54 protein-coding genes and 2 riboswitches (2 of these 56 cut by a window edge) are annotated in these 57671 nt (G+C 52.8%); of the genes, 21 read left to right on the top strand and 33 right to left on the bottom strand.

Going from position 1 to position 57671, the window contains the following annotated elements; translation table 11 throughout:
• The 4 genes from DYE26_RS29885 to DYE26_RS29870 all read right to left on the bottom strand — a co-directional run.
• Positions 1-810, bottom strand: the beginning of a protein-coding gene (locus DYE26_RS29885; protein ID WP_036620147.1) for an S-layer homology domain-containing protein. The gene continues 5109 nt to the left of window position 1, outside the view; the window shows 810 of its 5919 coding nt (coding positions 1-810); the start codon lies at positions 808-810; the stop codon falls past the left edge of the window.
• A gap of 849 nt (positions 811-1659) precedes the next feature.
• The gene (gene sdhB / locus DYE26_RS29880; RefSeq protein WP_036627639.1) at positions 1660-2439 is read right to left on the bottom strand and encodes a succinate dehydrogenase iron-sulfur subunit; all 780 of its coding nucleotides are present in this window, start codon (positions 2437-2439) and stop codon (positions 1660-1662) included.
• A gap of 18 nt (positions 2440-2457) precedes the next feature.
• Complete coding sequence (sdhA, locus tag DYE26_RS29875; protein WP_036620146.1) at positions 2458-4203, bottom strand: succinate dehydrogenase flavoprotein subunit; 1746 nt, start codon at positions 4201-4203, stop codon at positions 2458-2460.
• Positions 4204-4310: 107 nt separating this feature from the next.
• The gene (locus tag DYE26_RS29870) at positions 4311-4982 is read right to left on the bottom strand and encodes a succinate dehydrogenase cytochrome b558 subunit (protein ID WP_036620144.1); all 672 of its coding nucleotides are present in this window, start codon (positions 4980-4982) and stop codon (positions 4311-4313) included.
• A gap of 377 nt (positions 4983-5359) precedes the next feature.
• On the opposite strand from DYE26_RS29870, the gene DYE26_RS29865 reads away from it, so the two are divergent.
• Both DYE26_RS29865 and DYE26_RS29860 read left to right on the top strand, forming a co-directional pair.
• Positions 5360-6271 (top strand): LysR family transcriptional regulator, encoded by a 912-nt coding sequence (locus tag DYE26_RS29865; protein ID WP_036620140.1) that lies wholly within the window; start codon positions 5360-5362, stop codon positions 6269-6271.
• A 110-nt stretch (positions 6272-6381) separates the two neighbouring features.
• The gene (locus DYE26_RS29860; RefSeq protein WP_036620137.1) at positions 6382-9282 is read left to right on the top strand and encodes an S-layer homology domain-containing protein; all 2901 of its coding nucleotides are present in this window, start codon (positions 6382-6384) and stop codon (positions 9280-9282) included.
• Positions 9283-9350: 68 nt separating this feature from the next.
• Here DYE26_RS29860 and DYE26_RS29855 read toward each other — a convergent pair whose 3' ends face one another.
• The 3 genes from DYE26_RS29855 to DYE26_RS29845 all read right to left on the bottom strand — a co-directional run bounded on the left by DYE26_RS29855 (position 9351) and on the right by DYE26_RS29845 (position 12689).
• Positions 9351-10598, bottom strand: a complete 1248-nt coding sequence (locus DYE26_RS29855; RefSeq protein WP_036620135.1) for a cation:proton antiporter — start codon at positions 10596-10598, stop codon at positions 9351-9353.
• A 61-nt stretch (positions 10599-10659) separates the two neighbouring features.
• Complete coding sequence (locus DYE26_RS29850) at positions 10660-11322, bottom strand: potassium channel family protein (RefSeq protein WP_036620132.1); 663 nt, start codon at positions 11320-11322, stop codon at positions 10660-10662.
• Positions 11323-11345: 23 nt separating this feature from the next.
• On the bottom strand, positions 11346-12689 hold the full coding sequence (locus DYE26_RS29845) for a TrkH family potassium uptake protein (protein ID WP_051985826.1): 1344 nt from the start codon (positions 12687-12689) through the stop codon (positions 11346-11348).
• A gap of 66 nt (positions 12690-12755) precedes the next feature.
• A riboswitch (cyclic di-AMP (ydaO/yuaA leader) is annotated at positions 12756-12925 on the bottom strand.
• A 283-nt stretch (positions 12926-13208) separates the two neighbouring features.
• Here DYE26_RS29845 and DYE26_RS29840 point away from each other — a divergent pair.
• Complete coding sequence (locus DYE26_RS29840; protein ID WP_051985290.1) at positions 13209-14957, top strand: CPBP family intramembrane glutamic endopeptidase; 1749 nt, start codon at positions 13209-13211, stop codon at positions 14955-14957.
• 500 nt (positions 14958-15457) lie between these two features.
• On the opposite strand, the gene uvrC is transcribed toward DYE26_RS29840, so the two are convergent.
• Together uvrC and trxA are read right to left on the bottom strand one after the other, a co-directional pair.
• On the bottom strand, positions 15458-17740 hold the full coding sequence (gene uvrC / locus DYE26_RS29835; RefSeq protein WP_036627634.1) for an excinuclease ABC subunit UvrC: 2283 nt from the start codon (positions 17738-17740) through the stop codon (positions 15458-15460).
• A gap of 146 nt (positions 17741-17886) precedes the next feature.
• Complete coding sequence (trxA, locus tag DYE26_RS29830) at positions 17887-18204, bottom strand: thioredoxin (protein WP_036620128.1); 318 nt, start codon at positions 18202-18204, stop codon at positions 17887-17889.
• A gap of 321 nt (positions 18205-18525) precedes the next feature.
• On the opposite strand from trxA, the gene DYE26_RS29825 reads away from it, so the two are divergent.
• Positions 18526-18681: a YqzM family protein gene (locus DYE26_RS29825; protein WP_115311354.1), complete on the top strand. Its 156-nt coding sequence runs from the start codon at positions 18526-18528 to the stop codon at positions 18679-18681.
• Positions 18682-19233: 552 nt separating this feature from the next.
• On the opposite strand, the gene dnaI is transcribed toward DYE26_RS29825, so the two are convergent.
• From dnaI to DYE26_RS29810, 3 genes are all read right to left on the bottom strand, one after another.
• Positions 19234-20187: a primosomal protein DnaI gene (gene dnaI, locus DYE26_RS29820; protein WP_036620126.1), complete on the bottom strand. Its 954-nt coding sequence runs from the start codon at positions 20185-20187 to the stop codon at positions 19234-19236.
• Between the two features lie 40 nt (positions 20188-20227).
• A complete protein-coding gene (locus DYE26_RS29815; RefSeq protein ID WP_036620124.1) occupies positions 20228-21766 on the bottom strand; it encodes a replication initiation and membrane attachment family protein in 1539 nt (512 codons plus the stop codon).
• Positions 21767-21990: 224 nt separating this feature from the next.
• Positions 21991-22164 (bottom strand): anti-repressor SinI family protein, encoded by a 174-nt coding sequence (locus tag DYE26_RS29810; RefSeq protein WP_082207686.1) that lies wholly within the window; start codon positions 22162-22164, stop codon positions 21991-21993.
• A 554-nt stretch (positions 22165-22718) separates the two neighbouring features.
• Here DYE26_RS29810 and DYE26_RS29805 point away from each other — a divergent pair.
• The 4 genes from DYE26_RS29805 (at position 22719) to DYE26_RS29790 (ending at position 25924) form a co-directional block, all read left to right on the top strand.
• On the top strand, positions 22719-24158 hold the full coding sequence (locus DYE26_RS29805; protein ID WP_063836300.1) for a hypothetical protein: 1440 nt from the start codon (positions 22719-22721) through the stop codon (positions 24156-24158).
• A gap of 3 nt (positions 24159-24161) precedes the next feature.
• Positions 24162-24746 (top strand): signal peptidase I SipW, encoded by a 585-nt coding sequence (gene sipW / locus DYE26_RS29800; RefSeq protein WP_036620122.1) that lies wholly within the window; start codon positions 24162-24164, stop codon positions 24744-24746.
• 97 nt (positions 24747-24843) lie between these two features.
• A complete protein-coding gene (locus DYE26_RS29795) occupies positions 24844-25437 on the top strand; it encodes a TasA family protein (RefSeq protein ID WP_036620118.1) in 594 nt (197 codons plus the stop codon).
• 151 nt (positions 25438-25588) lie between these two features.
• On the top strand, positions 25589-25924 hold the full coding sequence (locus DYE26_RS29790) for a helix-turn-helix domain-containing protein (protein ID WP_036620116.1): 336 nt from the start codon (positions 25589-25591) through the stop codon (positions 25922-25924).
• 638 nt (positions 25925-26562) lie between these two features.
• Here DYE26_RS29790 and DYE26_RS29785 read toward each other — a convergent pair.
• Entirely contained in the window at positions 26563-26856 is a 294-nt protein-coding gene (locus tag DYE26_RS29785; RefSeq protein WP_036620114.1) for a YuiB family protein, read from the bottom strand.
• A 349-nt stretch (positions 26857-27205) separates the two neighbouring features.
• On the opposite strand from DYE26_RS29785, the gene hemQ reads away from it, so the two are divergent.
• Positions 27206-27952: a hydrogen peroxide-dependent heme synthase gene (gene hemQ / locus DYE26_RS29780; RefSeq protein ID WP_036620113.1), complete on the top strand. Its 747-nt coding sequence runs from the start codon at positions 27206-27208 to the stop codon at positions 27950-27952.
• A gap of 241 nt (positions 27953-28193) precedes the next feature.
• On the opposite strand, the gene DYE26_RS29775 is transcribed toward hemQ, so the two are convergent.
• Together DYE26_RS29775 and DYE26_RS29770 are read right to left on the bottom strand one after the other, a co-directional pair.
• Positions 28194-28442, bottom strand: coding sequence for a hypothetical protein (locus DYE26_RS29775; protein ID WP_036620105.1), 249 nt, complete (start codon positions 28440-28442; stop codon positions 28194-28196).
• A gap of 1 nt (position 28443) precedes the next feature.
• Entirely contained in the window at positions 28444-29637 is a 1194-nt protein-coding gene (locus DYE26_RS29770) for an NAD(P)/FAD-dependent oxidoreductase (protein WP_036620102.1), read from the bottom strand.
• Between the two features lie 448 nt (positions 29638-30085).
• On the opposite strand from DYE26_RS29770, the gene DYE26_RS29765 reads away from it, so the two are divergent.
• Together DYE26_RS29765 and DYE26_RS29760 are read left to right on the top strand one after the other, a co-directional pair.
• Positions 30086-31087 (top strand): NAD(P)/FAD-dependent oxidoreductase, encoded by a 1002-nt coding sequence (locus DYE26_RS29765; protein WP_036620099.1) that lies wholly within the window; start codon positions 30086-30088, stop codon positions 31085-31087.
• A 73-nt stretch (positions 31088-31160) separates the two neighbouring features.
• Positions 31161-31409: a hypothetical protein gene (locus tag DYE26_RS29760; RefSeq protein WP_036620096.1), complete on the top strand. Its 249-nt coding sequence runs from the start codon at positions 31161-31163 to the stop codon at positions 31407-31409.
• Positions 31410-31460: 51 nt separating this feature from the next.
• On the opposite strand, the gene sda is transcribed toward DYE26_RS29760, so the two are convergent.
• Entirely contained in the window at positions 31461-31604 is a 144-nt protein-coding gene (gene sda, locus DYE26_RS29755; protein ID WP_115311353.1) for a sporulation histidine kinase inhibitor Sda, read from the bottom strand.
• Positions 31605-31838: 234 nt separating this feature from the next.
• Positions 31839-32501 carry a YheC/YheD family protein gene (locus DYE26_RS29750; protein ID WP_036620094.1) on the bottom strand — a complete coding sequence of 221 codons (663 nt, stop codon included), beginning with the start codon at positions 32499-32501 and terminating at the stop codon, positions 31839-31841.
• Positions 32502-32708: 207 nt separating this feature from the next.
• On the opposite strand from DYE26_RS29750, the gene DYE26_RS29745 reads away from it, so the two are divergent.
• The 4 genes from DYE26_RS29745 to DYE26_RS29730 all read left to right on the top strand — a co-directional run bounded on the left by DYE26_RS29745 (position 32709) and on the right by DYE26_RS29730 (position 35985).
• Positions 32709-32939, top strand: coding sequence for a hypothetical protein (locus DYE26_RS29745; protein ID WP_051985289.1), 231 nt, complete (start codon positions 32709-32711; stop codon positions 32937-32939).
• Between the two features lie 151 nt (positions 32940-33090).
• On the top strand, positions 33091-34281 hold the full coding sequence (locus DYE26_RS29740; protein WP_036620091.1) for an AI-2E family transporter: 1191 nt from the start codon (positions 33091-33093) through the stop codon (positions 34279-34281).
• Positions 34282-34301: 20 nt separating this feature from the next.
• A complete protein-coding gene (locus DYE26_RS29735; RefSeq protein ID WP_036620088.1) occupies positions 34302-34973 on the top strand; it encodes an SOS response-associated peptidase in 672 nt (223 codons plus the stop codon).
• Positions 34974-35454: 481 nt separating this feature from the next.
• Positions 35455-35985 (top strand): VUT family protein, encoded by a 531-nt coding sequence (locus tag DYE26_RS29730; protein ID WP_036627630.1) that lies wholly within the window; start codon positions 35455-35457, stop codon positions 35983-35985.
• Positions 35986-36195: 210 nt separating this feature from the next.
• Here the strand turns inward: DYE26_RS29730 and DYE26_RS29725 are convergent, their stop codons facing one another.
• Positions 36196-36765, bottom strand: coding sequence for a YdeI/OmpD-associated family protein (locus tag DYE26_RS29725; RefSeq protein WP_036627629.1), 570 nt, complete (start codon positions 36763-36765; stop codon positions 36196-36198).
• A 107-nt stretch (positions 36766-36872) separates the two neighbouring features.
• Positions 36873-37337 carry a VOC family protein gene (locus tag DYE26_RS29720; protein WP_036620084.1) on the bottom strand — a complete coding sequence of 155 codons (465 nt, stop codon included), beginning with the start codon at positions 37335-37337 and terminating at the stop codon, positions 36873-36875.
• A 450-nt stretch (positions 37338-37787) separates the two neighbouring features.
• Here DYE26_RS29720 and DYE26_RS29715 point away from each other — a divergent pair, with 450 nt between their 5' ends.
• Entirely contained in the window at positions 37788-38699 is a 912-nt protein-coding gene (locus DYE26_RS29715) for a helix-turn-helix transcriptional regulator (RefSeq protein ID WP_036620081.1), read from the top strand.
• Between the two features lie 68 nt (positions 38700-38767).
• On the opposite strand, the gene DYE26_RS29710 is transcribed toward DYE26_RS29715, so the two are convergent.
• Together DYE26_RS29710 and DYE26_RS29705 are read right to left on the bottom strand one after the other, a co-directional pair.
• Positions 38768-39127 carry a hypothetical protein gene (locus tag DYE26_RS29710; protein WP_036620078.1) on the bottom strand — a complete coding sequence of 120 codons (360 nt, stop codon included), beginning with the start codon at positions 39125-39127 and terminating at the stop codon, positions 38768-38770.
• Positions 39111-39413 (bottom strand): hypothetical protein, encoded by a 303-nt coding sequence (locus DYE26_RS29705; RefSeq protein WP_036620075.1) that lies wholly within the window; start codon positions 39411-39413, stop codon positions 39111-39113. The genes DYE26_RS29710 and DYE26_RS29705 overlap by 17 nt, the downstream gene beginning before the upstream one ends.
• A gap of 294 nt (positions 39414-39707) precedes the next feature.
• Here DYE26_RS29705 and DYE26_RS29700 point away from each other — a divergent pair, with 294 nt between their 5' ends.
• On the top strand, positions 39708-39929 hold the full coding sequence (locus tag DYE26_RS29700) for a helix-turn-helix domain-containing protein (RefSeq protein WP_036620074.1): 222 nt from the start codon (positions 39708-39710) through the stop codon (positions 39927-39929).
• Positions 39930-40933: 1004 nt separating this feature from the next.
• Here the strand turns inward: DYE26_RS29700 and DYE26_RS29690 are convergent.
• Entirely contained in the window at positions 40934-41290 is a 357-nt protein-coding gene (locus DYE26_RS29690) for a HesB/IscA family protein (protein ID WP_036620073.1), read from the bottom strand.
• 196 nt (positions 41291-41486) lie between these two features.
• Here DYE26_RS29690 and mqnE point away from each other — a divergent pair, with 196 nt between their 5' ends.
• Both mqnE and DYE26_RS29680 read left to right on the top strand, forming a co-directional pair.
• The gene (gene mqnE / locus DYE26_RS29685; RefSeq protein WP_036620072.1) at positions 41487-42593 is read left to right on the top strand and encodes an aminofutalosine synthase MqnE; all 1107 of its coding nucleotides are present in this window, start codon (positions 41487-41489) and stop codon (positions 42591-42593) included.
• Positions 42594-42642: 49 nt separating this feature from the next.
• On the top strand, positions 42643-43710 hold the full coding sequence (locus DYE26_RS29680) for an NAD(P)/FAD-dependent oxidoreductase (RefSeq protein ID WP_036620070.1): 1068 nt from the start codon (positions 42643-42645) through the stop codon (positions 43708-43710).
• 28 nt (positions 43711-43738) lie between these two features.
• Here the strand turns inward: DYE26_RS29680 and DYE26_RS29675 are convergent, their stop codons facing one another.
• Entirely contained in the window at positions 43739-43978 is a 240-nt protein-coding gene (locus DYE26_RS29675; RefSeq protein ID WP_036620069.1) for a YuzB family protein, read from the bottom strand.
• 79 nt (positions 43979-44057) lie between these two features.
• On the opposite strand from DYE26_RS29675, the gene DYE26_RS29670 reads away from it, so the two are divergent.
• Positions 44058-44303: a NifU family protein gene (locus tag DYE26_RS29670; protein WP_036620067.1), complete on the top strand. Its 246-nt coding sequence runs from the start codon at positions 44058-44060 to the stop codon at positions 44301-44303.
• Positions 44304-44383: 80 nt separating this feature from the next.
• Here the strand turns inward: DYE26_RS29670 and DYE26_RS29665 are convergent, their stop codons facing one another.
• The 9 genes from DYE26_RS29665 to DYE26_RS29625 all read right to left on the bottom strand — a co-directional run bounded on the left by DYE26_RS29665 (position 44384) and on the right by DYE26_RS29625 (position 53723).
• On the bottom strand, positions 44384-45157 hold the full coding sequence (locus DYE26_RS29665; protein WP_036620064.1) for an SDR family oxidoreductase: 774 nt from the start codon (positions 45155-45157) through the stop codon (positions 44384-44386).
• Between the two features lie 80 nt (positions 45158-45237).
• Positions 45238-45933: a DUF2461 domain-containing protein gene (locus DYE26_RS29660; protein ID WP_036620062.1), complete on the bottom strand. Its 696-nt coding sequence runs from the start codon at positions 45931-45933 to the stop codon at positions 45238-45240.
• 498 nt (positions 45934-46431) lie between these two features.
• On the bottom strand, positions 46432-47328 hold the full coding sequence (locus tag DYE26_RS29655; protein WP_036620060.1) for a MetQ/NlpA family ABC transporter substrate-binding protein: 897 nt from the start codon (positions 47326-47328) through the stop codon (positions 46432-46434).
• A gap of 61 nt (positions 47329-47389) precedes the next feature.
• A complete protein-coding gene (locus tag DYE26_RS29650; RefSeq protein WP_036620058.1) occupies positions 47390-48058 on the bottom strand; it encodes a methionine ABC transporter permease in 669 nt (222 codons plus the stop codon).
• Positions 48058-49074 carry a methionine ABC transporter ATP-binding protein gene (locus DYE26_RS29645; RefSeq protein WP_036620055.1) on the bottom strand — a complete coding sequence of 339 codons (1017 nt, stop codon included), beginning with the start codon at positions 49072-49074 and terminating at the stop codon, positions 48058-48060. The genes DYE26_RS29650 and DYE26_RS29645 overlap by 1 nt, the downstream gene beginning before the upstream one ends.
• A gap of 350 nt (positions 49075-49424) precedes the next feature.
• Positions 49425-49582: riboswitch (SAM riboswitch) on the bottom strand.
• A gap of 100 nt (positions 49583-49682) precedes the next feature.
• On the bottom strand, positions 49683-50399 hold the full coding sequence (locus DYE26_RS29640) for a Cthe_2314 family HEPN domain-containing protein (protein WP_036620054.1): 717 nt from the start codon (positions 50397-50399) through the stop codon (positions 49683-49685).
• 15 nt (positions 50400-50414) lie between these two features.
• Complete coding sequence (locus DYE26_RS29635; RefSeq protein WP_036620052.1) at positions 50415-52181, bottom strand: UbiD family decarboxylase; 1767 nt, start codon at positions 52179-52181, stop codon at positions 50415-50417.
• 15 nt (positions 52182-52196) lie between these two features.
• Positions 52197-53147, bottom strand: coding sequence for a COX15/CtaA family protein (locus tag DYE26_RS29630; protein ID WP_036620051.1), 951 nt, complete (start codon positions 53145-53147; stop codon positions 52197-52199).
• Positions 53148-53357: 210 nt separating this feature from the next.
• Positions 53358-53723 carry a thioredoxin family protein gene (locus DYE26_RS29625; RefSeq protein ID WP_036620049.1) on the bottom strand — a complete coding sequence of 122 codons (366 nt, stop codon included), beginning with the start codon at positions 53721-53723 and terminating at the stop codon, positions 53358-53360.
• Positions 53724-54250: 527 nt separating this feature from the next.
• Between DYE26_RS29625 and DYE26_RS35020 the strand changes: the two genes are divergently transcribed.
• Positions 54251-56041: a DUF2515 family protein gene (locus tag DYE26_RS35020; protein ID WP_371861030.1), complete on the top strand. Its 1791-nt coding sequence runs from the start codon at positions 54251-54253 to the stop codon at positions 56039-56041.
• Positions 56042-56769: 728 nt separating this feature from the next.
• Here DYE26_RS35020 and DYE26_RS29610 read toward each other — a convergent pair.
• A protein-coding gene (locus DYE26_RS29610) for a putative polysaccharide biosynthesis protein (RefSeq protein WP_036620047.1) crosses the window boundary here: on the bottom strand, positions 56770-57671 show its 3' portion. It continues 730 nt past the right edge of the window; 902 of the gene's 1632 nt are visible here — the last part of the coding sequence; the start codon falls outside the window, past its right edge; its stop codon occupies positions 56770-56772.

The raw sequence follows: 57671 nt of genomic DNA, 5'->3' as shown, positions 1-57671 counted from the left end.
TTTATAATACAGCTTGACGGTAAGCGAATCCCCATCCTCATCGTACACGCCGGCCGTCACGGTTAAGGGCCGGGACCGGTCCGCCGTTGCGATTGGCGTATGATCGATTTGGGGAATGCGATTGTTTGTTGCCGTGAGCTGCGCAGGCTCGACCCGGCCGGCCGATGGAGCCGCTTCCCGGGCCAACGGGACCATCGCCGTTCCGCGCGAAGGAAGCTGCAGATGCACGCTCTTTCCGTCACCGACATCGTCGGCGGTGTAGTAATACTCACTGATGACCACGGAGGCATCCCCTTTGCGGGTAATGAGAAGTCCCCGGTCCGTATTGTTTAATCCGTCCTGCCCCTTGAGCACATAAACCGGCACGTTATCCGGCACGGAATGATACTGCCTGAAATCGGCTGCGGTCAGATTGGCGGCCGCCCCGGTAATGGAGGAGCTTGTCCGCTTCACCCACAGTACCGCCGGGCTATCTGCCGGAATAACTACGGTATTCGGATCATCGTATACCGTATCGGTTACCGTCAGATTTTTGACGCCGCTGTTGTAGTTATACCGAATTGCATATTCCTCGTTGAAGGCCAGAGGCTGACCGGAGCGATTGTAGATCTCTACATACTCGAACAGGTCCGCCCCGCCCGCTCCCTCAATTACATTCTGATTGGATTTGTCATCCGGGTAAATCTCGGAGATAAATATTTTCATTTCATCTGATGCATCCGCCTTCGCCGGCACAATGATACCGGTAAAGTTAAAGCTGGACATCAGCATGCCGCACGCTAAAACAGCGGCTATCACCTTCTTTTTCATGAGTTCCTCCTTGTTAGTCTTTATCCTAATAAAGACTAAAGGCAAAAGGTAAGCTGAATATGAAATGTATTCATAGGTTTTGTAAATATACAGATTGAAATACGAAAAACGCCTTATGATAAAATTGTTCAGTTACGCTGAAAATTTATCTCGTTCAGTAGTTATAGTAAAGGGGGCTCCCCACCCGAGTGTACCTGCTGCCTGCTCCGGCTTTCTTTGTCCATTGTTGAATGAAATAGCTGCAAAATGTACATTTACTTATCCGGAAATGCTGCCACAGCACTTGATTAAGTGTAAAACCCGCAGTTATTCTGCTATCTTTTACAGAAGAGGCAAAGAAGCGAGGAAAACATTGTATGAAATGCAATTAAACGAATGATTGAGTAAAGAATGTAAAGTTAGTTGTATGATTTGCAATTAGTGGTTAGTGCCAAGCGGTCAAGCACACTTTTACCACCCATCCGGCCAAATCTGCGGACGCTAACGGCACTAGCGTTGCATCAAATCCGATCTGACAAGATATATTTTCTAGCCACACCAATAATCTAGCGGATGCCACAAGCGCTATTTGTTCCAAAAACGCGGATTTAAAATTGTAACGGTTGCCATCGTGCTTATTTCACTGAAATCCGGCTATTTTTGCTTAGATTCAGGCAAATAACGACGCTCATAACCGTTAGAATTTAGAAAGGGCCTTTTTTCGGAAAATAGCCGCTGCTGCAACCGTTAGATTTCCGGGAAGCTTGCACGGGAAGCTTCCCGGAAATCTTGGAAATATTATTAATAATAAAGCAGGGGAACCACTCTCATGGCTCCCCTGCTTTATTATAATACCTATAAATAATTCCCCTATTCCGTCAGCCAACGCTTAAACATACGCTTCGTGGTGTCCCGGTTCATCTCGGCGATCGAAGTGGTCAGCGGGATGCCTTTCGGGCAGGCGCGAACGCAGTTTTGCGAGTTGCCGCAGCCTTCGATGCCGCCGTCTTCCATCAGCGCGTCCAAGCGCTCGTCGGCGTTCATGGCGCCGGTCGGGTGCGCGTTGAACAGGCGCACTTGGGAAATGGCCGCCGGGCCGATGAAGTCCGTTTTCTCGTTGACGTTCGGACAAGCCTCCAGGCAGACGCCGCAGGTCATGCACTTCGACAGCTCATACGCCCATTGGCGTTTTTTCTCCGGCATGCGCGGACCCGGCCCCAAATCGTACGTACCGTCGATCGGAATCCACGCTTTCACCCGCTTCAGAGCGTTAAACATCCGGCTGCGGTCGATCACCAAATCGCGCACGACCGGGAACGTCCGCATCGGTTCGATGCGCACCGGCTGCTCCAGTTGATCGATCAGCGCCGCGCATGCCTGGCGCGGTTTGCCGTTGATGACCATCGAGCAGGCGCCGCAAACCTCCTCCAGACAGTTCGACTCCCAGCATACCGGAGCGGTGTGCTCGCCCTTCTGGTTTACCGGGTTGCGCTGAATTTCCATCAAAGCGCTGATCACGTTCATGTTCGGCCGATAGTCCAGCTCAAACTCCTCGGTATAAGGCTGGGAGTTCGGGTCGTCCTGGCGCGTAATGATGAATTTGACTTTTTTGCCTGACTTTTGTTTTACGGCTGCTTCCGTTTCCGCCATCGCCATGGCTATCCCCTCCTATTTATCCTTCGAGTAATCGCGAATCCGCGGCGGGATCAAAGAGACGTCCACGTCCTCATACGAGATTTGCGGGCCGTCCGGCGTCCATGTCGCTTTCGTCGTCTTCAAAAATTCCTCGTCGTTCCGGTTCGGGAAATCCGGTTTATAATGCGCGCCCCGGCTTTCGTTGCGCAGCAGCGCGCCCAGCGTCATCGCTTCGGCCAGCTCCAGCATGTTCCACAGCTGACGGGTAAACGCGGCCCCGGCATTGTTCCAGCGAGACGTATCGTTGATGTTGATTTTCTTGTAGCGTTCCTTCAGTTCCTTAATCTTGTTGATCGTCGCTTCGAGCCGGTCGTTGTAACGGACGACCGTCATGTTGTCCGTCATCCATTCGCCCAGCTCTTTATGAAGAACGTAGGCGTTCTCCGACCCGTTCATGTTCAGCAGGCCTTCGAATTTGTCCTCCTGCGCTTTGCGATAGCGATCGAACACGTCCGGACGGATGTCGTCGGCCGATTTTTTCAAGCCGCGGATATATTCCACCGCTTTCGGTCCGGCCACCATGCCGCCGTAGATGGCGGAGACCAGCGAATTGGCCCCGAGCCGGTTCGCGCCGTGGTATTGATATTCGCATTCCCCTGCCGCAAACAACCCGGGAATGTTGGTCATTTGATTGTAATCGACCCACATGCCGCCCATCGAGTAATGGACCGCCGGGAAGATTTTCATCGGAATTTTGCGCGGATCGTCGCCCATGAATTTTTCATAGATTTCAATGATGCCGCCGAGCTTGACGTCCAGTTCCTTCGGGTCCTTATGCGACAAATCGAGATACACCATGTTTTCGCCGTTAATGCCCAGCTTCTGATCAACGCAAACGTGGAAAATTTCCCGGGTGGCGATGTCGCGGGGCACCAGGTTGCCGTAAGCCGGGTATTTTTCCTCGAGGAAGTACCACGGTTTGCCGTCTTTGTACGTCCAAATCCGTCCGCCTTCGCCCCGCGCCGACTCCGACATCAGCCGCAGCTTGTCGTCCCCCGGAATCGCCGTCGGGTGAATTTGGATGAACTCGCCGTTGGCGTAATGGACACCCTGCTGGTATACCGCGCTGGCGGCCGTGCCGGTGTTGATCACCGAGTTGGTCGTTTTGCCGAAAATAATCCCCGGTCCGCCCGTCGCCAAAATCACCGCGTCGGAAGCGAACGTTACGATTTCCATGGAACGCAGGTTTTGCGCGGTAATGCCGCGGCATACGCCATCATCGTCCAGCACGACCGAAAGGAATTCCCAGTTCTCGTATTTCGTGACCAGCCCCGCCGCTTCATGACGGCGCACCTGCTCGTCGAGGGCGTACAGCAACTGCTGTCCCGTCGTCGCTCCGGCAAAAGCGGTCCGGTGATGCTTGGTCCCGCCGAACCGGCGGAAATCCAGCAAGCCTTCCGGGGTGCGGTTGAACATAACGCCCATCCGGTCCATCAGGTGAATGATGCCGGGCGCCGCTTCGCACATCGCTTTGACCGGCGGCTGGTTGGCCAGAAAGTCTCCGCCGTATACCGTATCGTCGAAATGCTCCCATGGGGAGTCGCCTTCGCCTTTCGTGTTCACGGCCCCGTTAATGCCGCCCTGCGCGCACACCGAGTGGGAACGTTTCACCGGCACAAGCGAAAACAGATGCACCGGCACGCCCGCCTCGGCCGATTTGATCGTAGCCATCAGCCCGGCCAGACCGCCGCCAACGACAATTACGCTTTGTTTAGCCATTGTATTTCAACTCCTAAAAGTTTTGTATAGCGTTACGATTTGCTATGCTCCCCAAAATATCGCGATATCGCCGCCAAAAATCATAATCTTCGTCCTTACGCCAGCAGTTACGCCAGCAGCGCCTTCGCCGACTCCAGCAAAGCCGTTCCTTCCGCCTGGAATTCGGCCCCGCGGAAAGCGAACAGCGAGCCGACGAACATCAGCGCGACGATCACGAACAGCCCCATGCAGATGTATGAGGAAACGCGCTGCGCGCGCGGGCCGACGGTGATGCCCCAGCTGACCATAAACGACCATAACCCGTTGGCGAAATGGAAGGACGCCGCCACGACCGAAATCAGATACAATAGGAAGAAAACCGGCTGGGTAACGATGCTGTGCATAACCCCGCCAAGCTCTTCATGAGTGACATTGCCCAGCGCCACTTGAACGCGGGTTTCCCACAAATGCCAAATCACGAAGGCAAAGACGATTACACCCGAAATCCGCTGGAGCAAATACCGCAGATTCCGTTCCGTCGGGAACCGCCCGTTATTCGGCTTCGCCTGGAAGGCGATATACAATCCGTAGACACCGTGGTACAGCAGCGGCAGCCAGATGCCGAAGATCTCCAGCACCAGCACGAGCGGCAGGCTGTTCAGGAAAGCCACGCTTTCCTTAAATCCCTGGCTTCCGCCTTCCACCGCCGAAAAGTTGGTGATCATGTGTTCCAGAATGAAAAACCCCAGCGGAATGACTCCGAGCAGCGAATGAAGTTTTCTGGAATAAAACCCTTTCATAAGTGCGCGTACCCCTTTCTAGTTTCCATCTTCCCTTGAACTTGCGCATTTTCAACAATAATCGACGAATCGATTAATACAGCCCTACAGTTTGGATATGATATATCCCACAACATCAAGGCTACTTTACTATGTTACAAAAGTAACATGTGAACATCTTGTGTCACTTTTCATGTTACTCCTTTTTATCTTATAATGGAATTGCAATATAGTTATTAATAGTTATACAAAAAGCACATAAGCAGCTTTTCACATATAGCCCGGTATAGTCCGGTATAGTCCGGTATAGTCCGGTATAGTCCGATCACTTGTCCGTCAATAATCCGCGCCAATTGTCGAGCCCTATTTTTTTCTTCCCGAAAAAAGGAGGTTACCCCATGTTAGAAGAACTGCTTGTATTTACCACCGTCGTGGAGCAATCCAGTTTAAACAAAGCGTCGAAGCTGCTCAATTTGTCGCAGCCCGCACTTTCCCGAAAAATCGCAAAATTGGAGGATGAATGGGGGGTTGCGCTGTTTCACCGCAAAGGAAAACGCCTGGAGTTGACCCGTGTCGGTCAAGAGGCTTATTTGTACGCCCTGGAACAGCGGCAGCGCCATCAAAACTTTCTGCAGGCCGTCTCCCGTTTCAAAAAGGCGGAACGCACCGTCGTTACGCTGGGCGCCAGTCTGACGACCATCCAGACAACGCTGCCCCCGCTGGTCAAGGCGATGATGGACAAATTCCCGGACATCGAGCTCAAGCTCGTCACCGGGAAAACGCATGAGATCGTCTCCCACGTCCGCGACAAAAAAGTGGACATCGGCGTCGTCGCCTCCTCGATCAGCGAAGCCGGGTTAAAATGCATCCCGCTGTTTCAGGACCACCTGGAGCTTGTGGTCCCCAAGGGACATGAACTCGCATCCCCAACCCAAGACGGCCATCCCTCGATGGACGATCTGAACGGCCGGTCCATGATTATTTTCTCCAAAGGAACCTGGTACCGCCGGCTGGTCGACGACCTGTTCGGCCGCTACGGCATCGTCCCCGATGTCCGCATGGAGATCGACTCTTTCGAAGCGATCGTCCGGCTGCTGCCGATCTGCAAAGCGGCTTCCCTGCTCCCCAGATCGTACCTGCGCAGGCCGCTGCTGCGGGACAACGGGCTGGTGTCCGTGCCGATCCCCGAACTGGAGCAGACCCGTAGAGAAACTTGCCTGATTTACGGAGAGAAATCGGAGCTGACCAGCGAAACGAAAGAGTGGTTTACGCAAATTCGGGAAAGTCTGGTGGAGGAGCTGTCGCTGTAATTTTATGCGGAGAATTAACAAGTGCACAATATTTCAAATCCTTCGCAACAAGGAAGGGCAAATAGCCGATAATATAGAGTGCAGGTTATTTTTGAGAGGAGAAACGCAAAATGGAGAGAAAGCTATCAACGGGGATCATTGCAATCTTAGTACTGAATTTACTGCTTGGGGTCGCGGCGCCGGCATCAATGATACACGCCGCCGGCAGTGCTAGCGGAATTCGGATTACGATGAATCCGCAAAATGGGGCCAGCAATGTTGACCCAGCCGCAACTAAATCTATTAAGCTGCAATTTGACCGCAAGGTACAGATCAATAAGGATTCGCTTAAAGTGTCCGAAAAAGGTAAGGAACCCTTGTCCAATATCGAGACGGTCCTTAGTGATGGGAGCCCGGGGAAGGGTACGAATGAAGTTACACTGCTGCTGCCGCAGTTAAAGTATAACACGACATACGTTGTACAAGCTGAAGAAGGCAATTTTGTGGATGCGGAGAACCGGAGCATTGCCTCCCCTGCTGTTCAGTATTTTTTCACAACAAAAACCGAGACAGCCGCCGGCAGTACTAACAATACCGTCAATGCTGGTGCGGCGGAAGAGACTTCGCCATTGCAAATGTTAGGTGTGACACCACTTGGGGGAAGTACGAACATTCCCGTGGATACCGAGTTTACGATGATTTTTAATCGCAACATTAAGATTAATAACGAATCCGCCATAGTTTTTAAGAAAAAAGAAAATGATGCGCAACTGGCTGTTCAGGTTAGAGCCTCCGGTTCAGGTTTGTTTATAAAGCCTGTTCATGAGTTGGACAAGGGAAGCAGGTATTATCTGTACATTGGTGCGGGTGCCGCAGCGGATGCTCAGACAGGGGCTGTATATATGAACGGCTGGGAGGGTTTATACGAGACGGAGACGGACAAGAATAGCAGCGAGGCTCCTGTCCTTCAAAGTGGAGAGATTACGAATAATACGATTATTTTAAAATATAGCAAGCCGCTTGGCACAAATAACAGCATCGCAACGACAGGCTTCAAGGTGGTGGTTAACCAGCGGGAAAGAGAAATTTCCAAGGTATACTCTTCCGGAAGCTATCTGTATATCGAATTAGTGACAGCTATTGAAGCAAGTGATTTGGTGGAATTATCGTACACCCCGAAAGCGAGTAATAAGCTAGTCCTTAGCTCTGGGCAGGCGCTTGCGGAAATCAGCAGCTATAAGGTGAGCAATACCAGCAGTAAGTCAACATTATCATTGATAGGTATTGAGGGCAAAGGGAACACAATTACCATTACTTATAATAAAACGCTAAAAAGCAAAAAATTGAATCCAAATCAATTCATTGTGCGTGTAAATCAGTCAGAGCTGCGGATCACCCGAGTTGAAATTGCCGGCAGCCAGGTTATTTTGACTTTGGCTTCATCGCTGGCGGAGAACGATAATGTTACCGTTTCTTTTGTCGATGGTGCGGATTCAATTGAGGACTTGGACGGCATTTATGGGAGCTATTACATTGATTATGTTGTAAAAGGCAAGGCTAGCACAGGATCAGAGCCGCCAGCTGCACAAGGCATGCCGTCCTTTGTAACGGCGATTTCCAGCTCTAACTTCGGACTTGGCGGTTATCTGCTAAATCTAAGTACGGCTAAGTCATCAAGCAGTGTATCGGTTGGCGGGCAAAATATCTCAAGATATACAATCGGCGCAGCACAACTGCAAGAAGCCATTAAATTCTTGATCTCCATAAATACGAATAAAAGCAAACGCGAACCGTTAATTTTTGAGGTGCCGGCGACGGAGAAAGCCGCTGAGGTGGCTATCCCGCTTGGCGCACTGTATGAAGGTTACAATCGCGGTAAGCTTGTTTCATTTTCAATTAAATACAATGAAACGATGTATGAGCTGCCGGTCGAGGAGATTCCGTTTGCGCAAATTGCCAAGTCCTTGAATAACGGGACACTAAGTGTAGATTCTTTAAATACGCTGTACTTGATTATTCAACTGGAATTTGTTTCGCCTGACCAGATTTCCATACCGATGACTATAAATGGGGTTTACGTGAACCAGGCAAGCAATCCTATACGCATTAGAATCATTGTGGTTTCTGAATCAGATGCGTCTAATCTTAACGCGGCTACCCATTTGTTTAATATTTCTCATGCAGGGAAGCTTTATTTGCGCATTACCGGCAGTAAGGTAACATCTGCAAATGCAACGTTAGTGAAATACGACACAGTCAACAAGACGATCATTCCAATTCCGTCTAAAATTTCCGCAAGCAACGGGACGCTGGTATTTAGCGGAAATCCTGGCGGCAATCCAGCGAATAGCGGAGCCGGGGCATCCGGTTCGGGATCTGCCTCCGGACAAGCGGGGTCAGGATCGTCCAATGCGGGGGCGGAATCAGCAGCTTCAGGCGGCCTGATCGTTGGCCCAGCTTCAGGTACTGCTAATTATGGGGACACCGGGAAGCATTGGGCAAAAGCGGATATTGATGAGCTGACCTCGAAATTTGTAGTCAGTCCACGTAAAAGCGATTCTAACGCATTTGAGCCTGACCGGAATATTACGCGTGCAGAGTTCGCGGAGTACATCGCCAAAGCGCTGGGACTAGGCACAGATATAAAGGAAGCGCAGGTTTATCCGGACGTGAAGCTCGATACGCGCGGGGGCTACATAGGCGCTGCCAGCAAGGCCGGGATCATTACAGGATACCCTGACGGGAAATTCAGACCGGATCAGTATATTACCCGTGAGGAAATGGCTTTGATGATGGTGCGTGCCCTGAATTATGGCAAATATGAGCCTACCTTAAACGGCACACCGGCACAGGCTTTGAAGAAGTTTAAGGATGCCTCCAAGATTCGTTATCAAGAAGCTGTAGCCAAAACAGTAAAGGCCGGCGTTATCCAGGGGGTGACGACAAATACCTTCCAGCCTCAGGGGAACGCAACACGCTCTCAAGCGACGGTAATGATCAAGCGGGTGTTGGATAAGCTGAATTTGGAATAGCTGAATCTGACGAGCTAATTTAGAGCCTTCAAGTTAGACTATTGAAAACTAAAACCGCCACCCAAGCCTTACGGCTTTCCGGTGGCGGTTTCTTTGACTTCCAAACCGAGTTTTTTGGCGACCCAGCCGGTGGTGCTCGCTTGAATGATGATCGTCAGCACAATCGCCATAAAAGCCAGCCCGGTAATCACGTTGGAATGAGCGATTCCCATCCCCGCAATCATGCCGGACAAGGCGGCCGGGATCACCCCGGTTTCGCGCACCCAGCACATGAACAGCAGCTCGCGCCACGTCCACTTCACCTTGCGGTCGGGCCAGGCGCACAGCAGCACCGACAGCGGGCGGGCCACAAACATCAAGATCAGCACCGCCGCCAGGCTTGGCCAGAAAAATTGCCCGAGCGTGGCAAAATTCACTTGGCTGCCCAGCAGCACAAAGATCAGCATGCGCATCATAACCGTCATATTTTCAGCGAAAGAGCTCATTTCCACATGATTGTCTTTCAGGGACAAACCGAACGTTTCGGCATTTCCCCAGATCACCCCGGCGACAAACGTAGCCATAAACCCGCTGACATGCAGCAAATCGGCGATCAAGTATGAGGATAACGCGCAGACCGTCATGACGATTGTGGAATAGTCGCGAAAATAGCCGTGGCGGGCATGTCCCGCCAAATAAGTCAGTATGCCCGAGATAATCAGTCCGGCAAGAATTCCGCCGAGCGCGGTTTTGACAAACTCCCAGGACATGGCGCCAACGTCCAGCGCCCCGCCGCCGGCCACCGCGGCCAGCAGCGAAAACGTCAAGATCGAGCCGGTAGCGTCGTTAAACGCCGATTCGCTCTCCACCGTCTCGCGGACCCGCTCCTTGATTTTTACCTGCTTGAATACCGGAATGATCGAAGCCGGATCGGTGGAGGCGATGACCGCCGCGGCCAAAAAAGCAAAAATCCAATCAACGCCGAACAAGTAATGAACACCCACGCCCATGACGATCGTCGAAATCACCACGCCCGGTACGCTGAGCAGCGATAACGTAATCCATACGTTGCGAAGCCCGCTCAGCCGCAAATTCCGCCCGCCGTCAAACAAAATCAGCGCCGACCCGACCGTTAATATCAATTGATTGATCAGCGATCCGCTTTGTTCATGAATCAGCCCAAGCCCCGGACCGAGCAGCATCCCGACGGCGATGAACACCGCCACATCCGGCAGCCTTAGCCATGCCGCCAGTTTGCCCGATACTACGCCAACGCTGATAACGAATAAAATTAAGATCAGAAAATGATGTATCGCTTCGGTTACAGCCGATTCCATTCCGCCACATCCCAACCATCCAAAGTGAACCAACTCTTTTTTCTTAATAACCCGATAATAATTACTCGTTAATGACTTCCTCGAACTCTTCGATATTTTTCTTCGATCCGATGATGACCATAATGTCCCCTTCTTGCAGCTGATCCATGGCGGTAGGCGCCACCAGGATGCTTCCGTCGCGATGAATGGCCACGATGCTGCAGCCGAAACGGGCGCGCGGGTTAATGTCGCCCAGGTTTTTCCGGTCAAGGCAAGCGGGAACGTTCATTTCCACGATGCTGTATTCCTTGGACAATTCGATGTAATCCAGCAGATTTGGAGTCACGAGCTGATGCGCCACGCGGACGCCCATATCCCGTTCCGGAAAAATAACCCGGTCCACGCCAAGCTTTTGCAGCGCGCGGCCGTGCAAGACGGAGAGCGCCTTGGCGACCACGGTTTTGATCCCCAAGTCCTTGAGCAAAATCGCCGCCAAAATACTCATCTGAATATCGTTACCGATCGCGACGATCCCGCAGTCGAAGTTGCGGACGCCCAGCGATTTCAGCACTTCCTCGTCCGTGGCGTCCGCCACGACGGCATGCGTCAGCTGGTCGCTCAATTCGTTTACCACCTCTTCGTCCCGGTCGATCCCGAGCACCTCATACCCGAGGTCCATCAACTCCAGAGCCAGGCTGGAGCCGAACCGGCCCAGTCCGATGACTACAAACTGCTGCATTTTCATGTTTAATCTCAAGTCCCCTTATCTTATCCTATAATCATTTTGCCTTCCGGATGGCGGTACAATTCCTTGCCTTTCTTCGGTCCAAGCGCATAAGCTAGCGTAAGCGGCCCGAGTCTTCCGGCGAACATCGTAAAGCTGATGAGGATTTTGCCGATTACCGTTAGTTTCCCGGTAAGCCCCATCGTAAGCCCGACGGTGCCGAACGCGGAGGTCGTCTCGAACAGAATGCTCAGGAAGCTGGCGTCCTCGGTCGTGGACAGCACCATGGCGACGGCCACCACAAGAAATAAAGCGAGCATCGTGATGGTGACCGCTTTGAAAATACGTTCCTGGGCCATCCGGTAGCGGAACAGGACGAGGTCCGACTGTCCGCGGATCATGGAGATGACCGCGCCGACGAGAATGGTGAAGGTCGTCGTTTTGATCCCGCCGCCGGTCGAGCTGGGCGAAGCCCCGATAAACATCAGGATGATCATAAAAAATTGCGAAGCCTGCCGCAGCTCGCCGATATCGACCGTGTTGGCCCCGGCCGTCCGCGGCGTCACCGACTGGAACAGCGCGGCCCAAAATTTCCCGCCCCAGCCGAGCGGGGCTAGCGTCCGCGGATTGGTGAATTCGAATATAAATATGACCAGGGCCCCGACCACGATCAGCGCCGACGTCATCGACAGCACCACCTTGGAATGCAGCGACAGCTTGCGGCGGCGCCGGAAATCAATGATGTCCGACAGCACGATAAACCCGATGCCCCCGGACACGATGAGAAACATCGCCACGAAGTTGACGAGCGGATCGGCCACGTACAACGTCAAGCTCCGGTATTCGCCAAACAGGTCAAACCCGGCGTTGTTGAACATGGATACCGCGTGAAAAACGCCGAAGTACAGCGCCCGGCCCAGCGGCATGTCAAACGCCCAGCGAATCGCGAACAGCAGCGCCGCGCAGGATTCAATGACCAGCGAATACAGCAGCACCTTGCGGATCAGCCGGACGATCCCCTCCATCGTGTTCTGGTTCATCGCCTCCTGCAGGATCAGCCGGTCCTTCAGCGAGATTTTCCGTTTCAACACGAGCGAAAACAAGGTGGCCATGGTCATGAACCCAAGTCCGCCGACCTGAATCAGCAGCATGATTACGATTTGGCCAAACGTGGAAAAATAGGTCCCGGTGTCGACGACGACCAGTCCCGTTACGCATGTCGCCGAAGTCGCCGTAAACAGCGCGTCGACGAACGGCAGCGTCTCCCCGGCCGCACTGGAAATCGGCAGCATCAGCAGCAGCGATCCCAGCAAAATGATGAGCGCAAAACCCAACACCAAAATTTGCGGCGGGGAAAAGCTGATTTTTTTGAAAGACAATTCATTCACCCCATTGTTGTCGTGAAAAAAGAACAAAAGAAAAAAGCACTGGAAATCCAATGCCTTTCGGTGTTTGGTTCCTGTTGCAGGAGGCCTACGAGGTTAGCTGACGGATTCGGGCATGCACAGTTGCCCTAATCGCCCGACCAAGGCAGCCATACCGGCTGCCGCCACAATCGCGCGAAATTCACCCCAAAAAAATCGGTTCCCCCGTTTTCGAAATCGAAATTAGGCCTTAATATTTTTTCAATTGTTTTCATTCCGTTTTCGTCAAATGGATTATAATCCTTATTGGCTTCCACTACAAAGGTTCATTTTGATTAAAAACAGTGAAAAAGGGCTGGAAACGGCAAATCCCCGATCTTCTTGCCGTCCAATCTGAGCCATGCTAGGGTATAACGGGATTATTGCATCTTTTCATCATTTTTGCCTTCAACTGGCGTTGGAAATTCCACTATGTTATCTTTACTGTGATGTACTTCGCGCAAAATCATACTTGAGAACAAAAAATTTTAAAGGAGTTTTGTAATGTTTTCACCTATGAAACCGTCCAGCCGCAGGCTGAAGACAAAAACGCTTTGGCTGATGGCCCTGATCGGGTTGGTCATTTTCTTCATCGTCCAGATTTTTCCGACAACCGCTTCCGACACGCTGCAGATGGAACAGTCGGATGACGTCATCGCCAAATCGCAGGCCAGAACGAAAGCTATCGAATTTGCAAAGTCGGTGCTGAACATCGAGTTGGCCGGTCATCCCGAAAAAGCGCTCGTTACCTATGAATCGCGCTCCGATCTGTACGGTTATTTAACGAAGGCGGATTTGCTCGCCCCTTTCCTGAAGACGTATGACAAGCAATTTCCGTACGACGTATTTCGCGTCCGTTTCAACGAACCAAACGATGTGTTTAGCGCTTTGACCGTCGACGTTCACATGACCACCGGCAAAGTGGTCGGGTTCGAGGAAATCGTTTCCTCGAGCAATGCGAAAAAGCAGATGATGCTGGACTACGGTACCGAAACGCCAGACTCGCTGCGCACCTGGGAGGGCGATTTGACGCTGGAGGAGAAGGAGCGGCTGGCCGCGCCTTATCTGGCCGCGTTCGGCTTTGACCCAGCCCGCCTTGAGCGCGTGTCGGGCGAGGGCGATGTCGGTCTGCTCTATCGCATCAAGGGGGATGAGCTCGGGGAGTCGCAAGCGACGATCGATATCCGCTACGAATACGGCGCCGTATCGTCATTCGAAAGCTACTTCTCCGTTCCTGAGTCGCATGCCGATTACGTCGCCGGGCAGACGCGGCTGGCCAACTGGCTTACCTTTGCCGGATACGCCCTGTTCACATTTGTGCTCGGCATCCTGGCCATCGTATACAGCGCGCTGACGCGGGCGCATACCACTTTTAAACGCGGGATTTTTCTGGCCGGCGCCTACTTCGTCTTGTCCGTCATCGGGACGGTCAACATGCTGCCTGTGTTTGAAAAGGACGGGCTCGATCCGATCGTGCTGACGGTAGGGTTCGTGATTCAAGGACTCGTCACCCTGATTCTTGCCGCCTCGGTATATTTCTCGCTCGTCGGCGGGGACGGACTGTGGCGGAAAAACGGCATCAATCTGTGGGCGCGGTCCAGGGAGGAAGGTTACGGCCGCCATGTGCTGACCGCGGTGGCCGACGGTTATGCGTGGGCTTTAATTTTGCTCGGGGTGCAGTCGGTTGTCTTCTTCATTCTGGAAAGAACGATTCATACCTGGTCGACGACCGATGCGACACAATCGCCGTACAACATGGTCTACCCGCTCCTGTTCCCGCTGCTCGCCTGGGTGGCCGGGATCGGCGAGGAAGCCGTTTACCGGCTGTTCGGCATTCCGATGCTGAAAAAGCTGTTCCGCAGCACGTTCATCGCCAGTCTTTTGACGACCTTGATCTGGGCTTTCGGCCATACGCTGTATCCGATCTATCCGGTCATTTCACGGCCGATCGAGTTGACCTTTATCGGACTGCTGTTCAGCTTCATTTTCCTGCGCTACGGCTTTCCGACCGTCGTTTTCTCGCACGTGATCTTTGACAGCATCCTTATGGCGCTGAGCCTGATGTTTATGGGCGGAGCGGTGAACATCGCCGCCGGTCTGGTCTACATCGCCCTGCCGGCGATCGTCGCTTACGTCATCTATCTGTTCAACCCGCCGGGCAAGGAGCGGCAGGGTCCGCCGCAGGGTCCACCGCCGCTGCAGCCGCAGCAGCCGGAGCCCCCGCAATCTCCGCAGCTGCTGCAGCAGCCTTAGGCGGCTGTGAAGAGGGTTGACCCTGCAGAACGCAAAAAACCGTCGAAGCAATTTTTGCTTCGACGGTTTTTTGGTTTAAGGAGCAGAGAGGAGTGAGCGTTGCATTTGTTTCCGCAAAATAGCGGCAATTGGCACTAGCGCTGCATTTAAATCTGTGGAAAGTTACCTTTTCTGGGCAAACCAATATTCTAACGGTTGCCACAAGCGCTATTTGTTCCAATCCCGTTGATTTCAAATTGTAACGGTTGCCATGGAGCTTATTTCGCTGAAAACCGGTAATTTCTGCTTGGATTCAGGCAAATAACGGCGCTCATAACCGTTAGAATTTAGAAAAGGTCTTTTTTCGGCAAATAGCCGCTGCTGCAACCGTTAGATTTCGGATAGCTTTTACGGGAAAGCTTGAGCAAAAGTTAATGCAACGCCGCCAGTGACTTTGGATCCCTATCACGCTCCCGCTCCTTGCGATCATGGTAAGCCATGGCTCCAAAACTGGCCGTAGTTTACAATTCTTCCGGCACGTCCTCGTCCCGCAGGGCGTCGATAATTTGGCGGGCGAGCTTGTCGCCGATCGAAAGCGGCCGGAAGTCTTCGACTGAAGCCTCTTTGATTTTTTTCAGCGAGCCGAAATGCTTCAGCAGCGCCTTGCGCCGTTTCTCCCCGATGCCGGGGATCGCGTCGAGCCGCGAAACAACCATCGACTTGCCGCGCTGCTCACGGTGGAACGTGATGGCGAAGCGGTGCACCTCATCCTGAATCCGCTGCAGCAGGTAGAACTCCTGGCTGTCGCGCGGCAGATGAATCGGCTCGGGCGGGTCAAAAGCCATCAGCTGCGCCGTTTTATGCTTGGCGTCCTTGACCAGGCCGCACACCGGGATATAGAGGCCCAGCTCGTTTTCCAATACGTCGGTCGCGGCGGAGATCTGCCCTTTGCCCCCGTCGACTACGACCACGTCGGGAAGCGGCAGGTTCTCTTTCAGCACCCGTTCGTACCTGCGGCGGATCACCTCGCGCATCGTTTCGTAGTCGTCCGGTCCCTGTACGGTCCGCACCTTGTATTTGCGGTACTCCTTCTTGGCCGGCTTGCCGTCGATAAACACGACCATCGCCGATACCGGGTTCGTCCCTTGGATGTTGGAGTTGTCGAACGCCTCGATGCGCGACGCCTTCTCCAGGCCGATCGCCCGCGCGAGGTTTTCCGCCGCCTTCGAAGTCCGCTCCTCATCCCGTTCGATCAGGCGGAATTTCTCGTCGAGCGCCACGCGCGCATTTTCCAAGGCCATCGTCACCATCTGCTTCTTCAGGCCGCGCTGCGGCACCAGCGTTTTGACGCCAAGCCATTCCTGCAGCGCCGCCGCTCCGGAGGCCGAATCCAGCGCCGCCGGCTGCTCCGCGGACCGGGTTTCCGGGCCGGCTTGAGCTTCCGGGCCGTTCTCGCCACGCAGCGCTGGTACCGGGCCAGCCTCGCCTTCCAGTTGCATGGCTTCCCCCGCTTGCGCCCCTGGCGTCGGCACCGGGCCGTTCTCGCCTTCCGGCGCTGGGGCCGGCACGGCCTGGACTCCCGGACTCAGCACCGGACTGTCCGCGCCTTCCGTTGCCGGAGCCAGCCCCGCCAGTGCAGCCAGCGCCGGTACCGCACCGTCCGCGCCTTCCTGCCCCGCAGCTTGCCCAGCCGCGGCCTCCGGCCCCAGGCCTACCGGCTCTGGCTCCGCTCCGTCTTCGCCGCGACGCTCAGCCGCAGCCCCGAACGGCTCAGCTCCGCGCTTCGGATCCCCCTCAGCCCGAGCGACCTCAGCCTCCGCATCCTCCTTCATCTCCGGCAGCAAAATCTCCTGCGGCAAGGCCGGATTTTCACTGTAATACTGCGTGACGAACGACAGAAAATCTCCGTATGCATCGCCGTAAAACGGGAATACCGACGCATGCCGCTCGATCATTTTCCCCTGCCGCATGTACAGGATCTGCACGCACATCCAGCCTTTGTCGACGGCAAAGCCGAAGACGTCGCGGTCTTTGGCGTCTTTCATCGTGATTTTCTGCTTCTCCATCAGCGCGTTGATATTGATGATCTGGTCGCGCAGTTCCTTGGCCCGCTCGAATTGCAGCTCCTCGGCCGCCTCATGCATTTTGCGCTCCAGCTCTTTTTTGATCTCCTCGTGCCCACCGCTCAGAAACGACGTTATTTCCTGGGTCATATCGTCGTAGGTCGATTGCGGAACCTCCTGCACGCATGGCGCCAGGCATTGCCCCATATGGTAATAAAGGCACACCTCTTTGGGCATCACGTTGCATTTGCGCAGCGGATACATGCGGTCGAGCAGCTTTTTCGTTTGCTGGGCCGCATACGCGTTCGGGTACGGACCGAAATATTTCGCTTTATCTTTAAGCACCCGCCGGGTCACCTCGAGCCGGGGATGCGGTTCATTCGTAATTTTGATATAAGGGAAGGTTTTGTCGTCCTTCAAAAGCACGTTATAACGCGGATGATGCTGCTTAATGAGGTTGCACTCCAAAATGAGCGCCTCCATGTTGCTTCCGGTTACGATATATTCGAAATCGCGGATTTCCGAGACCAGCCGCTGCGTTTTTCCGTTATGGCTGCCGGTAAAATACGAACGGACCCGGTTTTTCAGCACTTTGGCTTTGCCGACATAGATGATTTTGCCGTCTTTGTTTTTCATTAAATAACAGCCCGGCAAATCCGGCAGCAACGCCAGCTTGTGGCGAATCGCCTCCAACGCCTTCTCCTGCTCCTGCCCCTGCGCTTCGTTGACAAATGAGTCCACGCCCTTCATCCTCCTCCCGCATGGAATTTAGAAAAACATCCGCGCCGCCCGAAGGCGTACACCGCTTACACAGAAAACGCCCCCGGACGAAACCGGAGGCGTAATCCAAGGCGCGCAGCAAAAGTCCCTATCGCCTTATCCCTGTCTTATTGATGCTTGGCGATCAGGTTTTTCAGCGTGTCTTTCGAGTTCAACCCGACGATTTTGTCGACCGGTTGACCGTCTTTGAACAGGATCAGGGTAGGAATGCTCATTACGCCAAAACGGGAAGCCGTTTCCGGATTGTCATCCACGTTGAGCTTGGCGATTTTCACCGAGTCCCCCACTTCTGCCGACAACTCCTCCAAAATCGGAGCGATCATTTTGCAGGGACCGCACCAGGGAGCCCAGAAATCAACTAGAACCGGACCTTGTCCTTCAATTTCGCTATTGAAAGACTGATCGGATACATTAACAATGGCCATGATATTCTCCTCCTTATAGGTTTGCTTGGGAGCGCGTCAAATACCTGCTGCTTCAGCCCAGCAATTGGATTGAATGTGAGAATGATGCAGACCGTTCGCCGGTAAAACGTTCCAAGATGAACATTTTCAGGGATCTCTCCCTGAGCGACAGCTGCCGAACCAATTATACCACATCCCACTAAAAAAAAGAAAGTGCTCCGCCCATCCCTTCTTCTTTACAAAGTGAAAAGCGATTGGTTATACTAAGAATAACCTGAAAACGAATTGTCTATGACAAATGTAGTTGACGACACGATAAATTCGCGAGGAGGCCCCATCGCTATGGATGCAAACACGCATGCGAACGATCCACGGCAGCATATTAACGAAGAACCGCGCAACGACCTGTTCGATCTGATGAACGGTTTCTTCGGCATGCTGACGTTAATGATCGTGATCTTTTTCGGGATGGTTATCATTAAATTTATTGCCGGTTAATTGAAGCGCCTACATACCTCCGGCATTGACGCTCGCTACGGCACGGCACGGCGGCAAAAAACCGGACTTCCTTCGGGAAGTCCGGTTTTTTGCCGATGTTCGGGAAGGCACCGGCCCCTCCCGGAAATAGCGGTAATTTATGTCGTTATTTCTGCGGTGCTGCCCTTCGCTTAGAAAATAGCGGAACTTTCGGTCCCTATTTTCTAATTAAGCTTGAAAAAAACGCCTTTCTCCCCCCATCCGGCAACAATAGAGGTAAAAAATTCCGCTATTTTATGCCAAGCCCTTACCTTGGCGAAAATAGCGGAATTTTTTACCGTTATCTCCGCGGCCTCAGCAAACGTGGACCGCCCCCCACGGCGGCGGCAAGCTAAGTGCACTTGGCGGATGGAAGCCCCAGCCGTTTTATGGCGCGTCCGGCGCTTAGAGGGCAGGCATCCGGTCCGGAGTTGACAAGGTTACTTCCAAGGATGCGGCCAAAATGCGGCCGTTCACCTCACGCTCGGCCCCAAGCCGCAGCCGTTTAATCCGCGCCCCCTGCCAAGCTTCCTGTCAAGACCGCCCGCGCTTATTCGTCCCGCGAACCTGGACGACCTCCACAAACGGCGCGATCCGGTCCATCAGCCGCTGGCCTTTATGGGCCTCTTCCCCGTCCTTGCTCGTGAAGCTTAAATGCTTCTCCAGCGCGTTCAGCGAATAATTCGACGTATAAAAAGTCGGCTTGCGGTTCATCCGGTAATTCAAAATCGAACCCAGAACATGATCGCGCACCCAAGGGTTCAAATTTTCCGCTCCGATATCGTCAAAAATGAGCAGATCCACCTGCTTCATCATCTCCACCGTTTCACGCAGCTTGTCGCTGTCCTGCAGCATCGACTTCAGCTCTTCCACGAATTCGGGCATATACACGATCGCCCCGGAATATCCCTCTTTGGCGAGCTCGTGCAAAAGATAGCACATCAGGAACGTTTTGCCCGTGCCAAAATGCCCTTCCAGGTACAGCCCCCTAGGCTTCAGGCCTTGTTCCCTAATCTCGTTGATGTAACGGAACACTTGGGCAACGGCCGGAGCCCGCAAGCTGTCCTTCGACATAATTTCCACTTCGCTGTAGCCTTCCTCCAGCGCCCGTTCATCCACATAAAAACTGTGGATCCGCTTTTTCACGGAAAGTTCCCGCTCATACTGCAGCTGCTTGCCGCAGGGAACCTGCAGATCCACCAGCTCCGGCTTGCCGCCCAGCTGCTCCACCGCCAGCTTCGTATAATGCCCGGGAAAATCGTTCGGGCAATTCGCGAGCCCGGGGCAGTTTTCGCAGTGCCGGCGGTCGTTCACATATTGATACAGCTTGGCCATGCCGCGCATCAGCTGCTGCTGTTCAAGCTCCGGATGGCTGCTGCGCAGCTCCCAGACCAGCGGATCGTTCATGAGTCTCGCGGCCAGTTCCTCCGAGCGCTGCCTTAGCTGCGAGCTTTTCATTTGCGACAGCAGTTCCCCCAGCGATTCCATGTCGCATTCACCTTCCCCGGCCCCCATGGCCCGTTATGATTCATATCCCTTTTTGCTTTTTGGCTTGCATCTGCTCCGCCATCTTGATCAGCTCGGCAAATTCCTCTTCGGACAAAGCCTGGTCATCCCCGGACTGCTGTACGATCGGAATCTCCGGCTTCGGCTTCGCGCTCCGGCCGGCGTAGGATCTTCCCCGTTTGGCGCCCCCGGCCGCCGCCGCGTTGCCGGCCGCTTTATCCTTGACCTTGGCCTGGTCCCTAATGTATTGAACCGCCTTCTCATAGGTGTCGACCTGTTTCAGCAGCATGTTCGCCGCGATCGCATCGATGAAATTGCGGTTGATCCGCTGCTCCCCGCCGGAGGTTAACAGCGACATCAAATAATGGATAAGTACGTTGATCACTTCGCCGGGCAGCTTATAGTTCAAATCGACTTTTTCAAAAATATCGAGCAGGTTGTCCGGCACCGTCCCCGGAAAAAACGTCTTCAATAGCCGGGTATACGGCTCGTTGCGCAGCATCATATTGTATTGATGAACATCGCATTTGCTCTGGAACTGCGGCGGAACATCCACGTAATACTCCATCTGCACCGCCACCTCTTCCGGATGGCTGATGGACTGGGCCGCCGAACCCGCCGCTTCTCCCCCGCGCAGCGAGACGATTTTGCCGTACGCAACCTCGCGCGCCTCCTTGCGCCGTTTTCCCTGCCGGAACTGCAAATTGGCCCTGTACTGCAATTCGTCCAGCAGGATGGCTCCGGCCGGATCAAACACGCCGTCCTCGTCGAGCAGCCGGCAGATGTCCTGCACGCCTAAATCGTACTTGCGGGCGATGTAATTCACGATCCCCATGCCTTCCGGGTCAAAGCGCAGCGCCTCCACAAACGGGCGGTTGCGCGACTCCCGGGGAAACCGGAGAATAATGTCGGCGTAATTGATCGCCTCTTCCTCCGGCCCCAGCAGCACGCCCGGCTGCCGGGCGATCGACGTCTCGGCGATCGCCTGCTCCAGCTCGTAATCGATCGAGTGCGTATTCAACTCAAAGATATCGTAAAACGGCACGGAAATATTTTCTTTGTTATAAGTTACGCCTGCCCAAGCCTCCGGTTCATTGCTGAACAGCTGTTCCCGCAGCGCCAGGACGGCAAATTTGCCGATTTTGTCGCGCAGCAGCAGCGTCAGATGCTGGGTTCTGAAAAACTCTGCAGGCGACAGCGGCGCCTGCAGCTCGTATTCGTACATATAATCGTCGCTGTCCGGTACGTACAGGCGGCTGGTCTGCAGCAGGCCGACGGCCTCCAGCTTGGAAGCCTGCTCGATCAGGAACTTCCTCCCCTTTTCGCTCGGGTCCACCCCCAGCGTCAGGAACAGCCTCCGCTGCTGCTCGACCTTGGAATAACCGACCTGCTCCAGCGGAACCTGTTCCGCCAGCAGCCGGTACAACGCCACGGCAAACGCCCCGACCATCGGCTGGTAGATCATGGCCAGCATCTTTCCGTCCACCGGGCTGAGACTGAAGTCGCGGTATACGCAATAACGGTGATTTTCGGTAAAATGCAGCATGTTGTTCATGCGCACGGCTTTATCGCCCCTTCCCTCTCACGCACAAATAGACTTTATCTATTTTAGCATAAAAGGCTTCGCCCTGAATCGCCTTTGGCATACAAAAATCGCCGTTTTTCCCCTCGCACCGCGCTGGCGCCGCGTTTTACGCCCCTTTTTGCCTCCGAACAAAAATCGCCGAAAAAAAAAGAACCGTCCCGCTCCGCTCGGGGGACGATTCGCCAGCTCTCTATTCAGAGCTATTTATGATATAAATGCCATTGTGCATAATTTGATCGTTCCCCCGACAAAAAGCGCCGAACCTCCTCGATGGATATCCCCGCATCCTTGGCCATGGCGAGCAGAACCACCCATTCAGGGTCGATTTCCCCGGGGCACCGGTCACGAACAATAACCTGGGCGGATTTTTTCAACAACAATCCCCTCCTAAGATCATTATTTAGGCTTGTCCCCGGACAGACCAGCCATTTTAGTGTCCCTACCTTAGATCTGAGACTTTGTGCCAATGGATTACGGGCTTTCAGCCAGAAAGCTTCCTTAGTTCTTATTATAATGTCCCCGATCTGAAAAGTATGTCGTTCCGCGTAGGCCAAGCACGTAAATTTGATGGAAAAAGCTATATTTTATTGTTTAATTGTTACATTTGTTGTAAATTTTAGTAAATTCACTGATGCAAGTCACAAAACAAAGTTCTGTTCTTAACAAAGAACGAAATTTATAAATAATAAACGTAAACGGGCATAATACCAAGATAATTCAAGATATTTGTTCATTATTGAGAACAATCGAGCGAATTCGCGGGTTTCCTTTCTTTGGGAATTTCGTGTATATTTGAGTCACGGAATTCGTTCTTAATAAAGAACATATTAACGAACGAGCCGACCCCCTTGGAAAGGAGGAACCTTTTCTGCGAAGATCCCGAACCGGCGCGATCCGCAAACGGCGCAAAAACCGGAAGAAACAAAAGATGGTGAAAACGCTGCAATCCGGATTGATTTTTTCTACCTTGTTATTGTGGACCTCGCAGCAAGTCGGCACCACCTTCGGGGAATTCACCAGCGTACGCGAGGATCATTCGGAAATTAAGGCATGCCGGGTATTCCCCAGCCAAATTGAAAACCAACTGTCGCTGTTGGCTGAACACCTTGAACGGGCCGCTTCATTAAAAGGAAGATTGCTAGGCTCTGCCGTGACCCCTCCTGCCTATAATCCATCCGCTACCGATTTGGTTTACGATGGCGGCGAAGGAACAAACGAATTCGAGGCCGGCAGCCGGTTGGGGCCGGCCGCGGCCGGCCTGTCGGCGCGAATCGGCGAACTGAACGCCATGATTCAGCAGTTGGAGCAGCAAAAGGCCTTGAATCAGTCCATTTGGCAGGAGCTGCAGCGGGAACTTGCCGCCGCCTCCGCGCCGGTTCATGAACTGCTAACCTCGCTGAACGAGCTGGAGCCGAATTGCGCCGAACTGTCGCAAACGACGCTGCTGGACCGGATCACCGACCTTTTGGAGCGCAGTGGATTACATTCAGGCTCGTTAAGCGGGACGCTGCAAGAAATCCTAAGCTACTTGCGTTCCGTCCACCAATTAGGATCGCTGACGTCCGACGGCTTTGCGGCCGATAGCTATGCAACCGCTGCCTTTTTCGATGGCCGGGTCGCTATCGATGGGGATCCCGCCGGAGAAGAGTTGCTCGCTTATTTTGAAAGCGTACAAGCTTCCCTGCAGTCGGCCATAGCCGGTCTGACCGCCGGCATCTCCAGTCTGGAGGCACAGAGAGCGCAGCTGTTGCCGGAGGCGGAAGCGCAGCGGCCGGCGGAAATCGAGCGGCAGAAGCAGCTGCAGGAAGAGCAGGCCAAACAAGAAGAGCAAGCCGGTGAGAAGGAACCGGCCGCCCCGGACGGGTCCGGGAACCCGAGCGATGGCGAAACGCCTCCGCCGGGAGACAAACAAGCGGTAAAGGATAAAACGCCGGCCGAGGGAGATATCCCAACAGTTAGCGAGACCGGCGATGGGGAAACTCCACTGGCTGGAGAGGCCAGCAACGAGAAGACTCCGACGGCTGGAGAGAGCGGCGGCGGGGATGTACGGATTCCTGCGGATAGCGAAGGCGGCGACGGGGACGAACCTACCTCCTCCGCTGAACAATCCGCCGATCCTAACGATTCGCATGCGAACAAACCATCGCCGCCTCAACCGGAACGGTCTGCCGCCGGCCCAAGTCCTGCGCAGCCCGAAGAACCCCCGGCTTCCGAAGATGGCGCGCCGGCCGAAGGCGGGCAACCCGGCGGCCAAAATTTGGATCAAGATGGGCCTGGCCAGGCAGATTCCGCGGATTCCGCGGATTCCGCAGATGCCGGTGCCGATGCCTCTCCCTCTCCCGCAAATGATCAGAAAGGCGGTGAATGAGTCATGCGGATTCGAAAATGGTTGGCAAATGCGCTGACGGTTCTGATGGCGGCTGCCTTTTTTACCGTGGCCGGCTCAGCCGTCATGTCGAAAATGTCCGGCAATGAACCGAATTTCTACGGTTATCAGTTGAAAACGGTACTGTCCGGCTCAATGGAACCCTCCATACCCACCGGTTCCATCGTGGCCATTAAGCCCGGAGGCGACATGACCCGATTTACCGCCGGCGATGTTATCACCTTCCGGGCGGACGAACAGAAACTGATCACCCACCGCATCGTCGAAGTCGCCCGCAATGAGCTAACCGGTCAGGTCCTTTACCGGACCAAAGGAGACAACAACGATGCCCCCGACCTGGAGCCGGTTGATCCGGCCAATGTCACCGGCGTTTACACCGGCTTTAACGTCCCTTATGCAGGATACGTTCTCAATTTCGCCGGGACGAAATTGGGGAATGTCACGCTGTTGATCGTCCCGGGGGCGCTTTTGTTCCTGTATGCCTTAGCCTCCTTATGGAAAGCCATTTCGGCGCTGGAAGACAAGAAGCCGGACCCGAACGCATCCCAACCGGACGCCAAGGCCCCATAACACAGTAAGTCGCTTGTTTCTAACTTTCGGTTGCTCTCCTTATGACTTCATAAGGATGCAATATAAAAAATCATTTAAAATAAGGGAGGAATTTTGTATGGGTATCAAAAAGACATTAGGTTTCGGAGTAGCCACCGCAGCGCTTGGATTGACTTTGATCGGCGGAGGAACGTTCGCTTATTTTAGCGATTCCGTGGAAACGACCGGTACGTTCGCCGCAGGCACCTTGGATCTCAACGCCGATCCGACGGCGATCATCGACGTGGGCAATCTTAAGCCGGGGGATACCGCCACCCGTACGTTCAAGCTGAAAAACGACGGCACGCTCGACATCGCCAAGGTATTGCTGAAAACGACCTATACGGTTGTGAATAAGCCGGGGGTTCCTGAAAACACGGATGACTTCGGCAAACATATCGTCGTTAGATTTTTGAAGAACATCGACAAAAAGGAAACCGTCATTTACCAAACCACGCTGTATGACCTGCAAAATCAAGCCCCTGACGCCGTGGAAAACAAATGGGTGGCCTGGTTCGAAGAGCATGGGGGCTTGAAAGCCGGCGATACCGACGACCTGATCGTCAACTTCGAATTCAAGGATAACGGCCAGGATCAAAACGAATTCCAAGGTGACGCTTTGAACCTGAAATGGACGTTCGAAGCGAAGCAGGGCGCAGGAGAAGTCAAATAATTCAGCCGTCAAACCGAAGCAGAACACCTTGGCCCGCTCCTCGGGTTAAGGTGTTCTTTACTTAACGTAATTCCGACTATACGCCTTTGTCCTATCACGTATATTTTGATATAATGGCATCAAATTATTCTGATAGAAGGGCGACGGCTACATGGCAGAACGTATTGGCGAACGCATTCAGAAAATCCGCCAGGATCGGGGATATTCCTTGTCCGAGCTTGCGGATAAAGCGGATGTAGCAAAATCCTACCTGAGCAATGTCGAACGAAATATTCAAACGAATCCTTCCATTTCCTTCATCGAGAAGATCGCCGATGCTTTAAACGTTTCGATCCACCTGCTCTTGTACGGCGACCGCCCTGCGGAGGACTTGCTTGACCCGGAATGGTGGGAGCTGGTGCAGGAAGCGATGACTTCGGGCGTCAGCAAAAAAGAGTTCAAGGACTTCCTCGAATACCAGAAATGGAAAATGGGACAGAAGAACTAACGGCCAGCGCAAAAAGCGCAAAAAACCTCACTGCCGGCGAGGTCCTTTGCATGCGCAATCCCATACGTTGGATTCGCGAGGGGAATAGGTATGGGTTTCCCCCCCACATCCATTCCCCTTTTCGGTTTTTACCCCGAGAACCCTTTCCTCCTTTTATCAGCCATCAGCAGAAGCATCGAGAATTTCGGCTTCACCTTCCAAACTTTGGACAGACGCTCTAACGGTTGCCCACAAGCGTTATTTGTGCCAAAAACGTTGATTTCAAATTGTAACGGTTGTCATAGCGCTTATTCCACTGATATCCGGCTATTTTGGCTTAGATTCAGGCAAATAACGACGCTTACAACCGTTAGAAATTAGAAAAGGTCTTTTTTCGGAAAATAGCCGCTGCTGCAACCGTTAAATTTCCGGGTAGCTTTTTTTGGGAAATGTTTAGCAAAAGTTAATGCAACGCTAGTGAGGTAAATAAGGTCAGCTGTGTACAGCTGTGTCCGTTATATTTTGCAAACCTCCGTTTTTCCGCAAATAACGACTCTGGTGTCCCTTACCTGCAGATTCCTCTTCCCCTCTCTCCTGCGTATCGTCCGCCATACTTTTCAAGGAAGCCCGGCCCGCGTTTAGAGGTAGTTTTTCTTGCCTTAAAACATTTTATATCCGGCCTGCCGAAGCTTGCGGATCGTCCACCCGCTGAGGATAGCTCCGCCAAGCCCGGCCAGCGCCGTCAAGTAATCGACCAGCCGGAACGAGGCCAAATAAACGCCGAAGCTTTTATCATGGTTCCACAAGGTGTACACGACGATCGGCAAAATGACCAAAATGAAAATATATGCGGGAAACCACGTCGTTTTCATCAGCATGTTCAAGATAAAACCGATGCCGAACATCATGACGAAAAACAAAACCATCAGAATTAATACGATGAGCCAGCCCATCGTTCTCCCACCCTTCTAAGAGGTAGTTCAAAAGTCATCTTTCGATCACGAAGCAATAGCAGGGAGCCTATTCGACATCGAATCTTGAATTCAGTCGGTCGCTCCGTTGCTCCAAACCTGACTGTTCGAACCTTTATTGAAACGGTAGTTCAAAATGTGAACTATAAAATAAATCACACGAATTCAAGCTAGTAGTTAGTTTACTAGAAAAAATGTAACGAAGCAATGAACTTTGGATGAAATATTGATGAACTGATTTGCCCCGTCTGCCAACCATGCGCTACAATAAGGGGAGTGTAATTTCCATACTTTTGATAGCGTTTAGAAATTGATCTGGGAGTGATTATAAATGAACGAAGCGGCATTAACCCTGGATGGTTGGTATGCCCTCCACGATTTCCGCACGATCGACTGGAAAGCCTGGAAAGCGGCGGACGACGAAGAACGCGCCGGCGCCCTGGAGGAACTGCATCATTTTCTGCAGGAATGGAACGACATGGAGCAAAATAAAACGGGCAGCACCGCGGTCTACTCGATCGTCGGCCAGAAAGCGGACATCGTGTTTATGCATCTCCGGGAAACGATGGAGGAACTGAACGCGCTGGAAACGGCCTTTAATAAAACGACGTTCGCGGAATATACGACAAAGGCTTATTCCTACGTCAGCGTCGTCGAGCTCAGCAACTATTTGGGCTCCGGCGACGGCGACCCTAAAGCCAATCCGGAAGTGATGGCCCGCCTGCAGCCGATTCTGCCCAAAGCGAAGCATATTTGCTTCTATCCGATGAACAAAAAACGCGACCTCAGCGATAACTGGTACATGCTGTCGATGGAGGAGCGCCGCGCCATGATGCGCAGCCACGGCATGATCGGGCGAGGTTATGCCGGCAAAGTGAAGCAGATCATCACCGGCTCCGTCGGCTTCGATGATTGGGAATGGGGCGTTACGCTGTTCTCCGACGACCCGCTGCAGTTCAAAAAGCTGGTGTACGAAATGCGCTTCGACGAAGTGAGCGCACGCTTCGGCGAATTCGGCAGCTTTTTCGTCGGCAATCTGCTCAACGCCGAGCTGCTTGACGAAATGCTGAAGATGTAACAAGCAATTTATAAAAAGGAATACTGGGGGATATGGGGCTTTGCGGGCGGTTTCGCCGTTACGTCCCATATCCCTTTTCCTTTATCCTCGTCGTACCAGCCGCTATCTCCCTCCATTGCCACTACGAACTGCAAAAGTGCAGTCCCTTCTCACCAAAAATGCCGCAAAATAGCCGATCAAATGCAAAAAGCCCCGGACGAAAAAAAGGCGCGCCCTTTAACATCATGAGCACGCCCTCCTTCTATTCATCTTCATCCCCGGATTTCAGCGATTCGAGAAATTCCGCCGTCGCCCGGTCGCGGTCCCGGCTTTTCTCCTTCAGCCGCTCGATCGCCGGAAGGATCAGGATATCGACTTCCTTCTGAATCGTATACGACAAGTCGTAGCGCTGCTGCGACTCGAGGAAGGAGCCGACCTCCATCAGCGCATTGTACCGGTCCAGCTCCTCCCGGGTCAACAGTCCGCGCACCTGCACGCTGCAGTGGCGCATTTTAGAAAAATCTGCCTTTTCTCAGCACGAGCGGAATGCCGCCGATAATAAACAGGTAACGCATATCCACCAGTTTCTTCAACTGGGCCGCCACCCAGCCTTTATATTTCTTGCCGAACGCCGAAGCGATCGCTTCGCCTTTGCCGAGGGAAGCCACCGTTCCTTTGTGGCTGAATACGAATTTCTTCATCTCCTTGCCGCGGATTGAAGCTACGACGTTTTGCGCGCAAGTGACGCCCTGCTGCATGGCGATTTGCGCCGTCGGAGGATACGGCCGGCCCTCCGGATTAAAAAACAGCGAGTTGTCGCCGATAATATAAATGTTGTCATGTCCCGGCGCCCGCAAATACTCGTCGACTTTTACGCGCCCGCGGGCCGTTTCGAAGCCTGCCGCTTCAATCAGCCGGTTGCCGCGGATACCGCCGGTCCAAACCACCGTGGCCGACTTGATCTCTTCGCCCGTGGCCAGAACCACGCCGTCTTGCGTGCATTCCTTGATCGCCACGCCGATTTTGAACTGGACGCCTTTCTTGCGGAGCACTTCCATCGCGTAATCGACCAGTTCGGGATCAAAACCGGGAAGCGCCGTCGGTGCCGCTTCCACATTGTATACATTGACCAGGTTCGGATCGACGTCGTATTCTTTGCACAGCCGCGGGATGCGGTCGGCCAGCTCGGCCACGAATTCGATGCCGCTGAACCCGGCGCCGCCCACCACGAAATTCAAACGATCGGTGCGGGTTTCATCCAATTTGTACAGCGCAAACTGATATTCGATATGCTGCCGGATCAAGCGCACGGAGTTGATGCTGCGGATCGTCATCGCGTATTCCGTCAGCCCCGGAATGCCAAACGATTCCGGTTCGCCGCCCAGCGCAATAATAAGGTAATCGTATGACAACGTGCCGTCCTGAAGCACGACTTTCTTATCGGCCAGGCGGATTTCCTGAACATTGGATTTCACCAAATCGATTTTGAATTCATCGATCAGCTTGGAAATCGCCACGCGGGTGCGATCGATCGAATCGGTTCCCGCCGCGGGCATATGCAGATGGGTCGTAAAATAATGATAATCGTGACGGTTGACCAGGGTAACGTCCGCTTCGTTGTAGTTCAATTCCTTCTGCAGACGCTGCGCGGTTAGAATACCGCCGTAACCCGCCCCAAGAATCACGATCTTCGGTATGGTACTCATGAACTTGTTCTCCTTCCAAATGTAAGCACTCTATATTTGTTTATTAACCCAATGATGTTAATGTGAAAATTCACACATAAGAAAAGCTTCTATCCACGTATATTCAAATAAAAAAATAGCCTCTATCTAATTTTGGCCGTTTTATTTGTAAATTTTGCGACATTTGTCACAATAAGTTTAAACGTTGTCTGTATGAATATCAAAACAATGGAGCAGTATTTTTCATAAATGTACTTTTTTCGTCACATATAAATGTACATACATTTGAATAATATCGGCTTTTACATAAAAGATCAAGTCTTAATTTGCGCGCCATTGCGGGACTTTCCGCCTTTTTCTTGACGTTTTTCGGCCTGCCCGCCCTTTCCTTTGCAAGTCGAAGCGGGGCGTTTATAATAAAGTAGAAATGACATTTATAAAAGAGAAACCATCTGGAGGTGTTTGATCCGTGTCATCCCAAAGCAATAGCGGTGATTTTACCGACCTGCTGATCATCGGCGGGGGTCCTGCAGGCATGTTCGCCGCCTTTTACGGAGGAATGAGAAAGGCTTCCGTCAAACTTATCGAAAGTATGCCTCAACTGGGGGGGCAGGTTGCTGCCCTTTACCCTGAGAAATATATTTATGATATCGCCGGTTTCCCCAAGATCACCGGTCAGGAGCTGATCAACAACCTGAACGAGCAGCTCAAGCTGTTTCAGCCGGATATCCGGCTGGAGGAGAAAGTGCTCCAAATCGAAAAGAAGGACGAACGCCATTTCGTGGTAACGACCGATAAAGACGTGCATCAGGCGCGCGCCATCATTATTACCGCTGGCGTCGGCGCCTTCGAACCGCGCCGGCTGGAGCTCGAAAACGCCGAAGCGTTCGAGAAAACGAACCTTCATTATTTCGTCAGCGACATGAACCGGTTCCGCGGCAAAAAAGTGCTGATCAGCGGCGGCGGCGACTCCGCCGTGGACTGGGCGCTCATGCTTGAACCGATCGCCGAGCAAGTGACGCTCATTCACCGCCGGGACAAATTCCGCGCTCATGAACACAGCGTGGAGCAGCTCATGAACTCCCGCGTGCATGTGATCACGCCGACGGAAATCGCCGCGCTGCACGGCGGAGAGCGTATCGAACGCGTCACTCTGGCCGACGTCAAAACCAAGGAAACCCAGGAGATCGCCGTCGATGACGTCATCGTCAATTTCGGCTTCGTTTCCTCACTCGGGCCGATCGCCGAATGGGGGCTCGACATCGAAAGCAACGCGATCGTCGTCGATTCGCGGATGGAAAGCTCGATTCCCGGTATTTTTGCCGCCGGAGACATTACGACATATCCCGGCAAACTCGATCTGATCGCCGTCGGCTTCGGCGAAGCGCCAACCGCGGTCAACAACGCCAAGGTGTATATCGACCCGGACGCCAAACTGTCTCCGGGCCACAGCAGCAACATGAAACTGTAATCCGTACATGAGATTGCAAACAAAAGGGTATCTTACCTATACGGAATATTCTGCCGTAAAGGAGAGATACCCTTTGCCATTTATATGCCCGCTATGCAACGGCTTGGCGCCATTAACCGCCACCTGTCCCGATTGCGGACACGTACTGGAGAACGCCGGACGGAAAGAAGACTACGTCGGGCCTTACAGCCCTTACGGTTCGGCGGATCAATACACCTCCGCGATTTCCGCGAGCATTCCGTCCGGCTGCGAACATGTCGTTCAATGTCCGCATTGTCATGAAGCTTATATTTATCATGTGAACGCTTGGCAAGCGCCTTAAAAGTTGTGGATAACTCGGGGTACATCCAAGCTGTGAATAAGTTGTCCCATTTTAATGCACGACGGACGACACGGCCAGCTCCAATTCGCGTTTGTGGATTTCTGCTAACAGCAATGCGATAAACTCCCGATCCAACTGCAACTCCGTCGCTTTTTGGTAGGATTCCAGGAGCAGCTCATCCGTTAACAGCGCCATTAGTCACACATCCTTTCTATATTTTTCCTCATCATAACAGGAAAAGTTTAGTAGAACAAGTGTTCCTGTTATCCACAAAAGCTTGTGGAAATCCTGTGAATAACATGTTATTAATCGGCGAAAAGCGTTGAAAAATGTATTGGGATAATGTGGATAAAAGTTATTCACAGGATAGCCGCACCGTTTTTTCTACCAAAAATTTTTTTTGAGAATCATAGATTTTCGATTCTTTTCTTACTGCGGTCGTGTATTCACCTCAAAAATCCATATCTTGCCGCTGTGGTCCAGGCCGTAATCAAACCCGAGCGACCCGATGCCCGGAAAAGCATTTTCCAAAATGCGCACACAGGTATTGGTCAGCGATCGCATTTCCCGGCGTTTGCGGACGGACGCTTTCCGGCCCAACGACCGTCCCAGCCCTTCGCGCGCGCTTAACATCGTTCCGCCTTTGCAGAGATTGGTGACAAACAGTCCCGGCCGGGCGAGGCGTCCCACCATGGCGCGATAAACCCAAGTTCCGTTGCTTTTGACGACTTTGACCCGGTAGTCGATCGGCCGTCCGGAGATCGTGGCCAGATGAATGCCTTGCTGAATGATATATTTCCGCCCGGCTTTGGCGCGGTTCAACGCCCGATACATGGCCTCGAAACTGGAAAATGCTCTCCGCTTTGACATATAGGTAAAAGCGTAAATCCCACCTGCATAAGTGACCTTGATTACGCCGTATCCCCCGCCGCCGCGAATCGGTTTGATCACGACCATGCCAAACTGATGCAGCATTTGCTTCAGGGAGTCGGCGCTGTACAATCGGGTAAGCGGTATGTGGGGGGCCACGTCCGCGTTGCTAAGTAGCGCCTCGGTTTTCAGCCATTTATTGGCCAGCTGTCTTCCCGCCATTACACCATCCCCTTTCTCGCACTATACGATATACTACTCAAAGAAAGAGAGATATTCTTGGATGTTTGTCCGAGGCTTCCCGCCTCTTTTCCCGTCCGCCCTTCAGAAACGCGCGGGCGGCCGCTTGCGGAAGCATTTTTTGCAATTTTGGGGAATTAGCGTATATGATGAGGAAAACAATGGATTACACCCTATCAAGAGAGGAGAATGAAAGTTTTGGATGCGGGGCAATCGTTTGAGGCTAAATTTTTTCAAGTATTGTACTGGTTTGCGATGATCGCGATGTCGCTGATCCTGGCGGCGATTACCGTCGCCTTGTTCCTGACCGGGTTCAAAATGATCAAAAGCTCGCGCAAAGGACTGGGCATCGGCTGCATCGTCTTTTCGCTGGTCGCCGCCGGCATGATCGTAATGATGGTTAACCGTCAATTTTTCTAGCATGCAAGCTGGCCCCCCCGGCCGCGAATCATGGATTCAGGACGTTACCGGCGCCATTTTTTTTGGAACCAAATCGTTCTGATACGTATTACTCTACATAAATAAAATTTTAATGTTAGTTTGAGTCAGGATTACAGGGGGTTAAAATTGCATGGGAACCACTCAGCTTTGGAGCGAACGGTTCAAAAAGTTATTCATCAACAATCGTTTTGTGCTGTTTCTGCTAATTTTGCTGCTTATCGGCTTGAATATTTTCGTATTCACCAAAATCTCGTTTGTGTTCAAACCGGTCACGGTGCTGCTCAAAACGGTACTGCTGCCGATCCTGCTGACAGGGGCGATCTACTACCTGCTGAATCCGCTTGTGGATTGGCTGGAGGGCAAAAGAGTCCGGCGGGTTTACACCATTACCGCCTTATATCTTTTCATCGCGGGGATCATCACGGTGGTCATCATGAGCGTCGTTCCTCTGGTGAAGCAGCAAGTGACCGGCCTGATTGAAAATATTCCGCAATACAGCACCGAAATTCAGGGGCAATTCGAGGATCTGATCGGGGGCGATTTCTTTTATCAGCTCCAGGAATCGACGGGATTCAACCCGAACGACCTCGGCAACACATTATCCGAACGGGCTACCGCGCTGCTCAATAGCGCCTGGTCCGGCATCGGCGGCTTCCTGGGGGCAGTCAAAAACGTCGTGCTGGCGATCGTCACCGTACCGTTTATTTTGTTTTACCTGCTGAAGGACGGCAAAAAACTGCCGCATTTTATTTTACGATTCGTACCCGTCCGTTTGCGCCAGCAAACCCACCATGTCATGACGGAAATGAACGGCCAGATCAGCTCCTATATCCGCGGGCAAATTATCGTCAGCTTCTGCATCGGGGCGCTGATGTACGTCGGCTTCCTGATTATCGGGCTCGACTATTCGCTTGTGCTGGCCATCATCGCCGCGTTTACGAGCATCGTGCCGTACTTGGGGCCGGCGATTGCGATTACGCCCGCGTTGATCATCGCCCTGGTCACGTCGCCGATCATGCTGGTGAAGCTGATTGTCGTCTGGACGGTCGTGCAGTTGATCGAAGGCAAATTTATTTCGCCGCAAATTATGGGCAAGTCGCTGAAAATCCATCCGATTACGATCATTTTCGTTATCCTGACCGCCGGCAATCTGTTTGGGGTGCTCGGCATCATTTTAGCCGTCCCGGGATACGCCGTGCTCAAGGTCATTTGCACGCATCTGTTCCAATGGTTCGAACGGCGTTCGGGGCTGTACGAGCCGGAGGCGAACGCCGCGGCCGCGGGTCATGAGGAAAGCGTAAACGGATCATCCAAAGAATAGTCCTGCGGGAGGGATTCGATATGTGCGGGCGGTTTACGATTACACTGCCGATCGATGAATTAATGCTGCATTACCTTATCCAGGAATCGGCAATCTTCAATTATATGCCGAGGTACAATGCCGCTCCCATGCAGTTTATCCCCGCGATCATCCAGGGCAAAACGGGCAACCGGCTGGGGGAACTGCGCTGGGGGCTGGTGCCTTCCTGGGCGAAGGACGATAAAATCGGCAGCAAAATGATCAATGCCCGGGCCGAGACGTTAACCGAAAAGCCTTCCTTCGCCCGCCTGCTGGCTTCCCGCCGCTGCATCATCCCGGCCGACGGTTTTTACGAATGGCAGCAGCGGGAGGGGGTTAAGCAGCCGTACCGGATCGTCCTGCAGGACGGCGGCCCGTTCTCCCTGGCCGGGCTTTACGATATTTGGGCGGACGCGGACGGGAACAAACTCGCCACCTGCACGATCATCACTACGGAGCCCAATGCGCTGATGGCCGAAATCCATAACCGTATGCCGGTCATCCTCCACCGGGAAGACGAGGCCGAGTGGCTGGCCCGCGACCATGCGGACGTCCCTGCCCTGCTCCGCTTGCTCAGGCCCTACGATGCCGACCAAATGCGCGCCTATCCGGTCTCGCCGAAGGTCGGCAACGTCCGGAACGATTCGCCCGAGCTGCTGGAGGAAGTGAAGTAGGGGGGCCGTCGCTCCAGTAGCTTCGCTTCTCATTGGCTCCATCTTTAATTGGAAATATCCAATAGATCGATTGAAATCGCCCGCAATTTTGAACTCTCATTGGAAAAATCCAATAGAATTCACGCAACCCGCCTGTTTTGCCCTCTGCCGAACCTAATCTATTGGAATTATCCAATCAGCCGGATGGCTTATAAGTCATTTTCCCAATCAATTGGATAATTCCAATCAGAACGTTGTGCCAGGCCGGTAAACGCATGGATTAAATTGAGACTAGGAGGATTACATTGGACAAGCTGAACATTATACCTGGGCAATCCAGGCGAATACTATTAAGTCAAAAGGCGCGGTGTTCTCAACTAAAGAACCCGCGCCTTTATTTTAGTTATTCAGCCGCATGCCGAAACGGCGGAGACGCAGCATAAAGAAGATGGTATACTTGGCTATGCACGAAAAAATACGAAAGGTTAGGTGAGGCCGCTTGATCCGGGTCATCTTGTATTTATTGGCCATTATCAGTGCAAACGTAATAACGGCGGCCTTTTCTCCCCTGGCTTGGGGACCGTTTATCGTTCCGATGGGGACGTTTCTGATAGGTGCGACGTTTATTCTTCGGGACCTGGTGCAAAAACGGATTGGACGCCGCGCAACATATTTGGTAATTTTAGCTGCTCTAGTCTTGTCCGCAATTTCGTCGGCCCTGCTTGGCGACACGCTGCTCATCACCGTGGCCAGCGCGATTACTTTTGCGCTATCCGAAACGATTGATACCGAGATATTTACGCGTCTGAAAGCCAGTCTGGCAAAACGTGTGCTATACAGCGGTTTGGTTGGCGGCGCGGTCGATAGTGCGGTTTTTGTCATCATCGGACTCTCTCCGCTGGGGGCCGGAATCCTTCCGTGGTCTGCGGTTCCGGCAGCCATTCTCGGCCAGTACCTCGTAAAATCGGCTATGCAGGCGATTGGAGCCGGTATTGTCTCGCGTATATTGCAACATAAAGAAAGCGCCGTTTAATCGCGGCGCTTTTCTGCGTTTATCCCAATAAAATTTCCCGATTAAACTGAGCCAATCGGCGGTTGGACAGTTTGGTTACGCTAAGTACATATAGTCACGGTCGTGCGTCTAGTTTTGCGTTTATCACCTCTTGTCCTTCACGTAAAGCGCGGAGTATTGCTGCCATTTAAACATAACCCGTTTTACCTGGTGAAACTAACCCAGGGGATATTAATAATCCAGTAGGCGACCATTATCATTCCATTGACCGTACATTTTATTTTCTCTCGTGTTTGTTATGAATTTGTCTAATCTACTCATAAATAATTCCGGCTGATTTCTAACGCTCTGGATTGTGTCGATCCGAACTCTTTTATAAAGATCAGGAAAAGCCATAAAATTCTCATATACTTGCCTTTCCTCTTTTAGCCTTTGCTCTATCCCCTTATCTATTCTAAAAGAATCCGGATTCATATCAGGAAGAACCTTTCTTCCCTCATCTCTTATTAACCCCAACTTTTCAAGGCGGCGGACACGTTCTTTATTTAATTCAGTCCACGAACTTTTTTTACTTCTAGGAGACAGTCTCTGCGCCAGCTCCGTTTCAGATATTTTCTTTTTGACCCCATCAATCCATCCAAAGCACAACGCTTCCTCTACGGCGTCCAAATATAACAACATATCAGGGGTGGGCTTCATACTAACCAACACCCAGCAGAACTTTTCAATCTTGCAATTTTCCTGCAGCCAGATCCTTAAATCTCCTCTCGATTTTACTTGAATTAAATTTTCAATTTCCATCATTAAAATCCCTTTTCCTTTCTAATTTGATGATCCATATATACCTGTTTAAGTTAATGGGTACATAAAAAAATGGTCTTCAGCTGCAAGACCATTTTTAGAATGAGTTACTGTTTGTTTGAAATTACGTTATCAAGGAACTGATCTGCGTCACTATTAAATTTCCAGGAAACTCCGAACTGATCAACCAGCATTCCAAAGCACGAAGACCAAGGCGTATTGGATAACGGCATCACAACATGGCCGCCAACAGATAAATGGTTAAAGTATTCTTCCAATGTTGGTTTATCATCATTGACCAAACTAATAAGTACATTATTTCCTTTCACTAGTTCCCCCATTACCGCCGTCATGGAAGGCAAAATGTCCGATATCATGATTTTCCCGCCTGCAAATTCGACGGAAGACTCCATGATCATATTTAATTCATTTTCCGGCAATGGATAGTTTGGATCTTGCGGGAAATCCTTAAATTTTACTTTTTTAACTTCTTTCGCATTTAAAGCCTTCGAATAAAAATCAATCGCTTGTTCTGCAACTCCATCAAAGTTTAAATATACAATAGCTGACATAAAGCAAAACCCTCCTTCTTGTTATGAATGTAGTATAATGAATAAGAGGTGACATAAGTATGTCACCATTTATAAATAAAATACACCGATCATGGTAAGAAATATCGGCAGTTCAACATCCGCTGTCCGGACGCTTTGCACGATTATCCCGTTTGATCCGGAAACAGAGAGGAAGATAAATTCTTCAGGAGAAGTAAATGATGTTGGGAGAAGCAGACATGTTCGAATCGTTAGACAGGTTTGTGGAAGGAGGTTTAGGAGAAGTGAAGCAGACCTGACGAAGACACCGTGAAAAATGAAAGGACCGTGATTAGCCCCCACCTTCTCCCCCCCTGAACAAAGGAGATAATCGTGCAAAGCAGCACGCAGGGATACCAAGACACAAACGCTATCATAATTTATTTTGTCAAGCACAGATCTCGGTTTTGAACCAAAAAAGAAGGAGAAAATATGGAAAAGGTTGAGCGATTAATATCCATCATCATGATATTGCTGAAAAAGGATGTGGTTTCAACCAAAGAATTCACACAATTATTTAACGTTTCCAAAAGAACGATTCTTCGTGATATGGAAACACTGAGTTTATCAAACATTCCCATCTATTCTGTCAACGGGGTTCATGGCGGCTATGGTATTATGGATGAATACAAGTTTGATAAACGTCTTTTAAGCAGCTCCGACTTGGAGAATATATTGACTGCGCTCGGCGGATTGGAACAAATTCTTATTAGCGAAGAAGTTGCAGTGACTATAAAAAAAATAGAAGCCATGGTTAGCCCATTGTCGCCGAAAGGTTCAATCCAACTGTCATTTTATGATTGGGAGGGCCGGTCTGAAATTCTTCAAACCTTGAAGAAGTGTCAAGAAGCAATTTTAGCGAGAAGGTTAATTACTTTTAATTATATCGATAAAAATGGCATGAAAACGAATAGAATGGTCGAGCCATACCAGCTTCATTTTAGCGAAACGAGTTGGTATTTGAAAGGCTTCTGTTTGCATCGCATGAGATATAGAACATTTAAATTATCTCGGATCGATCATCTTCATATGGATGAAAAAACATTTAACCCTAGAGATTTTTCATTAGAACAGGAACATGAAGCCAGTTATCAACCGGAACTAGTCGCTGTAAAAGCGTTGATTTCGCCCAGCATAAAAGATCATTTCGTGGAAAGGTATGGTCGAAAGAGTATTGAAAACTATAGTTCTGAACTTTTTTTGGCAACCGTTCATGTTCCTCAAAACAGTATTGGATTTCAATTTTTAGCAAGCTTCGGTACAAATTTAGAAATCGTAGAGCCCAAATCCTATGTTGAAGAATTTCGAAATTATTTGCTTAAAATGGTGGATAAATATTCCTAAAAGGTCCCTTGCGGTGTTGGCGCACCTTGAGCCGTTGCAGCCGCGTAGGTTCATCAGGTAGCGCAGCCCTATTGTACAACTCTGAACTCTTCCCCGGCGTCCGGATCGTTCATAACACATTCGACAAGAAAGTCGAGCGCCGACATCCGCAGCAGGCAGGAGGCCACCTCCGCGACAATCTCGTCCGTCTGCTCGATCCCCTTCGCGACCCGAACGGAATACTTGATCTCGCGTGAAATGTAAAGGCGCGGATGGTTTGCGGTGTCGGCATAACGCGTGACACAGCGCAAAACAAGATAGTTACCGCTAAAATATAGCGCCAGGTCGTCGCGGATTAGCCACGCCCGGTGCAGATCATAATCGAGCGGATCGCTGCAGAAATAGCCATCGACGACCAAAACGCGTTCAAGATCAATGGTTTCCGGCATATGCAAGCACCTCCAATATTTCGAGCGCAGTCATAGCGGCGATTTCCTGAATCGTTAGCTTTTGCGGCAGATTGGCGTCAAACAATACGCTACCGGGATCGCTGACCGTCCGCAGCCCGCTCTCCGTTTCAATGACTCTCTCAACAACGAGATACGTGCCTGTGCCGGATCGATCCACGTAGACCGCGATATTTCCGCTTAATTTGACCCCATCGTAGACAAGTACGCTCGTTTCGCCTAAACCGTCAGGGTCTTCGCAAACCTCCGTTACTTTTACGAAGTTCACTCGAATCATCCCTCCAATGCCGCTACGCCCTTCTTAAATTTGAAATAATTAACCTTAAATCAATCCAGTTTCCGCCGCGTGTCCGGACATATAGTCGCCCGTTTATCCGCCGGCCTCCGCGATACATGGCCTTCGCCTCCTAAATCTAAAATGGGTGCGACAAAGTAGCGCAAAACTATGTTTTTTTGCGAAATAACAATGTATACTATTGATTGTACGTTAATACGTACAACTCTTAGTTTGATTATACTGTACGTATAAACGTACAGTCAAGACTTTTGAGGAGGCAATTTTATGGCATTGAAAGTAAAGGTCACTTTTGGGGAACTTCTCGCAGAAAGAGGTATGTCATTAAATGAACTTTCGACGCGGTCAAACGTGCGGCGAGCTGCTCTTTCGGAATTAGTCAACGGAAAGCGGGAAAACATCAATTTTGAACATATTGTTAAAATAGCTGAAGCATTGGGAACTAACGATATAAGCAAGATCATAATGCTGGTTGATAGTGAAAAATGATCTATTTCACTAAAGTGAATAAATGAACCTATTAAGTGCAATTTCGTACATACCATCCACCGACCATCTAGTATAATTAAGTCAATTTAATTTTAAAAAGCGCAGACCTTCGGAGCAAAATCCCTTGCATTGAGTCTGCGCTTTTTTGTTTCTGAAAGAGCGGATAACCGATGATGTTAAGTTTAATTTATTCCCTCACGGATTCGCCCGACCGAATCTCCCGACAAATCACGGCCGAAAATATCAATATCAGAAACCGCAACAACTCCGATATGCGAAGCCAGCTGTCTAAAACGTCACGATTCCGACGTAATTCTGGAAACCTACGAAATCGTGGCGGTTCGTCTGCGCCAATATCGCTTTGACTTTGAGAGGGCGAAAAAAATCTAACGGTTGCGGGCAACGCTATTTGGCTAAAAACGAGCGAGTACAAATTGTAACGGTTGCCAGCGAGCCTATTTCCCGTATTATCGGCAGTAATGGGGCAGTTTTGCCTAAATAAGTGCAATGACAACCGTTAAATATAGAAACCACTGCTTTTTCGCTCGAATAAGCCCGATGACAACCGTTAGCGTAGAAAATGTTCCGAATAGCTTAATCATTCAAGATTAACCCGTTAATCAAGCACCGATTTTTAGGTTAGGCGTAATCAACAAGCGTCCTTTCGCACAGCCCCTCAGCCCTTTTAGCGCTTATCACAAAGTCCAGCGGGTCCAGTGTGATTCGTGGGTACTCGCGGCTGTCCAGGCCCCTGGGAACGCGTCTCTCCCGTTTTTTTAACGACATAATAAAACGACCTCCAAAGCGTGTATTTACGCAGTAGAGGCCGTGATCTTCAACCCTAAAACACTGATTTCGAGGTTGTTAATGTACAGAGTTAATCGGGGTCGATAACGCTCAATTTAGCACCGCGAGCCGCATCCCCAAACGTTCATTTGAGCAATGGTTTCCGTTTCGGCTTGCGCTTGGATCAACAAATGGAAACCGCGCCGCTACGCCTTTCCTCAATCACAAGGCTGCGGCTGCCCCTCCTCATCTTTAAAGCGGAACGACTGTCCGCAGCCGCAGGTGGCGATGGCGTTTGGGTTGTGGATGGTGAAGCCGCCGCTCATGCCGGATTCCTTGAAATCGATCTCCAGCCCGTTCAGATAACGGATGCTCTCCTTATCGACCACCACTTTAAGCCCTTTGACATCCATGTACACGTCGTCTTCGCTTTCCTGATCGTCGAGTCCCATGCCATATGAAAAACCGCTGCAGCCGCCGGGATTGACCCCGACGCGAAGGAACATGTTCGGCGTTTCCTCCTCAGCGAGCATATCTTTAATCCGCGCCAATGCGCTGTCGCTAATCGTAATCATGTTTTTCACACTCCTTTATAAGAAATTATACTCCACAACCCGAATCCGCTCAACAAATCCAATAAATCCGATAAATGCGATATTTCTCATTGCCGAATCATTTTCCAAGGGGTAGGCTTATTGCCCCCTTAAAAAGTGAGGTTTATAATAGGATGGTGGTTTCATTGTCAGAATCGTTGGAAACGGAGGGAATGTCATGTCCACAGTCGTCACCCCCAACACGGAGCAAAAAATGGCGGAAATTGCCGATAAAGTACGCCGCGGGGAACGCCTCACTCTGGAGGACGGGGTCTATCTATATGAAAGCGACGATATATTGACTATTGGGCAATTAGCCAATGAGGTCAATTTGCGGAAAAACGGCAAAAAGGTCTATTTTATCGAAAATATGAGCCTGTACTTTACGAATGTATGCGAGTCGCACTGCGCGTTTTGCAGCTTCCGCAAAGATCAGGGCGAAGAAGGAGCATACACACTGTCCGGCGAGGAAATGGTTGCTTTCGTGGAGCAGCACATTACCCCCGGCGTTCGAGAATTCCATATCGTAGGTGGGCATAATAATCATGTTCCTTTTCAATATTATGTGGATTCGCTCAAAGCGCTGAAGGAGCGTTTTCCGGATGTGACGCTCAAGGCGTATACGGCGGCGGAAATCGAGTTTTTCACCCGGCTTAGCGGCCTCAGCACCAAGGAAGTGCTGGTGGAGCTGCAAAAAGCCGGCCTGCAGTCGTTAACCGGCGGCGGCGCGGAAATTTTATCCGACCAATACCGGGAAAAAATGAAGGTGGAGAAAGCGAATGTCCAGCAGTATTTGGACGTTCACCGGACCGCTCACGAGCTAGGCATGAAAACGCCTACGACGATGCTGTACGGATCGATCGAATCGTATGAGGACCGGATTCGCCACATGATTCAAATCCGCGAGCTTCAGGACGAGACCGGCGGATTCAGCGTGTTTATTCCGCTGTCCATGCAGCCGCGCAACAAAAACGCCAGCATTATGCGCCGGAATTCCGCGTACGAGGATCTCAAAACGATCGCGATCAGCCGGCTGATGCTCGACAATATCCAGCATATCAAGGCGTATTTCATCAATATCGGCGTGCAGCTGACGCAAGTCGCCCTCACGTTCGGAGCCTCCGACGTGCACGGCACGATTTTGAAGGAGCAAATCAGCCACGCAGCCGGAGCGCAAACGCCGGAAGGGCTCACGCTGAAAGAGCTGATCTGGCTCGTCAAAGGGGCCGGGCGCATCCCGGTGGAGCGGGACACGTTCTACAACGAAATCAAAGTTTACGAATAAAGACCGGATCAAGCCTTGCGCCTAAAGTTCCGGCAAAAGGGGAATTCGAATGAAGAAGCAGTTCGTTGTTCTTGGCGGAGGGTACGGCGGAACGACCGTGATTCACGAGCTGTTCAAAGGCCGCCGCATCCCTTCGGACATACAAGTCGTCCTCGTTGATCGAATGCCCTTTCAAAGCTTAAAAACCGAATACTACGCCCTGGCGGCAGGAACCGCCTCGGACCATGAATTGCGGGTTTCTTTTCCCGATTATCCCGGGCTTACGATCAAATTCGGGGAAGTCGCCTCGGTGGATTTGGAGCAGCGGCGCATTTTATTTCAAGACGGCGAACCGTTGGAATATGACCAGTTGGTGATCGCCCTGGGATGCACCGACAATTTCCACGGGATTCCCGGAGCGGCGGAGTATTCTTACACCATCCAGTCGTTCGCCGCGGTTCGCGAAACGTATTTGCGGCTGAACAACGCGAAGCCGTACAGTAAAATCAACATCGTCGGCGGCGGACTCAGCGGCGTCGAAGTCGCCGCCGAGCTGCGGGAAAGCCGGCCGGACCTGAACATCGCCATCATTGACCACGGTTCGCGCGTGCTCTCCGCTTTTCCGCCGAAGCTTTCGGAATATGTGGAGAAATGGTTCCATGAGCATGAGGTTGAAACGCTGTCCCATATAGCGATTCAATCCCTCGAACCCGGGGTCATTCACCATGAACAAGGCGACATCCTTTCCGATGTCACCGTCTGGACGGCCGGCATCCGCCCCGTCGACATCGTACAGGCGCTGGATGTGGCCAAGGATCGCCAGGGCCGCGTGCTGCTGAACGAATACCATCAAATTCCGGAGCATCCGGAAGTGTTCGTGTGCGGCGACTGCGCCAGCCTGCCGTTTTCGCCCAGCGCGCAGGCGGCCGAAGGACAAGGCCATCAAATCGCTCAAGTCGCCTCCGCGTTGTGGCCCGGCGAACAGCCCCGGCTGCACCCGATCAAGCTGAAAGGGACGCTGGGCTCCTTGGGCAAAAAAGCCGGTTTCGGCCTCATGGGCAAAACGCAGGTGAAGGGCCGCGTCCCGCGCCTGCTCAAAAGCGGCGTGCTGTGGATGTCCAAGCATCATATTGGATAACCCCGGAATGTGCCTGATGTAATTTGCGTTAGTCCGCGGACGCGGATTCCTTAATTTTCAGCAGAATCCGCTCATACAGCCGGTCGGCGTTTTCCGCCTCCACCGGCTCCCCGTCGACCAGCACGTATGGGAACATAAAGCAGGTACCGCAGTTGGTCAGGCAGCCGTATTCGTAAACATCGCAATCCTGCAATTCACGCACTTTGCGGATCGCCTCGCCGGTCCCAAAACCGGCATTGTTTGCACAAAATTCAATAATCGGCTTCACTTTTCGGCCTCCCGCTTAAGAAGCATTTAAATTTTATCTATTCTGTATTATAATAAGTCAAGAAAGGAGTTGAACATAGATGAGCGAAAATGTACAAGATAGATTGTATGACGAAGTTTCCGAAGTGCTCGACAAACTGCGTCCTTTCCTGCAACGCGATGGCGGCGACGTTGAATTGGTCGACGTGGAGGACGGTATCGTCAAACTGAAACTGATGGGTGCCTGCGGCAGCTGCCCAAGCTCCACCATCACGCTCAAAGCGGGGATCGAACGCGCCCTGTTTGAAGAAGTGGAAGGCGTGGAAGAGGTAGTCCAAGTATTCTAAGACCATCATGATGCAATAATAAACTCGGCCCGACCGGTTTTAGCCGGCGAGGCCGAGTTTTTTTTATTTGCCGCTATGCATTACATAGGTTTGATCCACGGGCGGATCGGGTCCAGCCCGCCGGAAATGTCCATAATGTTCCCGGTGATGAAATCGGAATCCGGATGGCACAAAAAAGCGATGACGCGAGCGATGTCCTCGCCGCTGCCGGGCCGGCCGAGCGGCGTTTCGCCGTCCTGCTTCTCCCTCGCCTCGCGGATCGAAATCTCCTTGTTCCGCCCGCGAATGTCGCCGGGGCATACCATATTGACGGTAATCCCGTACGGCGCTTCTTCGACAGCGAGCGTCTTCGTAAAGGAGACGAGTCCCGTTTTGGCGGCGGCATACACCGCGCGGTGCGGCCAGGCCCGGGATTCCGCCGCGTGCCCGAAGCCGAAGTGAATGATCCGTCCCCAGCTTTTTTCCCGCATGCCCTGTAGCACCTGATGATCCAGCAGCATCGTTCCGACAAGATTGCCGTTGATCATCTCCAGAATTTCCCCCTGGCTGTATTCGGCGAACAGCTTGCGCTCCCGGATGAAAGGACCGGCGTTGTTGACGAGGATGTCGATCGTCCCCAAGCTTTCGTTCACCTGCCGGGCCAGATCTTCGATTTGCTCTCCATGCGATATGTCCGCCTGCACCGCGATGCAGCGCACGCCCATCCGCTCGATTTCGGAACGAAGGGAGAGCGCTTCCGATTCGCTATGTACGTAATTCAGCGCGATATTGCAGCCTTGCGCGGCCAGCGTCAGCGCCGTCTTTTTTCCGAGACCTTTGGCGCTCCCGGTGATTAGGGCAACCTTACCCAGCAACGTTCCTACTCCTCCTCCCAAACTGCACGTTTACTTCAAGTATAAAAGATTTGGCGTGTTCCTACAAACGGCCAAAGACTTTACATTGTTTTGAGCTTGTACAGACTATGGTACAATTTCGCCAATAAATTGAAGCCGGACGCAAGATCCCGGACCAACCCGGAACTGAACAGCTTGTCGTTAACGACCTCGTTATGGACCAAATACAAGTTTTTACGCTGATACCAGTTCAGCACTTCAGCGGATTTTGCCGGATCAAGAATTCGCTTGTAACGCTCCCCTTCGATCACAAACGTATTTTGCGAGTTGAAAAATGAAGTGACTCGTTGAAACTGCTCAGGCTCAGCATCGATCCATTCGCGCAGCTTGTCCATCGTTTCTTTGGTTGCGCCGTAATATCCCATGCCGTAACGATAAGAATCGGGATGCAGCTCGAAGAAAAACGCCGGAGCGTCCCTCCATTCCTTGGAAGGCCGTTTAAACGTAATCCACATGGTGTTGCGGTACAAGAGCTTATCCTTCGAAAAACGGGTGTCGCAATGGATGCGCGAGATCGTTTTATTGACGGCCGGCCGGGTTTCCAGCATCGGATCGATGTCCAGCATACCTTCGCTTAAATCCGCCACCAACGACTGCATCGGCTCCAGCAAAAACCGCGTATATACCGCTCTATTTTCCTCAAACCACGGCTTGGAATTGTTGCGCTGCACTTCCTCCAGGAACGTCAATGTTTCGGGGAAAAAACCTTGAAAAGCTCCGGGTTGAACCGAACCCATGGACAACAACCTCCTTTTAAGAACTAGTTCCGGCAAAACCGTTCTGCGTTTTGTGCAAAGCCAGTCATCCCGCTTAGATAAATATCATCGGTTAACTTTGTTTCCGGTTGAGCATGTTATTCTGCAAACTCATCCCTTTCCCCTTTATTTTGGAGGGTGTACAAATGTTGGACAAATTTAAAATCACGTGAAAGACACGTCTATCGGTACACGTATTTGAACGGTTAGTTGTAAAAGTTACAACTAGATTTAACTAAAGTTACTGAGTCATATGCTTTAATTGCATATCATGCAACTACACCCAAACAATTCCGTCGTCCCTTGGGATTACACAGATTTAAGTGCAGGATTTGCATTTAACACTCATATAACCACATATCCTAGTAGATAAGTGTACATTCTACAATTATTCAACAATGTACCAGACAGGTACGTGCAGGAGTCGCCAATAACAGAAAAATCCCGCTGCTCTCGCAGCGGGATAACTATAACAATGGCTTAAAATACCGGCACAAGCGCGCCTTTGTACGTATCGTTGATGAACGTTCTGACTTCGTCGGAAGTCAGCGCTTTGGCCAGCTTTTGGATCGCGTCGGAATTTTTGTTGTCCGGGCGGGCTACCAAAATGTTGGTGTACGGCGAGTCTTTGTCCTCAATGAACAAAGCGTCCTTCGTCGGGTTCAAATCGGCTTCCAGCGCATAGTTCGTATTGATCAGCGCCAGATCGACTTCAGGCAACTGACGAGGCAGTATGGCCGCGTCGACTTCTTTAAACTGCAGGTTTTTCGGATTTTCCGTAATGTCCTTTGCAGTTGCCGAGATGCCGGCGTCATCCTTCAGCTTGATCAAGCCTTGTTTCTGCAGCAGCAGCAGCGCCCGCCCGCCGTTCGTCGGGTCGTTCGGAATCGCGACTTTCGCGCCGTCCGGAATTTCGTCGGCGGATTTGTATTTGTTCGAGTAAGCGCCAAACGGCTCAACATGAACGCCTACCACCGGAACGAGGTCAAAACCGTTTTGCTTGTTTTGCTCGTCAAGATATGGCTGATGCTGGAAATAGTTTGCGTCAAGCTCTTGTTCATACAGCTGTACGTTAGGCTGCACGTAGTCGGTGAACTCCTTGACTTCAAGCTCAACGCCTTCCTCTTTCAGCTTCGGCGCGATGAAGCGCAAAATGTCGGCATGAGGCACCGTTGCGCCTACGACCAGTTTCACCGGTTCAGCCGCGGTGTTCGTGTCCCCGCTTTCCGAACTGCCTTCAGCAGCCCCGGCATTCGTCGTACCGGCGTTTCCGCCTGCAGCGCTGCCCGCACCATTATTTGCCGCGTTGTTGCTGCCGCACGCCGAGAGTACCAATACAAGCGCCAGCGTAAGCAAAGATAAAGTCCATTTTTTCATTGCAGTTCTTCCCCCTTAAAATGTGTTTTGAATAAGGATTCATATCTATTTGGGTAATTCCTTATTTCCGCGTAAAAAAGATAACCAGCCGGTCGCCCAGCATTTGCAGCACTTGCACCAGAATGACCATGAATACGACAGAGACAAGCATCACTCCCGACTCGTAACGGTAGTAACCGTAACGGATGGCCAGGTCGCCGAGTCCGCCGCCACCGACCATGCCCGACATCGCCGTGTAGGACACGAGCGTCACGACGGTGATCGTCATCCCGGCGATCAGGCCGGGCAGCGATTCCGGCAGCAGCACCTTGCGGATGATTTGGAACGATGAGGCGCCCATCGCCTGGGACGCTTCAATCACCCCGCGATCAACCTCGCGCAACGCCGTTTCCACCAAACGGGCGAAAAACGGAGCGGCCCCGATCACAAGCGGCGGAATTGTCCCTTCCACGCCGGTCGAAACGCCCATGATCGCCCGGGTCACCGGAATCAAGGCGACGATCAGGATGATAAACGGAACCGAACGCAGGATATTGACGATAAACGAGGCAATCCGGTAAATCCAGCCGAGCACCGCGGACGGCGAGCGGGAACAGGTGAACAGCAGCACCCCGAGCGGAAGCCCGATCAAAAACGTGAACAAGGAGGCGTACCCCATCATTTTCAGCGTGTCGATCGTAGCGGTACCCATTTCGGGCCAATCCACCCCGGTAAAATCCACATTCCACATTACCCGATCACCTCCACATCAAGATCCCGCGCTTTCAGGAGCGACAGCGTCCGGTCGACATCGGCGTCCGCGCCTTCAAACGAAACGGTAAGCTGCCCGTACGGCACTTCCTTGATCGTCGAGATCGTCCCCTGCAGGATGGCGAAATTCACACCGGTCTCCCGGACGACCTGGGACAATACCGACTCATACGTCTTTGCCCCGAGGAACGTGATCTTCACCAGCCGGGACCATGCCGGACGGGGCACCGAAGCGGCCAGCTTGACGCCTTCCTCCCCGGCGGCGTCCCGGTGGATAAACTCGCGCGTGACCGGATGCTTCGGCTTCAGAAACACCTCGGTTACCGGCCCTTCCTCGACGATGCCGCCCTCATGAATGACCGCCACCCGGTCGCAGATGCTTTGAATGACGTGCATCTCGTGCGTAATGAGCAAAATCGTTAAATGGAACTTCTTATTGATGTCCAGCAGCAGCTTCAAAATCGAATCCGTCGTTTGCGGATCGAGCGCCGAGGTCGCTTCGTCGCACAGCAGGACATCGGGATCGCTCGCCAGCGCCCGGGCGATGCCGACCCGCTGCTTCTGGCCCCCGGACAGCTGCGCCGGATATTTATGGCGGTGCTCTTCCAGACCGACCAATGTTAGCAAGCTGTTCACCTTTTCCGCAATGACCGCCTTCGGCGTTCCGATCAGCGTCAGTGGAAAAGCGATGTTATCATAAACGGTAGCCGACGACAGCAGGTTAAAATGCTGAAAAATCATGCCGATTTTGCGCCGCTGCTGCTGCAGCTCGCGTTTGCCCAGCTTCGTCAGCTCCACGCCGCCGACCCATACCTCGCCTTGCGTCGGACGTTCCAGCAAATTGATGCAGCGGATCAGCGTGCTTTTGCCGGCGCCCGAGTGGCCGATGACGCCGAAGATTTCCCCTTTTTGCACGCTCATATTGAGGCCCGACAACGCGGTGGTCGACGTTTTTTTGCCGCTGTAAATTTTGGTGATGCCTTTGAGTTCAATCAAGCTCCTAACCCCCTTTTCCATGCCGTTTCCGCTTATAGAGGTTGTTCAAAAAGTCGTCTTTCCATGACGAAGTAGTTCAGGGAGTAAATCGGGCATCGAATCTTGAATTCAGCCGAGCCTTCCAAGCGGATGCTTCCGAAGCATGTTTCCTTCGGAAACATTTGACTCACGTAGATCTGTCTACGCTCCGCTACTTTCGTCCCTGGCTTCATCCAACTCAAGCGTTTTGAAAAAACGCACTTCGGAAGCATACGCTTCGGTCCTGAAAACCCGACTTTTTGAACACGCACTTATATAAATAAAGAGCCCCTGACAGAATCAAAGGGCTCTCTTTACGTAAAGACAATGCCTTCTCATCTGCCAAAACCAATCTGCCACTGCAGCCATCGGTTTTGAAGGAATTAGCACCATGACATCCGCCAAGCTCCGCGGTTACCCGCGAAAACACCCTGGTCGAATCGGTTGCTGGGCTTCATCGGGCCTTTCCCTCCGCCTCTCTCGATAAGAAAAATATTAAATTGGATGAAACTATTTCACGCTTTCTGAAACTATTGTTGAGTATAAAGACTTTCTCGCATTTTGTCAAAGGAAAAATAGCTCATTTGAAGTCAGCTTGTTGTGACCTTTTTCCACCGCCGGTTCGTATAATCGAAAACGGTCCAAAAGGTTTCGCAAACCATGCGGTAACCCTGCTCCAAATCCCGCAGATGCCGGTCGAGATCCTCCAGTTCGATCTTCCCGTAAAGGGCCTGGTGCCGCTGCCACAGATCGTCCTTCATTTCCGAGTTCATGTAATGGATTTCCGTGTTCCGCCGGCGCCTGAGCACCCCCAGCACCTCACCGTACTCCTCCTTGATCGCCGTCAGCTTGCCGCCCAGCTCGGGATGTACCTTTAGATGAGCAAATTGGCGCAGCACCGTAAAGTAGGAAAAATGCGTCTTGACCTTGGACGTGTTCAAATTGAACAGCTCGTTCAGCACCGTGCCCAGCTTGTCCAGAGAGGAAAACACCCGAATAAACCCGTCCTTGTAAAAAAAGACGTACCGCGCATAATTCTCCCGTTCGTCCGAGCCCATATCGTCCACGAAACCGGTCCGCACTTTTTTGCGGAAAAAAGCCGCGGCAAACAGACACTGTTCCAACTCGTCCAACGAGGTAATCAGGCCGTGCATCCAAACTTCCAGCTTGCGGAAATCATGGGTTGGATCTTGATGCCGCTTCATTTCCCGCTGCAGCAGCTTCACGGTTTGCGCCATCGCGCCCAACGTCTCGGCCAGCCGGCCTTCATTTCGTCTCGGCGGTTCGCCAAGTAAGCTTCGCAGCATTCGTTAGTCCCCGTTTCACGAAAAATAAGATTTCCAGCGCTCATCCACCAAAGACACGATATCTTCCCGCGGAAACAGTTCGTCGGGATACCCCGGCTTCATCCGGGCATCGACGACCAGCGGCAGCGTATAGGCCAGATGATGCTGGCGCACCTCGGCCGCGGCAAAAATATCGTCCGCCGGATTAAAGCGCGTAAACACCGTCCATAAAAAGGCGGTCTGGTTCCGGGTCGCCGCGTCGGCGTCATCGACCAGGACGACCAGCGGCCAGCTCGTGCCGCGTTCGCGCAGCCGGCCAAGCAGCCGTTCCGCAAGCTTAGGCTCCTTCTCGTAAGACGCCCCGGACACGACCAGGCATCCGTCATGAAAAACGCGGATCCGCTCGATCTCGGCAATCTCGCCCTCGTCGTAAGCCTGCGGCAGCTCGCGCACCGGGTCTCCGACCCCGATCAGAATCGCCTTGCTGCCGTGGTTCAGCTTGCGCCCGGTATAATCCAGCGTATCATGCGAGGTATTGTTTAGGATAAACAAGTCCGTACGCGGATCGAAGCGCTCCAGCACCGTCTTAAGCAGCAGGCGGAAATCGGCCAGATCCACCGGCTTGTCCGTCAGCATCAAAATCTTCGTCAACGACAGCTGCCCTTCCCCCAAAATCCGCAGCGCCGAGACAAGCGCTTCGCGGGAATAGCTCTCCCGGACGACCGCCGAGCTGAGCGCGTGAAATCCGCTTTCCGCATAGGTCCAGAGCGAGCGGACGCCCGGCATGACGATCGGGAAAGCCGGGGACAGCAGCTTTTGCAGAAAGTCGCCCAAATAATAATCTTCCTGGCGCGGCTTGCCGACGATCGTCGCCGGATAAATCGCGTCCTTGCGGTGCCACATATGGTTTACGTGCAGCACCGGAAATTCATGCTGCAGGGAATAATACCCGAAATGATCGCCGAACGGGCCCTCCAGCCGGCGCTCATGCGGCGGCACCAGCCCGGTGATGGCGAATTCGGATTCCGCCGGAATCCGGTGGCCGCCGAGCGGATTGTCGACCATCGGCAGCTTTTCGCCGAGAATAAACGAAGCGACGAGCAGTTCGGACAAATGCTCGGGCACCGGGGAAATCGCCGAAGCGATCATCGCCGGCGGGCCGCCCAGAAACACCGAAACCGGAAGCGGCTCGCCCCGTTTCTCGGCCTCATGGTAATGAAAGCCGCCGCCTTTTTGAATTTGCCAGTGCACCCCTGTCGTCTGATCGTCGTACAGCTGAATCCGGTACATGCCGAGGTTGTTCTCCTTAGGCTGGAGCGGGTTCTCCGTATATACGAGCGGTAAAGTGATGAAAGGGCCGCCATCCTCCTGCCAGCTGGTCACCTTCGGCAAATCCTTGAGCGGAGCTTCGGTCCGGCACACCTCCAAAATCGGGGCATCGCTTTTGGTGACGGTTTTCATCCCTACTTTTAGCACTTCCCGGATTAATCCCCGCTCATTCCACAGCGCCTTCGGCGAAGGCGGCAAAAGCTTATGTATCGCGTCGACCAGCCGGTTCGCCAGCATTTCCGGACGGGTGCCAAACGCCATTTCCACACGGCGCACCGTGCCGAACAAATTGGTCGCCACCGGGAACGGGGTTCCTTTCACGTTCGTGAACAGCAGCGCCGGACCGCCTTCCTCAATGACCCGGCGGTGGATTTCCGCCAGCTCCAGATAAGGATCGACCGGAACATCGATAACCGCCAGCTGGTTTTCTTTTTTCAGCGCATCGATCCATTGACGCAAGTTCTTATAACTCATGGTTGATCAATCCTCCTATACCGCTTTGCGCGCATCGGCCAGGGCCGAGTTCCTCCCGCTTAGCTGCCAAGTGCGGACGCTAAGGTAACAAAGCACACCGAACAACGCAGCCAGCACGATAATGTGCGCCAGCGAAGTAAACAAGTAGACATGATAGTTGTTCAGCGTAAACACGATGCTCGCCCCGGTGAACACTTGAACGATGACCAGCAGCGTCGCGGCCAGCCCCAGCTTGCGTATCTCGGGAAGATCGGGATGCTTCCAGAAGGCCAAATGTCCAAGCGCGGCGATGACGAGCAGCAGCAGGAAGGCGGCCACCCGGTGGGTAAAGGCGATCCCCTCTCCCCCCGCGAGTCCCGGGATCAACTGTCCGTTGCATAACGGCCAGCCGCTGCAGCCTCCCGCCGAATCGGTATGGCTGACGTAGGCGCCGAGATAAACGACGATATAGGTGTAACCGGTTGCGATCCAGGTCAGGTTGCGGAAGGCTTTGGACACCCTGGCCTTTGGCGCGAATCCCGCCTGCCTGCGTTCCTCCTGGCGGATGCCCAGCACCAGCATAATCGAGCTGGCGAAAGCGATCAGCGAAAAACCGAAATGCAGCGCCATTACGTAGGAGGAGGTCGGATAGATGACGGCCATCGCTCCCATGAACGCCTGCACCATCACGAAAATCAAAGCCAGGAGAGAAAAGAGCTGGAGATCCCTGCGGTTTTTCCGGTACAGCCAGAAAGCGACGAACACCGCCAGCGACAACAGCCCGGCGGCTCCGCTCACGGCCCGGTGCGAATACTCGATCAGCGAAGCGATCGTATGGGCAGGCACGAATTTGCCGTGACAAAGCGGCCACTCATTGCCGCAGCCCAGTCCGGACTCCGTTTTGGTGACGACGCTGCCCCCCAAGGTAGCCAGAAACATCACCAAGCAGGAAGCATAACTGAGCCATTTTAATTGTCTCGTATTCAAATGGTTCACACCTTTGTATCTTCATTATCTTCATTCGGTTGACATATCCTTCTCATTATAACCGATAAAGCAACCTCTTTCATAGGCAACCTGCGTAAAAAGTTACAAAAAAGAAGCCACCGCCCCGGTTGGCCGGGGCGGTGGCTTGATTAAGCACGTATGCAATAGGCGTGCTGCTTTAAAACCGGCTTTGAAGGCGGCTTTACCTCTTCACAGATCTCTTCTCTCCGGCGTATCATGCAGCGTATGGTAAACATCCAGCGCCCGCCCGATGAACTGCTCGATCTCCTCGCGCGATTTGCGCAGCTTGTTGACGAAGCGAACGAGCTCGCGGCCGTCGGTATAGGCCACGAAGCTCGGAATGCCGAGAATGTTTTGCTCCTGGCTCACTTCGCCGACCTGATCCACATCCACTTCGATGAAGGTTAGCCGGTCCGCGTATTTTTCCTCGACCTCCGGCATAAAAGGATCTATAAATTTGCAATCGCCGCACCAGTCCGCTTTAAAAACCGCGATCACCAGGCTGCTGGATTGGATGCTGACCTGAAATTCTCCGGGAGATGTAACTTTTTTCATCTAAGCTTCCCTTCCTTTCTGTTCCTCTCTCCCCTTAAGTCAACCAAATCCGGGAGTGGAAGTCAATTTTTTGGGCATACTTGCAAGTAAATACCGATTGTCTGGCCGGACGCTCAATCGATGGACCCGGAAGCGGCGAAACACGATATAACGATGATCATACAGGTTAAACCACACCGGTTTGAACCAAACGCCCCCCAGATTACACGCTGCTGCGCTGAACCAGTTTACGCCATGACGGGCTTAGGCTTAGCTTATTTTCGCTTATCCTAGGCTTATTTTCGCTTATTCCATCGGATTTATCCAGCCGTCAGTCAATCTAGTGGATTTCTCCAATGAAGGATGGAGGGGCGGCTAATTCTGGCGCGCGGCACGCGAAATTCACGCCTTCATCCTTTCACCATAGGATGGTGCGGCAAAGCAAGGATGTTTATTGAAAAGTCTGCGGCCCGTTAGTCCAATCGTTTTCGTCAGAAGTCCGGATACCGGATGAATAAATTTGAAATAAGGGGAGGGACCCCTCCGCCATGAGTTCACAGCCTCGCCGCCACAACACGTTGCCCGAAAGCGCCAAAAAGCTGATCAACCGGCTGCCCGCGATCGTCAAAAGCATCGTCAAAAATAAAACCGCCCAATTCGCCGATTCCTCACGGATGCGGGAAGAAGCGCTGGCTTTGGACTGGAACGAGTCGGCCGCCCGCACCGTCATCGCCGACATCGAGGACATGCTGCGGCGCGGCGTAACCTCCCGGCCGGCGGAGAAGCCGTTTTGGAGCCCCGAGGATCTGGCTTTGACCGAGGAGATCGCCGCCGAGACGAGCCGGGCCGGTGTCAGCAATATCACCCGCACCGCGGCATACCTGGCCTGCTATGAGGCGTATCCCGAATTGCATTGGGCGTTCCTGGCCCATATGGTATCCCGCAATGCGGGATGGAATATGACCGATTTAAGCGGCAGCCGCATGGCCGACATCATCGATGCCGAGGAGATACGGTTGAACTACCGGTTTTTGGAGAGAAACAACGCGCTTATTTTCCAGGACGCTTACCCCCAACTGCTGCTTTATATGAAGAGCCGGGAACGCGGGGCCAGCCACTTCCATCTGCTTCCGTATTTTCATGTATCGCGGTTTATGCGGCCGTTTTGGGAGCGTTTTTGGATTGACCGGGGCAGCGCCTTGCTCACCGTCGGACTGATCATCAACGAGCAAAATTACATCGAAAAGCGGGTCGTGCGCCATCCGTATTTTCAAAAACACGTGACGGGCAAAACCAAGTTTCATCTGTTTAGCCTGGCCGGGTTGAATCAAGTCGTGTTTCCGCTGCTGGAACGGGAAGAAGGCGGGAATGGTGGCGCGGCTGAGACCGCCGGAACGGCTTCCGGCGCCCAGGAGGGCGGACCTGCGGCTGCGCCCGCCGCTGCCGGAGCAAAGTCCGGACCAACTCGGGGCGAGATCGCCGGAGAAAGCCTGGGGCCGGATGCTGGTGCGGCTGAAGGAGCGGCTGCCGTACGCGGAGCGAAGGCCGAAGCCAGCCGAGGCGAAGGCGACGGAGGAGCCGGAAACACCGCCCGGAACGGTCCTGGCGCCGGTGGGGCCGCACCGGGTGGGGTCACGCCGGGTAGGGCCGGCGCGAATACTTCCGCCGCGGGGTACGAGACGGACATCGGTGGCGACGGTGGCGAGGGCGGAGCGGCAGCGTACTGTTCCAACGCCGGCGAGGACGCTCCGCAAGCGCGCTGTTTCGGCGGGGACAGCGCGGAAGGCGCGGCGTTGCCTGGACGCGCCGGCGCGGGGAGCGGCGCTGCGGAAGCGCAAGGCGCCGCTCCAGAGCCGGGGCCGGCTGCCGGGTGGGAGGTGCGCCGCCTTGCGGGGCGCGTCGTCTCCGACTTCGGCAGCCTGCCCGCCCGCATCGCGTTAGGCAAAAGCCTATACGCGATGCTGATGGGCTACCGCGCCGTACGCTGCGGCGCGGAGCGGTTCGCCGCGAGCGTGCCGCACAGCGGCTCGCGGGCGGATTATTGGCCGGACTTGTTCACGGCCAATAAGGAAGAAGCTCTGACCGCCGCAAGGCAGGCGTCAGAGCTTCTTCAAAGCGAGACGCTGCCGGCGGGCGAGCGTCTCTACAGCCCCAAGCTGCTGAGCGCTTGGGGCGATACGCCCTATGAGCCAATATCCCGGGAGGATTGGCTCAAGGACCACAGCGCGCTGGACGGGATCAGCGCGCCGAAGCGGCCGTTTCTGTGCGACATCAGCCGCGAGCACCGGGGCGGCATCCTCGAAACGGCGCTGCTCCACGATGCGCTCGGCGACTCCTAAAAGTTGGCGCGGCTCATTAAGATGAACAAACTCCCAATTTGCGCAATTTGCGTGCAACACTTCTATCATAAACAAAACTAGTTGGCATTGCTCCTAAACGCGACATAGGTAATTTACATCTGCACAGTTGCTCGAGATCACCATAGTCGCAGGTTGCACACCAACACGCTTAAGTTCAAATAATACGCTATTAAATAGCGGTAAATTATGGTCTTATTTCGCCAAAGTTTGCCCGCCATAAAGAAATAGCGGAATAAAAAGGCGTTATTTGAGGGGCCGCCTGCTAAAACAGGTCCTTTCATAGCCAATCCCACAAAAATAACGCCCAAAAATTCCGCTAACTTCCTGTTAACACGCAAAACTCTATCAATAGCGCCCTTTTTTACCGCTAGCGGGACGCCCAGGTTCGGCTAGCGGGACGCCCGGGTTCGGCTAGCGGGACAAGGTTCGGCTAGCGGGACGCCCAGGCTCGGCTAACGGGACACCCAGGTTCGGCTGGCGGGACGCCTAGGTTCGGCTAACGGGACGCCCAGGTTCGGCCGTAGGTCGGCAACGCGGCCGCAGGTCGGTCCGTTCCAGCGCGGCCGCGTTCAATGCTGCCTCGCACCGCCAGGTGGTAAAAGTTTGTCCAAAGGCAGCGCACGGTCTAACCAGCCCCCCTGCAGCACGGGAACGCGCACCTGGAAAAGGCGCGTTAGCAGCGCCCGAACCCTGCCCGCCGCCACTACTTATTTCCCCACGGCGGTTTCGCCGCCGCGCTGCAGGCGCATGAGCGGGGACAGCAGTTTCCGCAGCGGCTTCGGATAACCTGCCAGTTCATCCTTGCGGACCACCCGCAGCAGAATCAGCATGACCGGGTACAAAGCGACCACGGCCGCTCCAACGATGCAGCAGGTCAGGAAGAAGGCGACCCGCGCCGGCATTAGCGCCTCCATTTGGATACCGGCCTGATTCAGGCCGTAGCCCACGACGGACAGCACGACCAGCGTCGCCAGAAAACCCGGCCAACGGCCGCCCATCAGCGAGAACGGGACGATCCGCTTCATCGCCCGTACATTGAGCAGCGTAATGACCAGGAAACATAAGCCCGTCGCCGTAACGATGCCGTAAATTCCCCAATACTGCGCGAGGATATAGCTCGCCGCCAGCTTTAAGGCAACCCCGATCGCGACGTGAACCATCGACTGGTTCGCTTTGCCCACGCCGAGCAGGATCGAGTTGCTGGTCATCATCGTAATTTGAAAAATCGTCATAAACGTCAGCAAGGCCACGATGCCGCTGCCGTCCCGCGTACTGAACAGCAAGCCGTTCACGGAATAAGCCGCCGAACCGAGCGCGACAATGATCGGCATGCCGGTAAGCACCGAAACCCGCATCGCCAGCGTAACCTGGCGCTGCAAATGCTCCTGATCTTTCCGGGCGTAGGCCGCGGAAATTATCGGCACCAGCGATTGGCTAAGCGCAATGGCCAAAATCGGCGGAATGCCGGCGATCATTTGCGCCCGGGTACCCAATATCCCCAGGATATAGGTGGCTTGTTCAGAACCGATTTGGCCTCTTAACAACGGCTCCACAATTGAGCTATCGATAAAATTGACGGCCGAAACCGCCAGCGAAGTCAACACGATCG

The organism is Paenibacillus macerans (genome assembly GCF_900454495.1).
Classification (GTDB): Bacteria; Bacillota; Bacilli; order Paenibacillales; family Paenibacillaceae; genus Fontibacillus; species Fontibacillus macerans.
This window is presented reverse-complemented; position numbering and strand designations above follow the sequence as displayed.

Coding starts and splice junctions, on each gene's coding strand:
- DYE26_RS29650 (WP_036620058.1), bottom strand. CDS start 48,058: ATGTGGAATGTGGATTTTACCGGGGTGGATTGGCCCGAAATGGGTACC.
- DYE26_RS29775 (WP_036620105.1), bottom strand. CDS start 28,442: ATGCGCCACTGCAGCGTGCAGGTGCGCGGACTGTTGACCCGGGAGGAG.
- DYE26_RS29865 (WP_036620140.1), top strand. CDS start 5,360: ATGTTAGAAGAACTGCTTGTATTTACCACCGTCGTGGAGCAATCCAGT.
- mqnE (WP_036620072.1), top strand. CDS start 41,487: ATGTCCACAGTCGTCACCCCCAACACGGAGCAAAAAATGGCGGAAATT.
- DYE26_RS29870 (WP_036620144.1), bottom strand. CDS start 4,982: ATGAAAGGGTTTTATTCCAGAAAACTTCATTCGCTGCTCGGAGTCATT.
- DYE26_RS29805 (WP_063836300.1), top strand. CDS start 22,719: ATGGTGAAAACGCTGCAATCCGGATTGATTTTTTCTACCTTGTTATTG.
- sipW (WP_036620122.1), top strand. CDS start 24,162: ATGCGGATTCGAAAATGGTTGGCAAATGCGCTGACGGTTCTGATGGCG.
- DYE26_RS29735 (WP_036620088.1), top strand. CDS start 34,302: ATGTGCGGGCGGTTTACGATTACACTGCCGATCGATGAATTAATGCTG.
- DYE26_RS29680 (WP_036620070.1), top strand. CDS start 42,643: ATGAAGAAGCAGTTCGTTGTTCTTGGCGGAGGGTACGGCGGAACGACC.
- DYE26_RS29720 (WP_036620084.1), bottom strand. CDS start 37,337: ATGTCAGCTATTGTATATTTAAACTTTGATGGAGTTGCAGAACAAGCG.
- DYE26_RS29825 (WP_115311354.1), top strand. CDS start 18,526: ATGGATGCAAACACGCATGCGAACGATCCACGGCAGCATATTAACGAA.
- DYE26_RS29750 (WP_036620094.1), bottom strand. CDS start 32,501: ATGGCGGGAAGACAGCTGGCCAATAAATGGCTGAAAACCGAGGCGCTA.
- DYE26_RS29635 (WP_036620052.1), bottom strand. CDS start 52,181: ATGAGTTATAAGAACTTGCGTCAATGGATCGATGCGCTGAAAAAAGAA.
- DYE26_RS35020 (WP_371861030.1), top strand. CDS start 54,251: ATGAGTTCACAGCCTCGCCGCCACAACACGTTGCCCGAAAGCGCCAAA.
- dnaI (WP_036620126.1), bottom strand. CDS start 20,187: ATGGAATCGCTGGGGGAACTGCTGTCGCAAATGAAAAGCTCGCAGCTA.
- DYE26_RS29790 (WP_036620116.1), top strand. CDS start 25,589: ATGGCAGAACGTATTGGCGAACGCATTCAGAAAATCCGCCAGGATCGG.
- DYE26_RS29640 (WP_036620054.1), bottom strand. CDS start 50,399: ATGCTGCGAAGCTTACTTGGCGAACCGCCGAGACGAAATGAAGGCCGG.
- DYE26_RS29690 (WP_036620073.1), bottom strand. CDS start 41,290: ATGATTACGATTAGCGACAGCGCATTGGCGCGGATTAAAGATATGCTC.
- DYE26_RS29660 (WP_036620062.1), bottom strand. CDS start 45,933: ATGGGTTCGGTTCAACCCGGAGCTTTTCAAGGTTTTTTCCCCGAAACA.
- DYE26_RS29740 (WP_036620091.1), top strand. CDS start 33,091: ATGGGAACCACTCAGCTTTGGAGCGAACGGTTCAAAAAGTTATTCATC.
- DYE26_RS29770 (WP_036620102.1), bottom strand. CDS start 29,637: ATGAGTACCATACCGAAGATCGTGATTCTTGGGGCGGGTTACGGCGGT.
- DYE26_RS29655 (WP_036620060.1), bottom strand. CDS start 47,328: ATGAAAAAATGGACTTTATCTTTGCTTACGCTGGCGCTTGTATTGGTA.
- hemQ (WP_036620113.1), top strand. CDS start 27,206: ATGAACGAAGCGGCATTAACCCTGGATGGTTGGTATGCCCTCCACGAT.
- DYE26_RS29715 (WP_036620081.1), top strand. CDS start 37,788: ATGGAAAAGGTTGAGCGATTAATATCCATCATCATGATATTGCTGAAA.
- DYE26_RS29745 (WP_051985289.1), top strand. CDS start 32,709: ATGAAAGTTTTGGATGCGGGGCAATCGTTTGAGGCTAAATTTTTTCAA.
- DYE26_RS29860 (WP_036620137.1), top strand. CDS start 6,382: ATGGAGAGAAAGCTATCAACGGGGATCATTGCAATCTTAGTACTGAAT.
- sda (WP_115311353.1), bottom strand. CDS start 31,604: ATGGCGCTGTTAACGGATGAGCTGCTCCTGGAATCCTACCAAAAAGCG.
- sdhA (WP_036620146.1), bottom strand. CDS start 4,203: ATGGCTAAACAAAGCGTAATTGTCGTTGGCGGCGGTCTGGCCGGGCTG.
- DYE26_RS29795 (WP_036620118.1), top strand. CDS start 24,844: ATGGGTATCAAAAAGACATTAGGTTTCGGAGTAGCCACCGCAGCGCTT.
- DYE26_RS29725 (WP_036627629.1), bottom strand. CDS start 36,765: ATGGAAATTGAAAATTTAATTCAAGTAAAATCGAGAGGAGATTTAAGG.
- DYE26_RS29700 (WP_036620074.1), top strand. CDS start 39,708: ATGGCATTGAAAGTAAAGGTCACTTTTGGGGAACTTCTCGCAGAAAGA.
- DYE26_RS29850 (WP_036620132.1), bottom strand. CDS start 11,322: ATGAAAATGCAGCAGTTTGTAGTCATCGGACTGGGCCGGTTCGGCTCC.
- DYE26_RS29855 (WP_036620135.1), bottom strand. CDS start 10,598: ATGGAATCGGCTGTAACCGAAGCGATACATCATTTTCTGATCTTAATT.
- DYE26_RS29670 (WP_036620067.1), top strand. CDS start 44,058: ATGAGCGAAAATGTACAAGATAGATTGTATGACGAAGTTTCCGAAGTG.
- trxA (WP_036620128.1), bottom strand. CDS start 18,204: ATGGCCATTGTTAATGTATCCGATCAGTCTTTCAATAGCGAAATTGAA.
- DYE26_RS29625 (WP_036620049.1), bottom strand. CDS start 53,723: ATGAAAAAAGTTACATCTCCCGGAGAATTTCAGGTCAGCATCCAATCC.
- sdhB (WP_036627639.1), bottom strand. CDS start 2,439: ATGGCGGAAACGGAAGCAGCCGTAAAACAAAAGTCAGGCAAAAAAGTC.
- DYE26_RS29710 (WP_036620078.1), bottom strand. CDS start 39,127: ATGCCGGAAACCATTGATCTTGAACGCGTTTTGGTCGTCGATGGCTAT.
- DYE26_RS29785 (WP_036620114.1), bottom strand. CDS start 26,856: ATGGGCTGGCTCATCGTATTAATTCTGATGGTTTTGTTTTTCGTCATG.
- DYE26_RS29840 (WP_051985290.1), top strand. CDS start 13,209: ATGTTTTCACCTATGAAACCGTCCAGCCGCAGGCTGAAGACAAAAACG.